The 56333-nt window shown below is 63.1% G+C and carries 62 protein-coding genes (1 of these 62 running past the window's edge); 18 read left to right on the top strand and 44 right to left on the bottom strand.

What is annotated here, in order from left to right; translation table 11 throughout:
- The 14 genes from LQV16_RS05045 to LQV16_RS04980 all read left to right on the top strand — a co-directional run.
- Window positions 1-167 carry the final stretch of an RcpC/CpaB family pilus assembly protein gene (locus LQV16_RS05045; protein ID WP_229992811.1) on the top strand. Its footprint begins 613 nt before the window's first position, so 167 of the gene's 780 nt are visible here — the last part of the coding sequence; its start codon lies beyond the left edge, outside the window; its stop codon occupies window positions 165-167.
- A complete protein-coding gene (locus LQV16_RS05040) occupies window positions 164-1369 on the top strand; it encodes an AAA family ATPase (protein ID WP_229992810.1) in 1206 nt (401 codons plus the stop codon). Before LQV16_RS05045 ends, LQV16_RS05040 begins: the two co-directional genes overlap by 4 nt.
- Window positions 1366-2838 carry a CpaF family protein gene (locus tag LQV16_RS05035; protein WP_229992809.1) on the top strand — a complete coding sequence of 491 codons (1473 nt, stop codon included), beginning with the start codon at window positions 1366-1368 and terminating at the stop codon, window positions 2836-2838. Before LQV16_RS05040 ends, LQV16_RS05035 begins: the two co-directional genes overlap by 4 nt.
- Window positions 2835-3788, top strand: coding sequence for a type II secretion system F family protein (locus LQV16_RS05030; RefSeq protein ID WP_229992808.1), 954 nt, complete (start codon window positions 2835-2837; stop codon window positions 3786-3788). The genes LQV16_RS05035 and LQV16_RS05030 overlap by 4 nt, the downstream gene beginning before the upstream one ends.
- Window positions 3789-3798: 10 nt before the next feature.
- Complete coding sequence (locus tag LQV16_RS05025; protein WP_229992807.1) at window positions 3799-4677, top strand: type II secretion system F family protein; 879 nt, start codon at window positions 3799-3801, stop codon at window positions 4675-4677.
- A 281-nt stretch (window positions 4678-4958) separates the two neighbouring features.
- Window positions 4959-5195 (top strand): Flp family type IVb pilin, encoded by a 237-nt coding sequence (locus LQV16_RS05020; protein WP_229992806.1) that lies wholly within the window; start codon window positions 4959-4961, stop codon window positions 5193-5195.
- Window positions 5196-5268: 73 nt separating this feature from the next.
- Complete coding sequence (locus LQV16_RS05015; RefSeq protein ID WP_229992805.1) at window positions 5269-5655, top strand: TadE family protein; 387 nt, start codon at window positions 5269-5271, stop codon at window positions 5653-5655.
- On the top strand, window positions 5643-6668 hold the full coding sequence (locus LQV16_RS05010; protein ID WP_290369329.1) for a Tad domain-containing protein: 1026 nt from the start codon (window positions 5643-5645) through the stop codon (window positions 6666-6668). Before LQV16_RS05015 ends, LQV16_RS05010 begins: the two co-directional genes overlap by 13 nt.
- A 42-nt stretch (window positions 6669-6710) precedes the next feature.
- Entirely contained in the window at window positions 6711-7478 is a 768-nt protein-coding gene (locus LQV16_RS05005) for an RcpC/CpaB family pilus assembly protein (RefSeq protein WP_229992803.1), read from the top strand.
- On the top strand, window positions 7475-8668 hold the full coding sequence (locus tag LQV16_RS05000) for an AAA family ATPase (protein ID WP_229992802.1): 1194 nt from the start codon (window positions 7475-7477) through the stop codon (window positions 8666-8668). The genes LQV16_RS05005 and LQV16_RS05000 overlap by 4 nt, the downstream gene beginning before the upstream one ends.
- A complete protein-coding gene (locus tag LQV16_RS04995) occupies window positions 8669-10192 on the top strand; it encodes a CpaF family protein (RefSeq protein ID WP_229992826.1) in 1524 nt (507 codons plus the stop codon).
- Between the two features lie 5 nt (window positions 10193-10197).
- Complete coding sequence (locus LQV16_RS04990) at window positions 10198-11130, top strand: type II secretion system F family protein (RefSeq protein WP_229992801.1); 933 nt, start codon at window positions 10198-10200, stop codon at window positions 11128-11130.
- Between the two features lie 6 nt (window positions 11131-11136).
- Window positions 11137-12021, top strand: a complete 885-nt coding sequence (locus LQV16_RS04985; RefSeq protein ID WP_229992800.1) for a type II secretion system F family protein — start codon at window positions 11137-11139, stop codon at window positions 12019-12021.
- A gap of 118 nt (window positions 12022-12139) precedes the next feature.
- On the top strand, window positions 12140-12601 hold the full coding sequence (locus LQV16_RS04980; RefSeq protein WP_229992799.1) for an Hpt domain-containing protein: 462 nt from the start codon (window positions 12140-12142) through the stop codon (window positions 12599-12601).
- Here the strand turns inward: LQV16_RS04980 and LQV16_RS04975 are convergent.
- Window positions 12598-13368 carry a response regulator transcription factor gene (locus tag LQV16_RS04975; protein WP_229992798.1) on the bottom strand — a complete coding sequence of 257 codons (771 nt, stop codon included), beginning with the start codon at window positions 13366-13368 and terminating at the stop codon, window positions 12598-12600. The genes LQV16_RS04980 and LQV16_RS04975 overlap by 4 nt on opposite strands.
- Window positions 13369-13578: 210 nt before the next feature.
- On the opposite strand from LQV16_RS04975, the gene LQV16_RS04970 reads away from it, so the two are divergent.
- Window positions 13579-14901 carry a HAMP domain-containing sensor histidine kinase gene (locus LQV16_RS04970; RefSeq protein ID WP_229992797.1) on the top strand — a complete coding sequence of 441 codons (1323 nt, stop codon included), beginning with the start codon at window positions 13579-13581 and terminating at the stop codon, window positions 14899-14901.
- Window positions 14902-14920: 19 nt separating this feature from the next.
- On the opposite strand, the gene LQV16_RS04965 is transcribed toward LQV16_RS04970, so the two are convergent.
- From LQV16_RS04965 to rpsJ, 31 genes are all read right to left on the bottom strand, one after another.
- Window positions 14921-15811 carry a tRNA pseudouridine synthase A gene (locus LQV16_RS04965; protein WP_229992796.1) on the bottom strand — a complete coding sequence of 297 codons (891 nt, stop codon included), beginning with the start codon at window positions 15809-15811 and terminating at the stop codon, window positions 14921-14923.
- Window positions 15812-15842: 31 nt separating this feature from the next.
- A complete protein-coding gene (gene rplQ / locus LQV16_RS04960; RefSeq protein ID WP_229992795.1) occupies window positions 15843-16409 on the bottom strand; it encodes a 50S ribosomal protein L17 in 567 nt (188 codons plus the stop codon).
- 77 nt (window positions 16410-16486) lie between these two features.
- Entirely contained in the window at window positions 16487-17497 is a 1011-nt protein-coding gene (locus LQV16_RS04955) for a DNA-directed RNA polymerase subunit alpha (RefSeq protein ID WP_018773683.1), read from the bottom strand.
- Window positions 17498-17630: 133 nt separating this feature from the next.
- A complete protein-coding gene (gene rpsK, locus LQV16_RS04950; protein ID WP_018773682.1) occupies window positions 17631-18032 on the bottom strand; it encodes a 30S ribosomal protein S11 in 402 nt (133 codons plus the stop codon).
- 52 nt (window positions 18033-18084) lie between these two features.
- Window positions 18085-18459 carry a 30S ribosomal protein S13 gene (gene rpsM, locus LQV16_RS04945; protein ID WP_229992794.1) on the bottom strand — a complete coding sequence of 125 codons (375 nt, stop codon included), beginning with the start codon at window positions 18457-18459 and terminating at the stop codon, window positions 18085-18087.
- 174 nt (window positions 18460-18633) lie between these two features.
- Window positions 18634-18747: a 50S ribosomal protein L36 gene (gene rpmJ, locus LQV16_RS04940; protein WP_009358722.1), complete on the bottom strand. Its 114-nt coding sequence runs from the start codon at window positions 18745-18747 to the stop codon at window positions 18634-18636.
- Window positions 18748-18816: 69 nt separating this feature from the next.
- Window positions 18817-19038: a translation initiation factor IF-1 gene (gene infA / locus LQV16_RS04935; RefSeq protein ID WP_009358723.1), complete on the bottom strand. Its 222-nt coding sequence runs from the start codon at window positions 19036-19038 to the stop codon at window positions 18817-18819.
- Between the two features lie 188 nt (window positions 19039-19226).
- Entirely contained in the window at window positions 19227-20192 is a 966-nt protein-coding gene (locus tag LQV16_RS04930) for a P1 family peptidase (RefSeq protein ID WP_229992793.1), read from the bottom strand.
- A gap of 186 nt (window positions 20193-20378) precedes the next feature.
- Window positions 20379-21206 (bottom strand): type I methionyl aminopeptidase, encoded by an 828-nt coding sequence (map, locus tag LQV16_RS04925; protein ID WP_229992792.1) that lies wholly within the window; start codon window positions 21204-21206, stop codon window positions 20379-20381.
- A gap of 220 nt (window positions 21207-21426) precedes the next feature.
- The gene (locus tag LQV16_RS04920; protein WP_229992791.1) at window positions 21427-21996 is read right to left on the bottom strand and encodes an adenylate kinase; all 570 of its coding nucleotides are present in this window, start codon (window positions 21994-21996) and stop codon (window positions 21427-21429) included.
- A gap of 5 nt (window positions 21997-22001) precedes the next feature.
- Window positions 22002-23312, bottom strand: a complete 1311-nt coding sequence (gene secY, locus LQV16_RS04915) for a preprotein translocase subunit SecY (protein WP_229992790.1) — start codon at window positions 23310-23312, stop codon at window positions 22002-22004.
- 188 nt (window positions 23313-23500) lie between these two features.
- A complete protein-coding gene (gene rplO, locus LQV16_RS04910) occupies window positions 23501-23992 on the bottom strand; it encodes a 50S ribosomal protein L15 (protein WP_091563112.1) in 492 nt (163 codons plus the stop codon).
- Window positions 23993-24199 carry a 50S ribosomal protein L30 gene (gene rpmD, locus LQV16_RS04905; RefSeq protein WP_018773676.1) on the bottom strand — a complete coding sequence of 69 codons (207 nt, stop codon included), beginning with the start codon at window positions 24197-24199 and terminating at the stop codon, window positions 23993-23995.
- A 3-nt stretch (window positions 24200-24202) separates the two neighbouring features.
- Window positions 24203-24883, bottom strand: a complete 681-nt coding sequence (gene rpsE / locus LQV16_RS04900; protein WP_173403037.1) for a 30S ribosomal protein S5 — start codon at window positions 24881-24883, stop codon at window positions 24203-24205.
- Window positions 24884-24909: 26 nt separating this feature from the next.
- Window positions 24910-25293: a 50S ribosomal protein L18 gene (gene rplR, locus LQV16_RS04895; RefSeq protein WP_018773674.1), complete on the bottom strand. Its 384-nt coding sequence runs from the start codon at window positions 25291-25293 to the stop codon at window positions 24910-24912.
- Window positions 25294-25295: 2 nt separating this feature from the next.
- Window positions 25296-25832 (bottom strand): 50S ribosomal protein L6, encoded by a 537-nt coding sequence (rplF, locus tag LQV16_RS04890; RefSeq protein WP_011692797.1) that lies wholly within the window; start codon window positions 25830-25832, stop codon window positions 25296-25298.
- A gap of 18 nt (window positions 25833-25850) precedes the next feature.
- Entirely contained in the window at window positions 25851-26249 is a 399-nt protein-coding gene (gene rpsH, locus LQV16_RS04885) for a 30S ribosomal protein S8 (RefSeq protein ID WP_018773673.1), read from the bottom strand.
- A gap of 93 nt (window positions 26250-26342) precedes the next feature.
- Window positions 26343-26924 carry a 50S ribosomal protein L5 gene (gene rplE / locus LQV16_RS04880; protein ID WP_229992789.1) on the bottom strand — a complete coding sequence of 194 codons (582 nt, stop codon included), beginning with the start codon at window positions 26922-26924 and terminating at the stop codon, window positions 26343-26345.
- Window positions 26924-27283 carry a 50S ribosomal protein L24 gene (gene rplX / locus LQV16_RS04875; protein WP_024366125.1) on the bottom strand — a complete coding sequence of 120 codons (360 nt, stop codon included), beginning with the start codon at window positions 27281-27283 and terminating at the stop codon, window positions 26924-26926. The genes rplE and rplX overlap by 1 nt, the downstream gene beginning before the upstream one ends.
- A gap of 3 nt (window positions 27284-27286) precedes the next feature.
- The gene (rplN, locus tag LQV16_RS04870) at window positions 27287-27655 is read right to left on the bottom strand and encodes a 50S ribosomal protein L14 (protein ID WP_003803789.1); all 369 of its coding nucleotides are present in this window, start codon (window positions 27653-27655) and stop codon (window positions 27287-27289) included.
- 569 nt (window positions 27656-28224) lie between these two features.
- Entirely contained in the window at window positions 28225-28533 is a 309-nt protein-coding gene (gene rpsQ, locus LQV16_RS04865) for a 30S ribosomal protein S17 (protein WP_051628707.1), read from the bottom strand.
- On the bottom strand, window positions 28530-28859 hold the full coding sequence (gene rpmC, locus LQV16_RS23550; RefSeq protein ID WP_066436863.1) for a 50S ribosomal protein L29: 330 nt from the start codon (window positions 28857-28859) through the stop codon (window positions 28530-28532). The genes rpsQ and rpmC overlap by 4 nt, the downstream gene beginning before the upstream one ends.
- A gap of 2 nt (window positions 28860-28861) precedes the next feature.
- Window positions 28862-29278, bottom strand: a complete 417-nt coding sequence (rplP, locus tag LQV16_RS04855; RefSeq protein WP_018773668.1) for a 50S ribosomal protein L16 — start codon at window positions 29276-29278, stop codon at window positions 28862-28864.
- Window positions 29279-30112 (bottom strand): 30S ribosomal protein S3, encoded by an 834-nt coding sequence (gene rpsC, locus LQV16_RS04850; RefSeq protein WP_229992788.1) that lies wholly within the window; start codon window positions 30110-30112, stop codon window positions 29279-29281. It lies immediately after the preceding gene.
- Window positions 30113-30478 carry a 50S ribosomal protein L22 gene (gene rplV, locus LQV16_RS04845; RefSeq protein WP_003803798.1) on the bottom strand — a complete coding sequence of 122 codons (366 nt, stop codon included), beginning with the start codon at window positions 30476-30478 and terminating at the stop codon, window positions 30113-30115.
- A 38-nt stretch (window positions 30479-30516) separates the two neighbouring features.
- Window positions 30517-30798 carry a 30S ribosomal protein S19 gene (rpsS, locus tag LQV16_RS04840; RefSeq protein ID WP_018773666.1) on the bottom strand — a complete coding sequence of 94 codons (282 nt, stop codon included), beginning with the start codon at window positions 30796-30798 and terminating at the stop codon, window positions 30517-30519.
- Between the two features lie 12 nt (window positions 30799-30810).
- Window positions 30811-31650 carry a 50S ribosomal protein L2 gene (gene rplB, locus LQV16_RS04835; protein ID WP_026266473.1) on the bottom strand — a complete coding sequence of 280 codons (840 nt, stop codon included), beginning with the start codon at window positions 31648-31650 and terminating at the stop codon, window positions 30811-30813.
- A gap of 30 nt (window positions 31651-31680) precedes the next feature.
- Window positions 31681-31986 carry a 50S ribosomal protein L23 gene (gene rplW / locus LQV16_RS04830; protein WP_018773664.1) on the bottom strand — a complete coding sequence of 102 codons (306 nt, stop codon included), beginning with the start codon at window positions 31984-31986 and terminating at the stop codon, window positions 31681-31683.
- Window positions 31983-32603 carry a 50S ribosomal protein L4 gene (rplD, locus tag LQV16_RS04825; RefSeq protein ID WP_090575302.1) on the bottom strand — a complete coding sequence of 207 codons (621 nt, stop codon included), beginning with the start codon at window positions 32601-32603 and terminating at the stop codon, window positions 31983-31985. Before rplD ends, rplW begins: the two co-directional genes overlap by 4 nt.
- 4 nt (window positions 32604-32607) lie before the next feature.
- Window positions 32608-33258 carry a 50S ribosomal protein L3 gene (gene rplC / locus LQV16_RS04820; protein ID WP_003803812.1) on the bottom strand — a complete coding sequence of 217 codons (651 nt, stop codon included), beginning with the start codon at window positions 33256-33258 and terminating at the stop codon, window positions 32608-32610.
- 17 nt (window positions 33259-33275) lie between these two features.
- Window positions 33276-33584 (bottom strand): 30S ribosomal protein S10, encoded by a 309-nt coding sequence (rpsJ, locus tag LQV16_RS04815; RefSeq protein WP_003803825.1) that lies wholly within the window; start codon window positions 33582-33584, stop codon window positions 33276-33278.
- A 384-nt stretch (window positions 33585-33968) separates the two neighbouring features.
- On the opposite strand from rpsJ, the gene LQV16_RS04810 reads away from it, so the two are divergent.
- A complete protein-coding gene (locus tag LQV16_RS04810) occupies window positions 33969-35393 on the top strand; it encodes a GH1 family beta-glucosidase (protein WP_229992787.1) in 1425 nt (474 codons plus the stop codon).
- Window positions 35394-35411: 18 nt separating this feature from the next.
- Here LQV16_RS04810 and LQV16_RS23545 read toward each other — a convergent pair whose 3' ends face one another.
- The 7 genes from LQV16_RS23545 to rpoB all read right to left on the bottom strand — a co-directional run bounded on the left by LQV16_RS23545 (window position 35412) and on the right by rpoB (window position 48069).
- A complete protein-coding gene (locus tag LQV16_RS23545) occupies window positions 35412-35537 on the bottom strand; it encodes a hypothetical protein (protein WP_290369328.1) in 126 nt (41 codons plus the stop codon).
- Window positions 35538-35681: 144 nt separating this feature from the next.
- Window positions 35682-36872 carry an elongation factor Tu gene (tuf, locus tag LQV16_RS04805; protein ID WP_090575294.1) on the bottom strand — a complete coding sequence of 397 codons (1191 nt, stop codon included), beginning with the start codon at window positions 36870-36872 and terminating at the stop codon, window positions 35682-35684.
- Between the two features lie 251 nt (window positions 36873-37123).
- Window positions 37124-39238, bottom strand: coding sequence for an elongation factor G (gene fusA, locus LQV16_RS04800; RefSeq protein ID WP_229992786.1), 2115 nt, complete (start codon window positions 39236-39238; stop codon window positions 37124-37126).
- A gap of 69 nt (window positions 39239-39307) precedes the next feature.
- On the bottom strand, window positions 39308-39778 hold the full coding sequence (gene rpsG / locus LQV16_RS04795; RefSeq protein ID WP_011692813.1) for a 30S ribosomal protein S7: 471 nt from the start codon (window positions 39776-39778) through the stop codon (window positions 39308-39310).
- A 1-nt stretch (window position 39779) separates the two neighbouring features.
- Window positions 39780-40154 carry a 30S ribosomal protein S12 gene (rpsL, locus tag LQV16_RS04790; RefSeq protein ID WP_018773658.1) on the bottom strand — a complete coding sequence of 125 codons (375 nt, stop codon included), beginning with the start codon at window positions 40152-40154 and terminating at the stop codon, window positions 39780-39782.
- A 383-nt stretch (window positions 40155-40537) separates the two neighbouring features.
- Window positions 40538-44437 (bottom strand): DNA-directed RNA polymerase subunit beta', encoded by a 3900-nt coding sequence (locus LQV16_RS04785; protein ID WP_229992785.1) that lies wholly within the window; start codon window positions 44435-44437, stop codon window positions 40538-40540.
- A gap of 116 nt (window positions 44438-44553) precedes the next feature.
- On the bottom strand, window positions 44554-48069 hold the full coding sequence (rpoB, locus tag LQV16_RS04780; RefSeq protein WP_090575285.1) for a DNA-directed RNA polymerase subunit beta: 3516 nt from the start codon (window positions 48067-48069) through the stop codon (window positions 44554-44556).
- A 464-nt stretch (window positions 48070-48533) separates the two neighbouring features.
- On the opposite strand from rpoB, the gene LQV16_RS04775 reads away from it, so the two are divergent.
- Together LQV16_RS04775 and LQV16_RS04770 are read left to right on the top strand one after the other, a co-directional pair.
- Window positions 48534-49733 (top strand): acetyl-CoA C-acetyltransferase, encoded by a 1200-nt coding sequence (locus tag LQV16_RS04775; RefSeq protein WP_229992784.1) that lies wholly within the window; start codon window positions 48534-48536, stop codon window positions 49731-49733.
- A 117-nt stretch (window positions 49734-49850) separates the two neighbouring features.
- Window positions 49851-50339: a YbaK/EbsC family protein gene (locus LQV16_RS04770; RefSeq protein ID WP_229992783.1), complete on the top strand. Its 489-nt coding sequence runs from the start codon at window positions 49851-49853 to the stop codon at window positions 50337-50339.
- Window positions 50340-50450: 111 nt separating this feature from the next.
- On the opposite strand, the gene LQV16_RS04765 is transcribed toward LQV16_RS04770, so the two are convergent.
- The 5 genes from LQV16_RS04765 to LQV16_RS04745 all read right to left on the bottom strand — a co-directional run.
- The gene (locus tag LQV16_RS04765; protein WP_229992782.1) at window positions 50451-52301 is read right to left on the bottom strand and encodes a 5'-nucleotidase C-terminal domain-containing protein; all 1851 of its coding nucleotides are present in this window, start codon (window positions 52299-52301) and stop codon (window positions 50451-50453) included.
- Window positions 52302-52544: 243 nt separating this feature from the next.
- Window positions 52545-52916, bottom strand: a complete 372-nt coding sequence (gene rplL, locus LQV16_RS04760) for a 50S ribosomal protein L7/L12 (RefSeq protein WP_028276543.1) — start codon at window positions 52914-52916, stop codon at window positions 52545-52547.
- Window positions 52917-52993: 77 nt separating this feature from the next.
- Window positions 52994-53587, bottom strand: coding sequence for a 50S ribosomal protein L10 (gene rplJ / locus LQV16_RS04755; RefSeq protein ID WP_028276542.1), 594 nt, complete (start codon window positions 53585-53587; stop codon window positions 52994-52996).
- Window positions 53588-53913: 326 nt separating this feature from the next.
- Window positions 53914-55023, bottom strand: a complete 1110-nt coding sequence (locus tag LQV16_RS04750) for a GNAT family N-acetyltransferase (RefSeq protein ID WP_229992781.1) — start codon at window positions 55021-55023, stop codon at window positions 53914-53916.
- 200 nt (window positions 55024-55223) lie between these two features.
- On the bottom strand, window positions 55224-56333 hold a 1110-nt coding region (locus LQV16_RS04745; protein ID WP_229992780.1), incomplete at its 5' end, for a GNAT family N-acetyltransferase.

The following is a 56333-nucleotide window of genomic DNA, read 5'->3' as shown; positions in this document are numbered from 1 at the left end:
CCGCACAGGCGAACGGTGGATACCTCGTCACTTTGGCCCGGCCCTCGATCGACGTAGAGAAGATCGTCCACGCCATCGAGTTCGGCAAGGTGTACCTCAGCAAGGAATCGGCAAGCTCGACGACGACTAACACCGGCGTCATGGAACGCATCAGGGTATTCCAATGAGCCGCTTCGTACTGATCACGCCCAGCGTCGACTTCGAACGAAAGGTCCGCTCCGCCACCGCCGGCATGAGTGGCAGCCTGCAATGGTTCCAGGCAGATTACCTGCCGGAAGGTCCGGACGAATTCCTGAGTAAATTGCTCGGAGAGCCGCCGGAAGTCCTTATCCTGGGCCCCGGTCTGGACTTGGACGACACCCTGAAGCACGCAGCGCTCCTGGACCTTCAGTATCCGGAGATCAGTGTCCTGTTGGCCGCCGAGCAGACCCCGGAGCTGGTTCTGGCTGCAATGCGTTCGGGAGTGCGGGACATCCTTTCCCCCGCGGCTGATAGCAGCGGCATCCGGGCGATGGTCGAACGTTCCAGTTTGGCCGCAGCCGGCCGCCGGAGGGGCCTGAACCCAAGCACCGCAGGGTCGCCGGTTGGAGGTACCGGGGGACGGGTCATCGCCGTGATGTCGCCGAAGGGTGGCGTGGGCAAGACCACCATCGCGACCAACATCGCGGTCGGACTGGGAAAGGTGGCGCCGATGGGGGTTGTCATCGTCGACCTGGACCTGCAGTTCGGGGATGTCGCCAGTGGCCTGTTGCTGGACCCGGAACACACGATCGCGGACGCTGTTACGGGTGCGGCCAGCCAGGACTCTATGGTGCTCAAGACGTATCTTGCGCTGCACTCGGCAAACATCTACGCACTGTGTGGGCCGAGGGATCCCGTGGAAATGGAGGGGATTACGGCGGCGCACGTCACCAACCTCCTGAAGCAGTTGCGGCATGAGTTCCAGTACGTAGTCATCGACACCGCGCCTGGACTTGGGGAGCATGTCCTTGCTGCGCTGGAGCAGGCGACGGATGCCGTCTGGGTGTGCGGCATGGACGTGCCGAGCATCCGCGGGCTCCGCACCGGTTTTCACATCCTCAACGAGCTCGGCCTCATGCCGGAAAGTCGGCATGTTGTGCTGAACATGGCCGACGGCAGGAGCGGGCTCTCCGTCCCCGACGTGGAAGCAACCATTGGTGTGCCGGTCGACATCGCCATACCGCGCTCCAGGACCCTGCCCTTTTCGACCAACAAGGGTGTTCCCATCCTTCAGGACGGCCGCCGGGATGTCGCAGCGAAGGGCCTTCGTCAACTCGTAGAACGTTTCCAGCCGAATTGGCAGGACCGAACACATCGCAAGCTCCACCGAAGGGCGGTAGTCCAGTGAGTCTCACCAGGAGATTTGAACAATTGCGGCACGGCAGCCAGGACGGCGAGACGGCCACGCCGTCGGAAGCCCAGACGAGCCCGGGCTTCCCCTCGACCCTTGGCCGAATTCAGGAAGCCAAAGCCGCCGATGCTGCCAGCGCGGCACTCGTGGTCGAAGAAGTCGGTCCCAACGCCGGCATGGCCAGCGAGGCCCTCCGTGGGCTCAAAGAGCGGGCAAGCTTGGCCCTTTACGAGCGGCTCGGCTCCAGGATCTCGGACTCCTCGATGGATGAATCCGAGCTGCACCAGCATGTCAAGGATGAACTCAAGGAGGTCGTGGACGCGGAGCAGGTCCCCCTTTCCTCGGCTGAAAGGCAGCGACTAACCCGCGAAATCATCGACGACGTACTGGGCCACGGTCCGATCCAGCGTTTCCTCGACGATCCCGAAGTCACGGAAGTCATGGTCAACCGCCATGACAGCATCTACGTGGAACGGTATGGCCACCTGCAAAAAACAGATGCCAAGTTCAGTTCGGACGAGGCGCTCCGCCGGGTCATTGAACGGATCGTCTCCCGGGTGGGTCGACGGATCGATGAGTCCTCGCCGTTGGTTGATGCGCGGCTTGCCGATGGCTCGCGTGTGAACGCCATCATTCCGCCCTTGGCCGTCAATGGTCCTTCGCTGACCATCCGAAAGTTTGCCCGCGAAGCCCTCACCGTGAACAAGCTCATCGAGTTCGGCAGCCTCTCCCCGGAAATGGCTGAACTCCTGCAGGCCTGTGTCCTGGCGCGAATGAACATCATCGTCTCCGGCGGTACCGGCACCGGCAAGACCACCTTGCTCAATGTCCTGTCTTCCTTCATCCCGGAGACAGACCGCATTGTGACTATCGAGGACGCCGTGGAGCTCCAGTTGCAGCAGGAACATGTAGTGCGGCTCGAAAGTCGGCCGGCCAACATCGAGGGCCGCGGCGAGGTTTCAATTCGCGAACTCGTCCGCAATTCGCTCCGCATGCGGCCGGACCGTATTGTCGTCGGCGAGGTCCGCGGCGGCGAATCGTTGGACATGCTCCAGGCCATGAACACCGGCCATGATGGGTCAATCTCCACCGTTCACGCCAATTCCCCCAGGGATGCGGTGGCCCGGCTGGAGACGCTGGTGCTGATGGCCGGGATGGACTTGCCGCTGCGGGCTATCCGCGAACAAGTCGCTTCCGCGGTGAACCTCATCGTGCACATCACAAGGCTCCGTGACGGTAGCCGCCGTGTCACGCACATCACCGAGGTGCAAGGCATGGAAGGCGACATTGTCACCCTCCAGGACGCCTTTGTCTTCGACTATTCCGCCGGCGTGGACGCCAATGGCAGGTTCCTCGGCAAGCCGATACCCACCGGCGTCCGTCCGCGGTTCACCGACAGGTTCGTGGAACTCGGCATTCAAATCTCGCCTGCCGTTTTCGGGGCGCATGTTGGGAGTGTCCGATGATCCCCGACGATGCTTCTCCTGCGGTCATGGTGCTGGGCCTGGCGCTGGTCTATTTGGCCCTCGTTATCGTTTTCTGGGTCATCCTGAAGTCTCGAAACGTCATTTCGGCGGAACGGCGCCGGCCGGCTGGCGCCGCGCAATCCTCCACCCTGTCAAAGCTGACAGACGCGACGCTGGGCGTGATCGATGCCCGACTCAAGCCCCAGCCTTCGGGCATCCTGTCTCGGCGCCGGCTGGACAGCGCCGGCCTCAAGAAACAGCCCGCGGACTACTTGCTCCTAGCTGGCATCATCACCGTGCTGGCAGGGGTCGTCGGATTTCTGTTGGGAGGTATGTTCCCGGCGATTCTCCTGATCATCGCCGCACCAATTGGATTCGCGTTGAGTTTGAACTTGCTCGTCTCGCGCCGCCGAGCGAAGTTCGATGACCAGGTTCCGGACACGCTCCGGATGCTCTCCGGCGGCATGCGAGCCGGGCATAGCCTGCTTCGCTCGCTTGATGCTGCAGGCCAGGAAAACGACGCCCCGATGGCGGATGAACTAAGCCGCGTTGTCAATGAGACGCGTATCGGCCGCGACCTGGGCGAGTCCCTCCTCGATGTCGCCGACCGGACCAAGAACGAGGACTTCGCTTGGATCGCCCAGGCCATAGAAATCCACCGCGAGGTTGGCGGGGATCTGGCCGAGGTCCTCGACCACGTGGGCGAGACGATCCGCGATCGGAACCAGGTCAGGCGCCAAGTGAAAGCCCTCAGCGCTGAAGGACGAATGTCCGCCATAGTTCTGGTCTCGCTGCCAATTGTGTTGTTCATCGCACTGCAATTCATCAATCCGGTCTATTCCAAGACGTTCTCGTCAACGGTTCCGGGCTACATCATGATTGCGGTCGCCGCCGTCATGCTCAGCCTCGGGGCTTTCTGGCTCAGCCGTCTCATCAAGCCAAAGTTCTGAGGAGGAAAACATGCAACCCATCGCAATGGCCGCCGTTTTGGCCATCATTGCACCCATCTCTGGCATGGTCTGGCTGGCTTTCACCGGTGATCGCAGCGGGCTGCGGAATATCCGAACTAACCTTGGGGCGAAATCTTCGGGGGCCGCCGCCGGGCGATCGGTCGCAGGAGAGCAACTTGCAGCTCTCAGCAAGAAGCTGGCCCCGGTTGGCTACGTTGCCTGGCTGGATAAGCAGTTGGCCGGCGCGGGACGACCCAAAGAATTTCCACTTGGGCGGCTGCTCATGGTCAAGCCACTGTTGGCGCTGGCCGGCGCCGGCTTGGGACTTGCAGGCTTCCTTGGCGAGCCCTCTCCGCAGCGTATTCTCATCGCCTTGGCCTTCGTGGTTTTCCTCTACTTTGCTCCCGACTTACTGATTCGGACGAAGGCGGAGAAGCGACGCGAAGCCATCCGGCTTGAGCTTCCTAACGCACTAGACCAGATGCTGATCTCCGTTCAGGCTGGACTCGGCTTTGAAGCAGCTATGGCACGGAGCGCTCAGAACGGCACCGGCCCACTTGCGGATGAATTCACTCGCACTCTGCAAGACATGCAAGTGGGCCGCAGCCGAAAGGATGCCTACCTGGCGTTCGCAGGACGAGTCGATTCACCTGACCTTCGCAGCTTCATCCGGGCCGTCGTCCAAGCCGATACGTACGGCATCGCGATCGCAAAAGTCCTTAAGGCGCAAGCCCAGGAATTGCGGACCAAGCGTCGACAGAGCGCCGAGGAACACGCCATGAAGATTCCCGTCAAGATCCTTTTCCCCCTGCTCTTCTGCATCTTTCCTACGCTCTTCATCATCCTGCTAGGGCCCGCGGTCATGGGCATCATGGCTGCGTTCTCCTAGGACACCGCAGGCAGGAAGTATCGGTGAGGCTAACAACCACGCCTAAATGGGCCGGACCCCCTTGGACCCCAGAGCCTAGGGGGTCCCTTCGTGTGCCATCCCTGTGAGTCCCGGAGCAGTTTGAGCACAGATTACGCGCAGGAAATCCTCAGGAAATGTGCAGTTAGGGAAGTCTTACCGCAGGATGTGGCAAGCAGCGTAACTTCTGACGAATCGCGTTGCTAGCTTTCTGGCAGAGCTGGCATCTGACCAGCTTCCCTTCGCTCGCTCAGGAGTCCACAATGCTTGCTCTTTATACCAACCTGTCTGTCCGTCTCCGCAGCGATGAGAAAGGCGCAACCGCCGTTGAATACGGCATCATGGTCGCCCTCATTGCTGTTGTCATCATCGTTGCCGTGAGCCTGCTCGGTACGACGTTGACTGACATGTTCCAGGGGGTCAATTGCCAGATCAGCTCCCCCAAGACGCCCACGTGGGACCCAACTCTCAACCTCGGCAAGGGTGGTTGCAAGGCCTAGGTAGGCATCATCAGTTCGGCGGCGGTAGCAGTACCGTCGCCGAACTTTCTGATCAGTTTCGAAGAGAGGCCCCATGTCTAAGGCATCCGAGCGCGGTGCCGTGGCAGTTGAGTTCGCGCTCATAGCACCTGTGCTGATCATGCTCCTACTCGGAATCATGGAGTTTGGGCGCGCCTACAACGCCCAAATCTCACTGACCAACGCCGCCCGCGAGGGCGTGCGAGTGATGGCTATCACGAACACAGCGGCGCCGGCCCGCGACGCCGCAATACGCGCGGCCAGCACGCTCAGCCCGACGTTGTCCGATACCGATATCAAATTCCTTGCCTCCGATGGAACCGACACGTGTAGTGAGTCAAAACTAATGACTGTGACAATCAGCTACACCCTCAAAACGATGACAGGCATAGCCGGACCGTTCGTAATGACAGGAAAAGGAACGATGCTGTGCGGGGGCTAGCAGTACGAGCGGACAAGGAACGCGGCGGAATCGCGGTCATCGTTGCCCTTCTTATGGTGGTTCTGCTCGGCTTCGCGGCCATCGCCATCGATGTCGGGAAGCTCTACTCCGAGCAGGCACAACTGCAGAATGGCGCCGACTCGGCCGCGCTCATGGTGGCCCAGAAGTGCGCCAAGAATGCGGGTGACGCAACAAATTGTTCCAGTTCCTCCCCCCTCGCAGCAGACTTGGCTAACGCCAACGCCCTGGACGCAAAGAGCGGCGTAGAGTCCATCACCTTGGACACAATCGGACGCACGGTCAAGGTAATCACCCGCGCCAATGAAACTGGCAGCGCTCCCAATATAATCTCCCTTTTCTTCGCCAGGGCGCTGGGGATCACCAGCGCCGAAGTTGCCGCCAGTTCTTCCGTGCGGTGGGGAAGCCCGACTGAGGGCACAACACCGTTTCCACTGACATTCTCCATCTGCCAGGTGTCCGGGATGGTGGGCGGCGCAATGCAGCTGCTCCAGAACCACTCCGCGAATGCCAATACCGATTGCCCCCTGGGGCCCGCCGGCAAGACGGTGGAGGGAGGCTTTGGCTGGATCGTCCAGAGCTCTGGGCAGTGCGGCGGGATAGTGAACCTGGCCGTCAATCAAAGCGGCAGCGCCACTGGGAATGACGGACCGTCAAATTGCGATGCGGTACTGAACAAATGGGCTAGCGATCTCGCTGCAGGCAACACAGTCACTGTGCTGCTGCCGGTCTATCAGGATGTCAGCGGAACCGGGTCCGGGGCGTCCTACAAACTCCTGGCTTTCGCCGCCTTCAGCGTTCAAGGCTGGGCTTTCAGCGGCGCCGATAAGCTGCCGATGGTCTACCGCAATACATCCTCCGACAAAAACCTGGACTGCAAAGGTAACTGCCGGGGGATCATCGGCAAATTCGTCAACTACGTCTCTTTGTCCGACGGCTACAAGCTTGGTCCCGTCAGCCCATACGGCGCCACCGTCGTTGAGTTGACCAGCTAGATCTATGAAGTTCAGCGATTCAATACCCCTCAGGAGCAGTTCGTGAAGTCTCGGTTGTTGGCAGGAGCGGCGGCAGTTGTCCTCGCCATCATCGGCGCATTACTGGTCGTTTCCTACGCCCAGGGCGCGGACCAGCGGGCCGTCAAGAACCTTGAGCCTGTGAGCGTCTTGGTAGTCAAGGCAGCGATCCCCGCGGGAACGCCGGTGGAAGCCATGAGCGCTTCCATCGCTACTGAACAGCTGCCTGCAGCGGCCGTAACTGCTTCATCGCTCAAGTCGCTGGATGAGTCCCAAGGCAAGGTTGCCGCAGTCGACCTCATTCCCGGCGAGCAGCTCGTGAAAGAACGGCTGGTGGAACCCGAAAACCTCAAAATCCAAGGGGCGGTAGACATCCCGGCCGGTCTTCAAGAGGTCTCCTTTCAGCTGGAGCCGGATCGCGTTATCGGTGGCCGTCTGGTTCCTGGCGATCACGTGGGGGTCTTCGTTTCGATGGATGCCGGCGGTCTGGCAGACAAGGCCGACAAGGAGACCACCAAGTTGACTGTCCGAAAGGCGCTTGTGACCGCAGTGCAGCGCGCTCCAGAGGCGACCCCCGCCGCCCAGCCCACACCCACCGCGAGCGCCACAGCCGATCCTCGAGACACGACCCTTCCGGTCGGCTCACTCATGCTCACCGTGGCGGTCAGCGACGTGGACGCCGCCAAGATTGTGTTCGCCGCCGAATACGCCAAGATGTGGCTGAGCAAGGAACCGCTCGACGCCACGGACGGCGGCCCCCGGATCATTCAGCGGAGTGAGGTCTACAAGTGAGCCGCTTCGTCCTGATCACACCGAACGCGGACTTTGACAACCGCTTGCGGCAGGCGGTTGCCGGCGGGCTCCAGGGCGGCGTGCAGACATTCCTGACCCATGTTTTGCCCGCCGGTCCCTACGACCTGTTCGCCCAGCTGAACCAGGAGCAGCCGGAGGTTCTTGTGCTGGGGCCCGACGTGCCGATCGACGAGGCCCTGCGCCTCGCCACCGTGCTTGACGTCCAGGTCCCTGACCTGACGGTTCTCCTGGTCAGCGAGCCGGATCCCGCTTTCATCCTGCAGGCCATGCGGGCCGGCGTCCGGGACATCCTCAGCCCTTCAGCCGATCCGGCGCAGATGCGGGTGCTTTTGGAGCGGGCGTGCCAGTCCTTCGCCAGCCGTCACCGGACGGATCAGCCTCAGCAGGCGGAAGGAGGCAAGGGCACAGTCATCGGCGTGTTCTCTCCCAAAGGTGGCGTCGGCAAGACCACCATCGCCACCAACATCGCCGTGGGCCTGGGGAAAATTGCACCCATGAGCGTGGTGATCGTGGATCTGGACCTGCAGTTCGGCGACGTCGCCTCCGGGCTGTACCTGAATCCCGAGCATACGGTCACGGATGCCGTCTCCCCTGCCGCTAGCCAGGACACGCTAGTGCTGAAGGCTTTTCTCACCGTTCACCCGTCCAGCATCTACGCCCTCTGCGCCCCCGTCAGCCCGGTTGAGGCCGATTACATCACCCCCGAGCAGATCACCCGTCTGCTGGAGCAGTTGGCGGACGAGTTCCAATACGTGGTGGTGGACACCGCACCCGGATTGCCTGAAATCGGGTTGGCCGCCATGGAGGCCTGCACCGACGTGGTCTGGGTGAGCGCCATGGACATCCCCAGCGTCCGCGGCCTCCGTTCCGGTCTCGATATCCTCCGTCAGCTGGACATCATGCCGGAAAGCCGGCACGTGGTGCTCAACATGGCCGATCCCAAGTGCGGTCTCTCGGTCCAGGATGTCGAATCCACCCTTGGCGCCCCCGTGGATGTCAGTGTCCCGCGTTCCCGTGCTGTCGCGTTCTCCACCAACCGTGGCGTTCCCGTCCTACAGGAAGCCCGAAAGGACCCTGCCGTCAAAGGCCTCAACCAGCTCGTGGAACGGTTCAGCCCGGCCGGGCGGACGAAATCCCAGCGTAAGAGTCACCGGCGGGTTGTGGTCTAGCTGAAACTGTCAGAACGCATCCAGGCCGCGCAGGAGAAGACCCAGCCTGCCGCCACGCCGGCCATGGCTGTGGCTTCCGTTGCCGCCAACACCGCTCCCCCGGTTCCGCGCCCGCCGGTCCCTACTTCCGTGGCTGCAACACGCCGGGAACGGCCGGCGTCGCCCGCCAAGCCGGTACAGTCGCCGGGCGCGTCCGTCCAGCACGAAGGTTTCCAGGCCAAAGGCCACCAGCCCGTGGACGCTTTTGCCGCGATCAAGCAGCGCGCCGCGACCGCCCTGTTCGAAAAGATGGGGGCCCGGTTCAACGACTCTGCCATCACGGAGGCCGAGCTGCGCAGTACGGCCCGGGAGGAGCTCACCCGCATCATCGATTCGGAGCAGGTCCCGCTGACGGCGGATGAGCGCTCCCGGTTGGTCCGGGACGTGGCCGACGACGTGCTCGGCTACGGACCGCTGCAGCGGCTCCTCGACGATCCGGACGTCACGGAAATCATGGTGAACCGGATGGACCAGATCTATGTGGAACGCAAGGGCCAGCTGACGCTCACCGAATCGATGTTCAGCTCCGAGGACCACCTGCGCAAAGTCATCGAACGCATCGTGTCCAAGGTGGGCCGTCGTATCGATGAATCCTCGCCTCTGGTCGACGCGCGACTGGAAGACGGCTCCCGCGTCAACGCCGTGATCCCCCCGCTCGCCGTCGGTGGCTCATCGCTGACCATCCGTAAGTTCAGCAAGGTGCCGCTGACCGTCCGGAACCTGATCGAATTCGGCACCCTCACCCCGGAGATGGCCGAGCTGCTCAACGCCTGCGTCAAGGCCAAGCTGAACATCATCGTTTCCGGCGGTACGGGCACAGGCAAGACCACGCTTCTCAATGTGCTTTCGTCTTTCCTTCCGGCCAACGAGCGCATCGTGACCATCGAGGATGCCGTTGAACTCCAGATCCAGCAGGCCCATGTGGTGCGGCTGGAAAGCCGGCCGCCAAACACCGAAGGCAAGGGTGAAGTCACCATCCGCGAACTGCTGCGCAACTCCCTGCGCATGCGTCCGGACCGCATCGTGGTGGGTGAGGTCCGCGGCGGCGAATCGTTGGACATGCTCCAGGCCATGAACACCGGCCACGACGGTTCGCTCTCCACGGTCCACTCCAACTCGCCGCGCGACGCCGTCGCCCGTCTGGAAACGCTGGTGCTCATGGCCGGCATGGATCTGCCGCTGCGGGCCATCCGCGAACAGATCGCGTCCGCCGTCAACCTGATCATCCAGATTTCCCGGCTCCGGGACGGCACCCGCCGCATCACGCACGTCACGGAAGTCCAGGGCATGGAAGGTGACATCGTCACCCTCCAGGATGCCTTTGTCTTCGACTATTCCGCAGGTGTTGACCAGCACGGACGTTTCCTTGGGACTCCGGTTCCCACCGGAATCCGTCCACGGTTTATCGACCGCTTCGAAGATCTGGGCATCCACGTTTCGGCCGGCGTCTTCGGGGCGCCCGTGGCCTCCAGCGGAAGGCACTGACGCTCATGGTCCTGATAATAAGCGTCATACTCGTGGTCGCGGCAGCCGCCCTGGCCGGAGCGACAGTACTCATCCCCCGCACCCCCACCGTACCGCTGGATCGCCGTCGGCCCTACCGGACCGAATCGGACTCGCAACTGACCCGTTTCGCGGGTTCCGCCGTCGAGCTGATCGAGCGCTTCCTGGCAAAGCGGAACGTCCGGTTCTTCAACCGGGAAGCCCTCGAGAACGCAGGCCTGCGCCTGAGCCAGGCGGATTTCCTGTTCCTGGTGATCATCGGTTCCTTCGTGGGCGGACTCGTGGGCCTCGTGGTGGCAGGCCCCCTTCTGGCGATACTCCTGATGCTCGCTGCGCCTTTCCTGGGGCACCTCGTCCTGGGTTTCCTGGCGGGTAAGAGGCGCGCCAAATTCGATGCCCAGCTGGGCGATACTTTGCAGCTGCTCTCCGGCAGCCTCCGCGCCGGGCACAGTATTCTTCGCGCCATCGACGCCGCCGCCAATGAATCCCAGGCCCCCACCTCCGAGGAGATGCGCCGGGTCATCTCGGAGACGAGCCTGGGGCGTGACCTGCTGGCCTCGCTCAACGACACGGCGGAGCGGATGAAGAACGAGGACTTCGTCTGGATCTCCCAGGCCATCCAGATCAACCGCGAAGTGGGCGGCAACCTGGCCGAGGTGATGGACCAGGTGAACGAAACCATCCGCGAACGCAGCGAGATCAAGGGCCACATCAAGTCCCTGGCCGCGGAGGGCAAGTTCTCTGCCTACATCCTGATGGCCCTCCCGCTCGGCATTGTGGCCATGCTGATGTTGGTCAGCCCCGGGTACATGGACAAGATGTTCACCACACTTCTTGGCGGAATCATGGTTGTGGCGTCCGTCATCCTGATGACCATTGGCGGTCTCTGGATGCGCAAGATTATCGACCTGAAGTTCTGACCGGCCATGGATCCCTTGATTGTCCTCGCCCTCCTCCTGATCTGTCTGCCGCTCGGCTACCTGGTGTGGACCCTGCTGTCCGCCGACAGGAAGGGCGAGAGGGTGGCCCGGGACATCCTGTCCAGGGGAACCCACCGTGCGGAGGAGGAGAAGAAGTCCAGTACAGGCTTCATCGAGAAGATCGGCTACCGCCTCACGCCAGCCGCCTACGTGCTCAAACTCGATCATCTGCTGTCCCTGGCCGGGCGCCCGGCAAACATGCCCCTGGGCCGGCTGCTGGCAGCCAAACCTGCCCTGGGTGTTGTGGGCGGATTGCTCGGATTGTTCCTCAGTTCCATTGGGTCGACGCCGATCATCAAGCTGGTCGGGGTGTTCGTAGTGTTCCTGGGCTACTTCATCCCCGATCTGATGCTCTACAGCAAGGGGCAGGAACGGCAGAAGGCCATGCAGCTGGAGCTCGCCAACACCCTGGACCAGATGCTGATCTCTGTGGAAGCCGGCCTCGGCTTCGAGGGTGCCATGGCCCGCGCCGGCGAGAACGGCAAAGGGCCGCTGGCGGAGGAACTCGTGCGCACCCTGCAGGACATGCAGGTGGGACGCAGCCGCCGCGAGTCCTACCTCGCCCTCGCAGAACGCACCAACATCCCCGAACTCCGGAGCTTCGTCCAGGCAGTGGTGCAGGCGGATACGTACGGCATCGCCATTAGCCGCGTCCTGCGCGTCCAGGCCAAGGTGATGCGCGTCAAGCGCCGGCAGCGGGCAGAAGAGAAGGCCATGAAGCTGCCCGTGATGATCCTGTTTCCGCTCCTATTCTTCATCTTTCCGGTCCTCTTCATTGCCATCCTGGGTCCCGCCGTCATCAACACGATCGAGACGTTCAGCGGCCAGTAACGCCGGCCCATGGCGCCTTCACGGCAAACCCTCAGGAAGCCATCGGGATAGCCGAAAGGTTTCCGCAGGATCACACGGTGCGCCGGGCATCGGCCAGACCAGGCAGTAGCGTGGGCACATGTCCTTCCAAGGTGCGCCAGACGACGGCGATGCAAACACTGGCTCCTCCGCCGACAGCTCCCCGTCCGGTCCAGGCGTGGCCGCAACGGCGGCCGAAGACGTCGCGAGCCCGATCGTGGACCCCTCCGCCCTCAAGGAACTCGGATCACAGCTGGACAGCCCTGCAGTGGCCAAAGTATTCGCCAGGGACTATGCAAGGATGTGGGACCATCGCTATCAATCCCTCGCGACGTCCCTTGATAGCGGTGACGAGACGGCCGCACTGGACGCAGTCCTGAGCCTGAAAACGTCCTCAGCGATGGTCGGCGGCGTCCGTCTGGCCGAGCTCGCCAGAGAGCTTGAGGACGCCATCCGCGTCCGCGACGCTCGCCTGGCGCGGTTGCTCCTGCGTGAAGTTGCAGAGAGTGGAAACGACACAGTGGACGAACTGCAGCTCAGGCACAACCTCGGGGACAGCTAGTCCGAGGCCGGCGTGAGCCGGTACCCAACGCCACGGACGGTCTGGAGCCAACGAGGGTGCAGCGGATCCTCCCGCAGCTTGCGACGCATGTTGCCGATGTGCACTTCGACGGCACGCTCGTCGGATTCACTGATGTAGGCGTCCGCGCTGTAGTGCTCACCCCGCACTACCCGCACCAGATCGGTCTTCGACCGGACGGCACCTGCCCCTTTCAACAGGGCATGCAGGAGATCGAACTCACTGCGCGTGAGACTGGCAGCAATGCCGTCAACGGTGACCGAACGGGTGTGTGGGTTCAATACCAGGCCGTTGTGCCGGAATTCCGAATCGTGGGACAGGACAACGGCCTTCGACGGAGCCGTTCCCGGGTCCACGGACTCGGCAGCGGGGCCGTCCTGCCGAGGCCGGCGCATCATCGCAGAGACCCGGGCTCGGAGCTCGCGCGGCCGGAACGGTTTGGTCATGAAATCGTCGGCGCCGGTATGCAGTGCGGTCAATGTGTCCAACTCGTCCGTCCTCGCCGTCAGCATGACCACGTAGGCATCGCTGAACTGCCGAATTCGACGCAGGACTTCAAAGCCGTCAATATCGTTGAGGCCAACGTCCAAGGTGACAACATTGGCCTTCTCATTCCGTACGACCTCGACCCCCTCGCGACCGCTCGCTGCGCCGTGGACGTCAAATCCCGCCTGGCTTAACACAGCTTCGACGAGATGACGCACGTCGTCGTCGTCTTCCACAACGACGGCGACTCCCAAGTCAGTCATGGCCCCCCCTCACATCTGATGCGGCACCTACCCCCATAGCTGCCGCGTCGGTACTGCTGTGCAATGATGATTCGCCAGCATTGCTAGATTACCTACGCTATAGCGCCAATGACCGTTTAGGCACAGCCACCGCAATATAATTTCGTAACTTGTCAAGTTAGCGTGACGAATGCCGTTAAATTGGAGCAGTGAGGAAGGGGCGCGGGTGCATTGAGTAAACAGCAACTGGTCCGGAACCAGGAAGGTACCTTTGCGGGGTTCCCGCGGCGTGTGCGGGTGGCCCTATGCCAGCTCCCGCTCACGCTGGCGATGACTGCTGTGGTGCTTGCTGCGCCCTGGGGCTGGCCCGGCCTCTTCGAGAGCGGCCTGTGGCGGGCTGCCTCGGCGCTCCAACTGGCACTCTTTATCGCCTGCCTTCTGTTGCCCTGGCAGCGATTCGGGCTGCTCGCTCCGCTAGCAATCCCCGTGCTCGACTTGGCCGCGATCTGCCTCATCCGCAGTGACAGCGTCGAAGGCCTGCCGGACCTCGGCATCCTGGCCATTCTTCCGGTCCTCTGGATCACAGTCTCACGTTTGTCCGGTCCGGCCATCCTCTCGATCAGCTTCTTCGGGCCGTTGCTGACCGGCCTGCCGTGGCTGCTCCACGCCGGCTCCCCCCCGGACCGAATCGCGGCCGCCGTCCTCCTGCCGTTCATCACATTGGCCGTCTCCGTTGTCCTGCGATTCGCGCGGCAGGAGTTGACTGGGCGCTTGGCAAGCCAACTCCACGCCGGCCGTGAACGCGAACGGCTGCTCAATGACGAGGTGTCCGGTCTGATCGATGCCCTGTCGGCCAAGGACGACGTGGTCACCACCGTCTCCCATGAGTTCCGGACCCCCCTCACATCGATCATCGGCAATCTGGATCTAGCCCTCAGCGACTCGGAACAGTTGTCCGCACAGGCCCTCCGCCGCCTCGAGGTTGCGCAACGAAACGCCGAACGACTCCTCGCCCTTGTCTCGGATCTGCTGATGTCCGCCAACTCGGCTGTCCACATCCATCCGCTGAGGACCGATCTGGCGAGCCTTGTGGAGGCGAGCCTCGGTTCGGCCCACGCCCACGCCGAGGCTTCCCAGGTCACGCTCTCGATGGAAGTGCCGGCGCCGCTATGGGCGCACGTGGACCCGCTCCGGATCAACCAGGCACTGGACAACCTCATTTCCAACGCCATCAAATACTCACCCAACGGCGGCAGCGTGCGCGTCTCCGCCAGCACGGAGGGAGACCGGGTGCTGCTGCACGTGGAAGATGACGGATTGGGGATGACAGCCACCGACGCCGAACAAGTCTTCACGCGGTTCTTCCGAAGCCCGGCGGTGCGGGACGGTTCCATCCCGGGGGCCGGGCTCGGGTTGTCGATCACGAAGGCGATCGTGGAGCGCCATGGCGGCTCCATCTCTTGCAACACGCACCTGGGATCCGGAAGCACCTTCACGCTGGAGCTCCCCGCGGAAGGCGCCGCGCCGGCTTACTCGCAGCAGGCATTCCCGTAGCCGCACTCCCGCTCTGGATCTACGCGCGCATGGCCCGGGTCAGTTCGGCCCTGGCCAGCATGCCGCTCTCAGTTGGGTAGGCCACTTCCTCAAGCACCAGCGGATGCGGGGCTGCCAGCACGGAGCGGGCGTCGCGCTGCCGGGCGAGGAGCCGCTCATAGAGCCAGCCCGGGGCCTCCACGCCCTCCCCCACGTACAACGCCGAGCCCACCAGGGAGCGGACCATGTTGTGGCAGAACGCGTCGGCCTGGACGGTGGCGACAATTACCCCATCGCTGCCGCGGGCGAATTCGAAGCGCTGCAGTTCGCGGATGGTCGTGGCGCCCTCGCGTGGCTTGCAGTACGAGCGGAAATCCTGCAGCCCGAGCAACGGTGCCGCGCCCTCGTTGAGGAGCCCGACATCGAGCCGTTCCTTATGCCACAAGGTCGAGGCGCGTCCCAGCGGATCCCAGAACGCCGGGCCGTCCGCGATCCGGTAGGAATATCGGCGCCAGAGGGCGGAGAAGCGGGCGTCGAAGCCAACGGGGGCCACGCTCACGCTGTGCACCTCGATCGCCCCGCTTAGCTCGCCCAGGCCCCGGCTCAAGGCGCCACGGATGCGGCGCAGCAGGGCAACGGCGGGATCTAGTTCAGCGCCCCGGTTCAAGCCCAGCCACTCCGCCTCACGGAGGTCCAGGTGGACCACCTGGCCGCGGGCGTGCACGCCGGCGTCGGTGCGGCCGGCGACCGTGACTCGGATGGGGCGGCGGATCAGCAGTTCCAGGGCCTCCTCCAGGACGCCCTGGACGGTGCGCAGTCCCGGCTGGACAGCCCACCCGCTAAACGGTCCGCCGTCGTAGGCCACATCCATCCGGATACGCAAAAACCCGCCGCCCCCCAAGACGGGGGCAGCGGGTTTGAGCTCGTTCATAGACTTAAGTCTATAAGAAGGTTTTAGCGAATTACTTCGCGTCCTTCTCGGACTCAGCGGCTGCTTCCTCAGCGGCCGGAGCCTCTTCGGTAGCTGCAGCTTCAGTCTCAGTGACCTCAGCCTCGGGAGCCTCTTCGGTCTCGGCAACCGGAGCTGCTTCGGCCTTCTCGGCGTCCTTCTTGTCAGCATCGCGCTTGGCGGCGGAGGTAGCCTCGGCTACGACTGCCTGCTTCGCGGAAACCGGCTCGAGAACCAGTTCGATGACAGCCATGGGAGCGTTGTCGCCCTTGCGGTTGCCGATCTTGGTGATGCGGGTGTAGCCGCCATCGCGGTTCTCCACTGCCTGTGCAATGTCGGTGAACAGCTCGTGGACGACGCCCTTGTTGCTGATCAGGCCGAGTACACGACGGCGGGAAGCGAGGTCGCCACGCTTGGCGAAAGTCACCAGGCGCTCGGCGTACGGCTTCAGGCGCTTGGCCTTGGTCACCGTGGTGGTGATCCGCTTGTGCTCGAAAAGTGCGGCGGACAGGTTCGCGAGCATAAGACGCTCGTGAGCCGCTCCGCCTCCGAGGCGCGGACCCTTAGCGGGGGTAGGCATTATAGTTTCTCCTCATATGGAAGCCGTTGGGCTGCGCACACCAGGGTGCATCCAGCCAGCCGGCCAAGATCTGTTGGTTAGAGCTCGTCGTCGCTGAACGCGGCGTCGTCCTCTTCGATGGCTGCGGCACGTGCTGCGAGATCGAAACCGGGAGGGGAGTCCTTGAGGGACAGGCCCAGTTCGACCAGCTTGGCCTTGACCTCATCGATGGACTTCGCACCGAAGTTGCGGATGTCCATGAGGTCAGCCTCGGAGCGGGCAACGAGTTCACCCACGGTGTGGATGCCCTCACGCTTGAGGCAGTTGTAGGAACGGACCGTCAGGTCCAGATCCTCGATCGGCAGGGCCATGTCGGCTGCCAGGGCAGCGTCCGTCGGCGACGGGCCGATCTCGATACCTTCAGCTGCCGTGTTCAGCTCGCGGGCCAGACCGAACAGTTCCACCAGGGTGGTACCTGCCGAAGCAACGGCGTCGCGCGGGGCGATTGCCTGCTTGGTCTCGACGTCGACAATGAGCTTGTCGAAGTCAGTGCGCTGCTCAACACGGGTAGCTTCCACGCGGAAAGTAACCTTCAGGACCGGCGAGTAGATCGAGTCGACCGGGATGCGGCCGATCTCGGAGTCGCCGGACTTGTTCTGAGCTGCCGAAACGTAGCCGCGACCGCGCTCGATGGTCAGTTCGAGTTCGAACTTACCCTTCGAGTTCAGCGTGGCAATGTGCAGATCCGGGTTGTGGAATTCGACGCCGGCCGGCGGAGCAATGTCCGCGGCGGTGACGACTCCCGGGCCCTGCTTGCGCAGGTAAGCAACAACCGGCTCGTCGTGCTCGGAGGAAACCGACAGGTTCTTGATGTTCAGGATGATCTCGGTGACATCTTCCTTGACACCCGGAACCGTGGTGAACTCGTGCAGCACGCCATCGATCCGGATGCTCGTTACAGAGGCACCGGGGATGGAGGAGAGCAGGGTACGGCGGAGGGAGTTTCCGAGGGTGTAACCAAAGCCCGGCTCCAGCGGTTCGATGATGAACCGGGAGCGGTTTTCGGAGACGACCTCTTCGGAGAGGGTGGGGCGCTGTGCAATGAGCACTTAGGTTTCCTTTCGGCGAGCATCCGCTATATGACGCAACACAGGTGGTGGAAAGATCGGTCTGAAGACTTAACGCGGCCGGGCTTGCCCGGACCGGTGAGGGTCCGGGCAAGCTCCTGGGCGCTGGAAAGCCTTAGACGCGGCGGCGCTTCGGCGGACGGCAGCCGTTGTGGGCGCTGGGGGTGACGTCCTGGATGGAGCCAACCTCGAGGCCAGCGGCCTGCAGCGAGCGGATGGCGGTTTCGCGTCCGGAACCCGGTCCCTTGACGAACACGTCAACCTTGCGCATGCCGTGCTCCTGTGCACGCTTTGCGGCGGCTTCGGCGGCCATCTGGGCAGCGAACGGGGTGGACTTACGCGAGCCCTTGAAGCCAACCTCACCGGACGAAGCCCAGGAGATGACAGCACCGTTCGGGTCCGTGATGGACACGATGGTGTTGTTAAAGGTGCTCTTGATGTGCGCCTGGCCCAGCGCGATATTCTTCTTGTCCTTCTTACGCGGCTTGCGAACCGCGCCACGAGTCTTCGGGGGCATTTTTTCTCCTACAGAAAGTTATTGGGGGAAAGCCTCGTTAATCCCTCAGGGATTAACGGGCCTTCTTCTTGCCTGCGACGGTGCGCTTCGGACCCTTGCGGGTACGTGCGTTCGTCTTCGTACGCTGTCCGCGCACTGGCAGGCCCTTGCGGTGGCGAATACCTTCGTAGCTGCCGATTTCAACCTTGCGGCGGATATCAGCGGCCACTTCGCGGCGAAGGTCACCCTCAACCTTGTAGTTGCCTTCAATGTAGTCACGCAGCTCAACCAGCTGTGCGTCGGTCAGGTCCTTGACCCGAACGTCAGCACTGATGCCGGTGGCAGTCAGGGTTTCGTGTGCACGGGTCTTGCCCACGCCGTAGATGTAAGTAAGCGCAATTTCCAACCGCTTTTCGCGGGGAATGTCTACGCCAGCGAGACGAGCCATATTGGCAGTACTCCTTGTATAAACCGGAGGTCGTAGGCAGTACACCCGCAGTTTCACTGCGGCCCCAGCCTCCGACCGGGGGTTAGCTGTCCGGGCTCAATACGTCCCAGTTCAGCTTGTGCTGCCTTTATTTACTTGCGTGGGTTAGCAACCCAGGGTTTCCCGTGAGGGAAATTAGCCCTGGCGTTGCTTGTGGCGCGGGTTCTCGCAGATCACCATGACCCGGCCATTACGGCGGATCACTTTGCACTTTTCGCAGATCTGCTTGACGCTCGGCTTGACCTTCATGGCGTTCCTTTGCGTGTTGCAGTTGGTCAGCTGGACCGGCCCTCGGCTGTTGCTCTGGCCGCCCAGTGTTTATTTGTAGCGGTAGACGATACGACCACGTGTCAGGTCGTAAGGGCTCAGCTCCACCACTACGCGGTCCTCGGGGAGGATCCTGATGTAGTGCTGGCGCATCTTTCCAGAGATGTGTGCCAGAACGATGTGCTTGTTGGTGAGCTCAACGCGAAACATCGCGTTAGGCAGCGCCTCGGTCACAACGCCCTCGATCTCAATGACCCCGTCCTTCTTGGCCATACCCTCCGCTAACTGTTGTTGCCGCAGCCTCCCGGTTTGCACCGGTCATGACCGCGGACGTTTTTGATTGGTTGGTTGGTGCCACCCGACCACAAAAGGGCACAACGGGGCAGACAACCAACAGACAACACTACGCCATTGCGGTCCGATTGTTAAATCCGGAGTTAAATCCGCCTATCGTAGCGCACTCAGCGCCCGTACGCACCTAACGTCCCGGCCGCCGTCGTCACTGCCTCCGCCCGCGAGATCCCGTCAAGGATGGCAAGCCGGACGACGTCGGCGGCCGCGCTCTGCAGTGTAATGAGGCTGATCTGCCGGGCCGTCTGGGTGCTGCGGTCCAGCGCGACGGCGCCCGTCGCCAGGGCGAACACGGTGTCGCCGTCGGCGAGGGTGTGGCTAGGCGCCAGCGCCCGGGCCAGTCCGGCATGGGCCGCCGAGGCCGTCCGCTTACAGTCCGCCTTGTCCAGGACGGCATCGGTGGCGACGACAACGAGGGTGGTGTTGAGCGGGGGCGGTGCTTGCGACGGCGCCGGCTCGGAGACTTGCGCGGCTTTCGCCGCATCAGGCGAAGTGCCAAATGGGAGTCCCAGCGCATTGACTACCGCAATGGCGCCAACGGTCACCCCGTTCTCCAGGGTGATGGAGGCTGTGCCTACTCCCCCTTTGTAGGTTCCCCGGCCGATTGCTGCTCCCGTGCCGGCGCCGACATTGCCGCGTTCGACGTCGTGCCCTTCCGGCTGCGCGGCGGCGGCGGCGGTCGCCGCGTAGCCCATCGCCTCGTCGGGGCGGGCGGAGAAATCGCCGCCGCGGCCCAGATCGAAAATTGCGGCCGCCGGCACGATCGGAACGAGCCCGCCGGGGACGGGAAAGCCTCGGCCGTTCTCCTCGCACCAGCGCTGGGCACCGTGCGCCGCGGCGAGGCCAAAGGCGCTGCCCCCGGTCAGGACCACGGCGTCCACTCTCGAGGACAGCGTGGTGGGATCCAGCGCGTCCGTCTCATGCGTCGCGGGCCCGCCGCCCCGGACGTCGACCGAGCCCACCGTGCCCGGTGGCGGGAGGACCACCGTCACGCCGCTCAGCCAGCCGTCGCCGGATTTCTGGACATGTCCTATCCGGATCCCGGCGACGTCGGTGATCGCTCCTGTTGCTCCCATGGCTCTATTGTGCGCCCGGGTGCGGGCCACTGCCCGCATCCTTGTCAGCAAGGAAGTCCAGCTCGCAGCCGCCACGTTCCTGAGCTTTGCTGGCGACACGCAAAATCCCTGGCGCTACCGGTATTCCGGTGTCGCCAGGGATTTTTCGTGTCTCCAGAAAACTTGCGAGTCGCTGTGTGCAACGGCCTAGGGGATCGGGACGGGCACGACGCCGAGGGGCGCCAGTTTCGCCGCTCCCCCGTCCGGCGCCGAGAGGACCCAGATCCCCTTCTCGTGCACGGCGACGGAGTGCTCCCACTGGCAGGAGCGCTTGCCGTCAGTGGTGACAACGGTCCAGTCGTCGTCAAGGACGGCGGTGTCGATGCTCCCGCGGACCAGCATGGGCTCGATTGCGAGGCACAGCCCCGGGCGGATTTTCGGTCCGCGGTGGCTGGTGCGGTAGTTCAGCACGTCCGGGGCCATGTGCATCTCGGAGCCAATGCCGTGGCCCACGTAGTCCTCCAGGATGCCCAGCGGCTTGCCGGGAACGGAGGAGACGTAGTCGTCCACCGCGTTGCCGACGTCGCCCACGAATTTTCCGGTGGCCAGGGCTGCGATGCCTCGCCACATGGCTTCCTCGGTGACCTCGGACAGGCGCACGTCCTCGGGATCGGCGGTGCCGACAATCACGGTCCGCGCAGAATCGGAGTGCCAGCCGTCCACGATCGCGCCGCCGTCGATCGAGATGATGTCGCCGTCCTGCAGCACCCGGCCGCCGGGGATGCCGTGCACCACTTCTTCATTCACCGAGGTGCAGATCGTGGCCGGGAATCCGTGGTAGCCGAGGAAGTTGGACTTGGCGCCGGCGTCCTGGAGCACGGCGGCGAAGACCTCGTCCAGCCGGGCCGTGGTGACGCCCGGGGCCGCGGCGGCCACCGCTGCGTCCAGTGCCCGGCTCAGGACAAGCCCGGCCTCGTGCATCGTGCGCATCTGGGCGTTGGTCTTGTATTCAATGCGTGCCTGGCCGAATGCCATCTGTACCTCAATGTTTTCTCTCGCGGTCCGGTGGCGCTTCAACCCGGGCCTCCACCATGGGTCATCAACCCAAGTCTTCAAGCTCTATTCTCCCGCACCGGCACAGTGGCCAGGAACGGGCTGTTGGGCGGGCCCGCCCAACAGCGAAGGGCGCGTCCCGTACACGATGGTACGGAACACGCCCTTCTGTACTGCTTCAGTTGCAGTGCACAAGCGTGGTTCAGGCGGCCTGGGCCGACTTGATCGCTTCCATGACACGCTCGGTGACTTCGTCGATGCCGCCGATGCCGTCCACCTGGGTCAGGATGCCGCGCTCGGCATACTTGGCCACGACGGGTTCGGTCTGCTCGTGGTACAGGTCCAGCCGGTGACGGATAACGCCTTCGTTGTCGTCGCTGCGCCCGGTTTCCTTGGCACGGCCCAGGAGGCGGGTGACCAGTTCCTCGTCGTCCGCGGTGAGCTGAAGCACGACGTCGAGCTTCTGGTCGGCGCCGGCGAGGATCTCATCGAGGTAATCCACCTGTGCGGTGGTGCGGGGGTAGCCGTCCAGCAGGAAGCCTGCCTCGACGTCGTCTTCGCTGAGCCGGTCGCGCACCATCTTGTTGGTGACGCTGTCCGGGACGAAGTCGCCCGCGTCCATGTACTTCTTGGCTTCGACGCCGAGCGGAGTCTCACCCTTGACGTTGGCGCGGAAGATATCTCCGGTGGAGATCGCAACGACGCCGAGGCGTTCCGAAATGCGTTCCGCCTGCGTTCCCTTGCCGGAGCCGGGAGGTCCGATAATCAACATTCTCGTCATCGCAAAAGCCCTTCGTAGTGACGTTGCTGTAGTTGCGCATCAATCTGCTTCACGGTCTCCAGACCGACGCCCACCATGATCAGGATCGAGGTGCCGCCGAACGGGAAGTTCTGGTTCGCGTTGATCAGGACAAGTGCAACCAGCGGGATCAATGCCACGAAGCCGAGGTAGAAGGCTCCGGGCAGGGTGATCCGGGATAGGACGTACTGAAGATAATCCGCGGTCGGCTTGCCGGCGCGGATGCCCGGAATGAAGCCGCCGTACTTCTTCATGTTGTCCGAGACCTCTTCGGGGTTGAATGTAATCGCAACATAGAAGTAGGTGAAAAACACAATCATGGCGAAATACAGTGCCATATAGATCGGGTGGTCGCCCTTGGTCAGGTTGTTGTTGATCCACTCAACCCAGGGCTGCATCGGCTCGCCGGCCTTCGGCTGGTTGAACTGAGAGATCAGCCCCGGCAGGTACAGCATGGATGAGGCAAAGATGACGGGCACTACGCCGGCCATGTTCACCTTGATCGGGATGTACGTGCTGGTCCCGCCGACGGTGCGGCGGCCGATCATGCGCTTGGCGTACTGCACCGGGATACGGCGCTGGGACTGCTCCACGAAGACCACGAGGGCAACGGTGAGCAGGCCGATAACCAGGACCAGGAAGAAGGTGCCGGGGCCCTGGGCCTTCCAGATCGCACCGAGCGAGCCCGGGAAGCCTGCCGCGATGGACGTGAAGATGAGCAGGGACATGCCGTTGCCGACGCCCTTCTCCGTCACGAGCTCGCCCATCCACATGATCAGGCCGGTACCGGCCGTGAGCGTGATGATGATCAGGACCGTGGTGACGATGGAGGTGTCCGGGATGATCGGCAGCTGGCAGTTAGGCAGCAGCTGGCCGGACCGTGCCAGCGACACCAGTGTCGTGGCGTTGAGAAGGCCGAGCGCGATCGTGAGGTACCGGGTGTACTGGGTCAGCTTCGACTGCCCGGATGCGCCCTCCTCATACAGCTGCTGGAAGCGGGGAATGACCACCCGGAGCAGCTGGACGATGATGCTGGCGGTGATGTAGGGCATGATGCCCAGGGCAAAGATGGATACCTGCAGCAATGCACCGCCGCTGAACAGGTTGACGAGCTGGTAGATCCCGCCCGAGGTCTGACCGTTCTGCAAGCATTGCTGGACATTCTGGTAGCTCACACCAGGCGAGGGGATGAAGGCACCCAAGCGGAAGATTGTGATGATTCCCAGCGTGAACAACAACTTGCGTCGCAGATCAGGCGTGCGAAAGGCCCGGCCAAATGCGCTAAGCAAGCGTCCTCCTGAGTAATAAGTAAAGTCGTGTGAGACAGGTCAAATAAACCCAACAACCGAGTCTAACGGGTGGATGCGCCCGGCGAACAATCGGCAGGGCCAGGAAAATGAAAAAAACTCCCGGCACCGGGGGCCTGGGCCCCTGGTGCCGGGAGTTTTCAACAACGGGCAACTGCCCCGCCGCCTCGTTAGAGGGCGGTGGTGCTTCCGCCTGCTGCGGCAATCTTTTCAGCGGCACTGGCCGAGAATGCGTGGACGGTGACGTCAACCTTGACGGTGATGTCGCCGGTGCCCAGCACCTTGACGGGCTGGTTCTTGCGAACGGCACCCTTTTCGACCAGGTTCTCCACGGTGACTGCGCCACCTTCCGGGAACAGCTCGTTGAGCTTGTCCAGGTTTACAACCTGGTACTCAACCCGGAACGGGTTCTTGAAGCCGCGCAGCTTCGGCAGGCGCATGTGCAGCGGCAGCTGGCCGCCGGCAAAGCCAGCCTTGATCTGGTAGCGGGCCTTCGTACCCTTGGTACCGCGGCCAGCGGTCTTACCCTTGGAACCTTCACCACGACCAACACGGGTCTTGGCGGTCTTGGCACCCGGGGCGGGACGCAGGTGGTGAACCTTCAGTGCGTTCTGCTTTTCAGCGGCGCCCTGTGCCTTTTCGGCGGTGTTCTTCTCTGCCATTTACTTCGCCTCCTCTACCTTTACCAGGTGCGGAACCGTGTTGAGCATCCCGACGGTCACGGCGTCGGCGGTGCGGACAACGGTGTGTCCAATCCGCTTCAGGCCGAGGGACCGCAGGGTGTCGCGCTGGTTCTGCTTGCCGCCAATGGCGGACTTGATCTGAGTGATCTCCAACTTTGCATCGGAGACAAGCACGTTCTTAGCCATGACTCAGACACCTGCCTTCTGGTTCAGGAGAGCCTTCACCATTGCCGGCGGAGCGATCTCATCGAGCGGGAGGCCGCGGCGTGCTGCCACTGCTGCCGGCTCTTCGAGGCGCTTCAGGGCATCAACGGTCGCGTGAACGATGTTGATGGCGTTGGAGGAACCGAGCGACTTGGAGAGGATGTCGTGGATGCCCACGCACTCAAGTACTGCACGGACCGGGCCGCCGGCGATAACACCGGTACCGGCGGAAGCCGGACGCAGCATGACGACGCCTGCGGCGGCCTCACCCTGAACGCGGTGCGGGATGGTGCTGCCGATGCGGGGAACGCGGAAGAAGGACTTCTTGGCCTCTTCAACGCCCTTCGCGATGGCGGCGGGAACTTCCTTGGCCTTGCCGTAGCCGACGCCGACCATGCCGTTGCCGTCACCGACGACGACGAGGGCGGTGAAGCTGAAGCGACGACCACCCTTGACGACCTTGGAAACACGGTTGATGGTTACAACGCGCTCTACGAACTGGCTCTTCTCGGCTTCGCGGCCGCCGTCACGGCCACCACGGCCGCCACGGTCGCCACGGCCCTGGCCGCGGTCGCCACGCTCGCCACGACGGGCGCCACCACGGCGGTCGTCAGTGGTAGCAGGCGCAGCGGTCTCAGTTGCCGGAGCAGCTACAGCTTCAGTCACCTGAATGTCCTTTTCGTTATTTTCGGTCACAGTGCCAGCCCACCTTCACGTGCGCCGTCAGCGACGGCGGCGATCCGGCCGTGGTACTTGTTACCACCGCGGTCGAAGACAACTGCTTCGATACCGGCAGCCTTGGCACGCTCGGCGACCAGTTCGCCAACGCGCTTGGCCTTGGCGGTCTTGTCACCGTCGAATGCACGAAGGTCGGCTTCCAGTGTGGAGGCGCTTGCCACGGTCAGGCCCTTGGTGTCATCGACAACCTGGACGAATACGTGACGTGCGGAGCGGTTGACGACCAGACGCGGGCGTACAGCCGTACCGGAGATGCGCTTGCGGATACGAAGCTGGCGGCGGCTGCGCTGGGCAGACTTGCTCTTGTTCGTACGCTTCTTGTTAATTGCGATCGCCATGGTTACTTACCAGCCTTTCCGACCTTGCGGCGGATGACTTCGCCTGCGTAACGGATGCCCTTGCCCTTGTAGGGGTCCGGCTTCCGCAGCTTGCGAATGTTGGCAGCAACCTCGCCGACCTGCTGCTTGGAGATACCTGAAACAGAGAGCTTGGTCGGGGTCTCAACTGCAAAGGTGATGCCGTTCGGTGCCGAGACGTTGACCGGGTGGCTGTAGCCCAGAGCGAACTCCAGGTCAGATCCCTTGGCCTGGACGCGGTAACCAGTACCGACAATCTCAAGCTTCTTCTCGTAGCCTGCGGTGACACCCTGGATCATGTTGGCGATCAGGGTGCGGGTCAGGCCGTGCAGCGAACGTGAGGCGCGCTCGTCGTTCGGGCGGGCGACAGTCAGGGTGCCATCTTCCAGGGAAACCTCGATCGGGCTGGCCACAGTGTGGCTCAGCTCGCCTTTGGAACCCTTGACGCTGACGACAGAGCCGTCAACCTTGACCTCAACGCCGGCAGGAACGGTGATGGGGAGACGTCCAATACGTGACATTATTCTCTTCCTTTCCCGTTACCAGACGTAAGCGAGGACTTCGCCGCCCACGCCCTTCTTGCCGGCCTGCTTGTCAGTCAAGAGGCCGGAAGAGGTGGACAGGATTGCGACACCCAGGCCACCGAGCACGTGCGGCAGGTTGGTGGACTTTGCGTAAACGCGCAGTCCCGGCTTGGAAATACGACGAACGCCAGCGATTGAACGCTCGCGGTTCGGACCGAACTTGAGCTCGAGGGTCAGCTTCTTGCCAACCTCAGCGTCTTCTTCTTTCCAGGAGGCGATGTAACCTTCAGCCTTCAGGATGTCGGCAACGCGTGCCTTGAGCTTGCTGTACGGCATGGTCACGGAGTCGTGGTATGCCGAGTTAGCGTTGCGCAGACGCGTAAGCATGTCTGCGACGGGATCTGTCATTGTCATGTGGGCTCTTGCCCTTCCTCATAACGGTTTCCGCCGTGCCGGTTGTCCCGAACAGAATTCGGAACCAGCGGGCGGACCTTTTACGTAGCTAGATTAGTCTTCGGTCTTGAACGGGAAGCCAAGCGCCTTGAGCAGCGCACGGCCTTCGTCGTCGGTCTTGGCAGTGGTCACGACGGTGATGTCCATACCGCGAACGCGGTCGATGGAATCCTGGTCGATCTCGTGGAACATAACCTGCTCGGTCAGACCGAAGGTGTAGTTGCCGTTGCCGTCGAACTGCTTGCCGCTGAGGCCACGGAAGTCACGGATACGCGGCAGAGCCAGCGTGACCAGACGGTCCAGGAATTCCCACATGCGGTCCCCACGCAGAGTTGCGTGTGCACCGATCGGCATGCCTTCGCGCAGCTTGAACTGTGCGATCGACTTGCGGGCCTTGGTTACCTGCGGCTTCTGGCCGGTGATCAGGGTCAGATCGCGGACAGCGCCGTCGATCAGCTTGGAGTCCTTGGCGGCATCTCCAACACCCATGTTCACAACGACCTTGACCAGGCGGGGAACCTGGTTGACGTTCTGGTAGTTGAATTCCTCAGTCAGCGAGTTCTTGATGGAATCGGCGTACTTGGTCTTCAGACGAGGAACGATCTTGCTTGCCGGAGTCTCGAGAGTCTCAGTCATTAGATGTCCTTCCCTGAGCTCTTGGCCACGCGGACGCGCACTTCACGCTTCACGCCATCGCGCTCAACGGTCTCGGTGCGGAAACCGACGCGGGTGGGCTTCTTGGTGGACGGGTCAACCAGAGCCACGTTGGAGATGTGGATCGAAGCCTCGACGACCTCGATGCCACCGGTCTTGGTGCCGCGCTGCGACTGACCGACCTTGGTGTGCTTGGTTACGCGGTTAATGCCTTCAACCAACACGCGGTTGGTCTCCGGGAATACGCGCAGAACCTTGCCCTGCTTGCCTTTGTCGCCGCCGCGCTCAGCCTTGGCGCCAGTGATGACCTGAACGAGGTCACCCTTTTTGATCTTAGCCATGGACTAGAGCACCTCCGGAGCCAGAGAAACGATCTTCATGAACTTCTTGTCACGAAGTTCACGACCAACCGGTCCGAAGATACGGGTACCGCGGGGGTCACCGTCGTTCTTCAGGATGACGGCTGCGTTCTCGTCAAACTTGATGTAGGAACCATCCGCACGGCGGCGTTCCTTCTTGGTACGGACGATGACAGCCTTGACGACGTCGCCCTTCTTTACGTTGCCGCCCGGAATTGCGTCCTTGACGGTAGCGACGATTACGTCGCCAATGCCTGCGTAGCGACGGCCAGATCCACCGAGAACGCGAATGGTAAGGATTTCCTTAGCACCCGTGTTGTCGGCGACCTTGAGTCGCGACTCCTGCTGAATCACTATTTACTCCTTGCGTCGCGCTGGTTCTCAGACCGAAAATCTTCCTACGGAATGAGCCTTGCGGAACGGTTGATCGGGGTGTCTCTTGACCTGCCTGGATTTTGCCAGACCAGGCCTAAACGCCCGTGCCAAAAACATTTGCTTCCCAGGCGGTTCCCGACGGGTCGGGGCGCAAGGGGGCACTATGCCGTGGCACGATTGTTTACGAGGTTGATGACGGCGCGCTAAAGGCGCCATACAAACTCAAAATCTTAGCACGTTTTGGGCGTATACCCATATCACAGCCCTGGCGCCAGCACACGTTAGCCCGCGCCCGCGGTGGCATCACACGGCGGCGCCACGCACCACTTGACCGCATCTCCCGGCGGCGGCGTCACTCAGGACAGGCTGTGGGCCCGCCTGCCGCCGGGCACCTGCGGAACCCGGCCGGCCGGCGTCGAAGGACTCCCCAAAGACTGCTCTGCGTGACGGGCGACGCCGCTGGTACGGCTGCCGGCAACGCGGAAGCCCCCGCTCCCCCAAAGGGGAACGAGGGCTTCTGCTGTATCACCAGGCAACAAGTGCAGGTGTTACTTGGCCTTCTCGAGGATCTCGACCAGACGCCACCGCTTGGTAGCGGAGAGCGGGCGGGTCTCGGCGAGGAGCACGAGGTCGCCGATGCCGGCGCTGTTCTCTTCGTCGTGAGCCTTGATCTTGGCGTTGCGGCGGATGACCTTGCCGTAGAGGGCGTGCTTCACGCGGTCTTCGACCTGGACAACGATGGTCTTTTCCATCTTGTCCGAGACGACGTAGCCGCGCTTCGTCTTACGGTAACCGCGCTCGTCAGCCTTGGCTGCGTCGGAAACAGTTTCCGTCACGTTCTCGTCCTTTTCACTCACTTGGCATCCTCCTCGGTTTCAACCGTTTCAGCCTTCTCGGCCTTCTTGGTTGCAGCCTTCTTGGACTTCTTCTCTTCCTTGGCTTCCACAACCGGTGCGGCAACCTCGGCACGAATGCCCAGCTCGCGCTCACGGAGAACGGTGTAGATGCGGGCGATGTCCTTCTTTACCGCGCGCAGACGACCGTGGTTCTCCAGCTGACCGGTGGCGGACTGGAAACGCAGGTTGAACAGCTCTTCCTTGGCCTTGCGGAGTTCTTCAACGAGTCGCTCGTTGTCGAAACCGTCCAGCTGTGCGGATGCAAGTTCCTTGGATCCTACTGCCATTTCTACTCACCACCTTCGCGACGCACAATGCGTGCCTTCAACGGCAGCTTGTGGATTGCCAGGCGCAGGGCCTCGCGAGCTACCTCTTCACTGACACCGGAGAGTTCGAAGAGAACCCGGCCCGGCTTGACGTTTGAGACCCACCATTCCGGAGAACCCTTACCGGAACCCATGCGGGTTTCGGCCGGCTTCTTCGTCAGCGGACGGTCCGGGTAAATGTTGATCCAGACCTTTCCGCCACGCTTGATGTGGCGGGTCATCGCGATACGGGCAGATTCGATCTGACGGTTCGTGACGTAGGCCGGGCTCAGAGCCTGGATGCCCCACTCACCGAAGGAGACCTGGGTGCCGCCCGTAGCAGCGCCGGAACGACCCGGGTGGTGCTGCTTACGGTGCTTGACTCGACGTGGGATAAGCATTTAAGCCTGTCCTCCTTCTACTGCCGGTGCAGCTGCTTCGACAGCCGGAGCTTCGGCAGCAGCAGGTGCTGCCTCAGCTGCGGGGCGGTCGGTACGACGGCGGCGGTCACCACGGTCGGCGCCACCCGGGCGGCCCGGGCGGTCGCCGGCACGGCCGCGGGACGGAGCAGCAGCTGCCTGCTGAGCCAGTTCCTTGGCAGTGACGTCGCCCTTGTAGATCCAGACCTTCACGCCGATGCGGCCGAAGGTGGTCTTGGCCTCGTAGAAGCCGTAGTCGATGTTCGCACGCAGGGTGTGCAGGGGCACACGGCCTTCGCGGTAGAACTCCGAGCGGGACATTTCTGCGCCGCCCAGTCGACCCGAGCAAGCGATCCGGATGCCCTTGGCACCGGCACGCTGTGCGGACTGCATGGCCTTCTTCATCGCACGGCGGAACGCCACGCGGGAAGTCAGCTGCTCTGCAACGCCCTGGGCAACAAGCTGGGCTTCCATCTCGGGGTTCTTGACCTCGAGGATGTTCAGCTGGACCTGCTTGCCCGTGAGCTTCTCAAGCTCGCCGCGGATGCGGTCTGCTTCAGCGCCGCGGCGGCCGATGACGATGCCCGGACGTGCCGTGTGGATATCCACGCGGACACGGTCGCGGGTGCGCTCGATTTCGACCTTGGCGATACCGGCGCGCTCCATGCCCGTGGACATGAGCTGGCGGATACGGATGTCTTCGCGAACGAAGTCCTTGTACCGCTGGCCGGCCTTGGTGCTGTCAGCAAACCAGTGCGATACGTGATCGGTGGTGATGCCGAGTCGGAACCCGTGCGGGTTAACTTTCTGTCCCACTTAGCGAGCCTCCTCTTTCTCCGGGGTAGCGACTACCACGGTGATGTGGCTCGTGCGCTTCTTGATCTGAAATGCACGACCCTGGGCTCGCGGCTGGAACCGCTTCATGGTCGGGCCTTCATCAACAAACGCTTCGCTGATGATGAGGTCACCTTCGTCAAACGCAACGCCGTCGCGGTCCGCGAGGACCCGGGCGTTGGAGATTGCCGACTGAACTACCTTGAATACCGGCTCCGAAGCTGCCTGGGGGGCAAACTTCAGAATTGCCAGAGCCTCATTCGCTTGCTTACCACGAACAAGGTTGACGACGCGCCGGGCCTTCATAGGCGTTACGCGGATGTGACGCGCAATTGCCTTGGCTTCCATTGCTTTCCTTCTCTCGTCTTTGACGTAAGTGCAGGCGCCTAGCGGCGCTTGCCCTTACGGTCGTCCTTGACATGGCCGCGGAATGTCCGCGTGGGAGCGAATTCGCCGAGCTTGTGCCCGACCATCGACTCAGTGACAAACACGGGGATGTGCTTGCGTCCGTCGTGTACGGCGATCGTGTGGCCGAGCATGTCGGGGACGATCATCGAACGGCGGGACCAGGTCTTGATGACGTTCTTGGTGCCCTTTTCGTTTTCCCTGGCTACCTTTACAAAGAGGTGCTGGTCAACGAAAGGACCTTTTTTCAGGCTGCGTGGCATGTGTCCAGGCTCCTATCGCTTGTTCTTGCCAGTACGACGGCGACGAACAATAAGCTTGTCGCTCTCTTTGTTGGGACGGCGGGTGCGGCCTTCGCGCTTACCGTTCGGGTTGACGGGGTGACGTCCACCGGACGTCTTACCCTCGCCACCACCGTGGGGGTGGTCAACCGGGTTCATGGCGACACCACGGACAGTCGGGCGAACGCCCTTCCAGCGCATACGGCCGGCCTTGCCCCAGTTGATGTTCGACTGCTCGGCGTTGCCGACCTCGCCGACGGTTGCGCGGCAGCGCACGTCAACGTTGCGGATTTCGCCGGAAGGCAGACGCAGCTGGGCGAAACGGCCTTCCTTTGCAACGAGCTGGATCGATGCGCCGGCGGAGCGGCCCATCTTGGCGCCGCCACCCGGACGCAGTTCGACTGCGTGGATTACGGTACCGACCGGGATGTTGCGCAGCGGAAGGTTGTTGCCGGGCTTGATGTCAGCGTCGGCGCCGGCCTCTACGAAGTCGCCCTGGGACAGCTTGTTCGGGGCGATGATGTAACGCTTGGTGCCATCAACGTAGTGCAGGAGCGCGATCCGAGCCGTACGGTTCGGGTCATACTCGATTTCGGCAACGCGGGCGTTGACGCCGTCCTTGTCGTGGCGACGGAAGTCGATCAGACGGTACTGGCGCTTGTGTCCACCACCCTTGTGACGGGTCGTGATCTTACCGGAGTTGTTACGGCCACCCTTTTTCGGGAGGGGACGTACCAACGACTTTTCCGGCGTCGACCGCGTGATTTCAGTGAAGTCCGCTACGCTCGAGCCGCGACGGCCCGGGGTAGTCGGCTTGTATTTACGGATTCCCATAATTTATTTCCTCGTTAAAGTGGTCTCCGCTTATGAAAGCGGACCGCCGAAGATGTCGATAGTGCCTTCTTTGAGGCTCACAATGGCACGCTTGGTGTTCTTGCGGGTACCCCAGCCGAATTTGGTGCGCTTGCGCTTACCGGCACGGTTGATGGTGTTGATCGATTCGACCTTGACGGAGAAAATCTTCTCCACGGCCAGCTTGATCTCGGTCTTGTTCGAGCGGGGGTCCACCAGGAAGGTGTACTTGCCCTCATCGATCAGGCCGTAGCTCTTTTCCGAGACGACGGGTGCAAGCACGACGTCGCGCGGGTCTTTGATGGTGGCTGCACTCACTTGGCATCCTCCTCGTTCTTTGCAACCTTGTCAGCAACGAATGCTTCGTAGGCAGCCTTGGTGAAGACTACGTCGTCGGAAACGAGAACGTCGTAGGTGTTCAGCTGGTCTGCGTACAGAACGTGAACTTCCTCGAGGTTGCGCACGGACAGTGCAGCAACATCGTTGGCGCGCTCAATGACAACGAGCAGGTTCTTGCGCTCGGAGACTCCGCGCAGGGTCGCCAGTGCTTCCTTGGAGGACGGCTTGGAGCCGGCAACCAGGTCAGCAATGACGTGGACGCGGCCGTTGCGGGCGCGGTCCGAGAGTGCGCCGCGCAGTGCAGCAGCAATCATCTTCTTGGGGGTGCGCTGGCTGTAGTCACGCGGCGTGGGGCCGTGGACAACGCCACCACCGGTCATGTGAGGAGCACGGATGGAACCCTGACGGGCGCGGCCGGTGCCCTTCTGCTTGAACGGCTTGCGACCTGCACCGGAAACCTCGGCGCGGGTCTTGGTCTTGTGGGTACCCTGGCGAGCAGCAGCGAGCTGGGCAACGACAACCTGGTGCAGCAGCGGCACGTTGGTCTGTACGTCGAAGATCTCTGCAGGCAGGTCAACCTTGACAGTGCTAGTCATTGAACTAGGCTCCCTTCACGGCGGTGCGTACGAGTACGACCTGGCCGCGGGCGCCGGGGACGGCGCCCTTGATCAGGAGCAGCGACTTCTCGACGTCAACCGCGTGGACCGTGAGGTTCAGCGTGGTGTGACGAACGGCGCCCATGCGGCCGGCCATTTTCATGCCCTTGAAGACGCGGCTCGGGGTGGATGCGCCACCGATTGAACCGGGCTTACGGTGGTTCTTGTGGGCACCGTGGGAAGCTCCAACGCCGTGGAAGCCGTGACGCTTCATAACACCGGCGAAGCCTTTACCCTTGGTGGTGCCAACGACGTCGATCTTCTGGCCGGCTTCGAAGAGCTCTACGGAGAGCTCCTGGCCCAGCTCGTAAGAGTCAGCATCTGCAGTGCGCAGTTCTACGACGTGGCGGCGAGGCGTGACGCCTGCCTTTTCAAAGTGACCAGCCAGCGGCTTGGTGACCTTGCGGGGATCGATCTGGCCGTAGCCGATCTGAACGGCGACATAGCCATCAGTTTCTGCGTTGCGCAGCTGCGTGATGACGTTCGAGTCAGCCTGGACCACAGTGACGGGGATGAGCTTGTTGTTCTCGTCCCAGACCTGGGTCATGCCGAGCTTCGTGCCCAGCAGGCCCTTTACGTTACGGGTTGCGGTCATAGTCTCTCAGCACCTCCCTACAGCTTGATTTCGATGTTCACGTCGGCCGGCAGGTCGAGACGCATGAGCGAATCAACAGCCTTGGGCGTGGGATCGATGATGTCGATAAGACGCTTGTGCGTGCGCATTTCGAAGTGCTCGCGGCTGTCCTTGTACTTGTGCGGAGAGCGGATAACGCAGTAAACGTTCTTCTCCGTCGGCAGCGGCACGGGGCCAACTACAGTTGCGCCTGCGCGCGTGACCGTCTCAACGATCTTCCGTGCTGAAACGTCAATGACCTCGTGGTCGTATGACTTCAGCCGGATGCGGATTTTTTGTCCCGCCATGTCGCCTGACTCTCTTTCAGTAAATGCTGCTCTGTTTACTTGCCTGTTGTATGTGGCTGCCGAAGCATTTGAAGTCGTGACTACCACCCGCCGCACAAGCTGAATCCGGAAGGATCCGGGTTCCTCAACCTGCCGACGTAACCGACCCCCGCGGTCGGGCGTGTCGTACGTTTTCACACGTACGCGTCCGCAATTCCATGGGGAGTGGGTTATGTTTGGTCTCTCACTTGGACCCTGGCACCCGGCATTATCCGGATCGGGACGCGAAAGAGCGCTTGAACAACTCATCTAGTATGCCGGAATTTGCGGGCAGAAGCGAATCAGCCCACCGAAGGGGCCGGTGGGCCCATTGTCCTGAATCGCCGTCGAATGGATGATTAGGGCATGACTGTGCAGGACTCTGTAACAGTTCAGGCCCTCGCCGCACGCCTGAGCCCCGGATTCACCCTCGGCGTGGCCTCCGCGGCGTTCCAGATCGAGGGGAACCTCGCGGCCGGCGGCCGTGGGCCCTCCGGCTGGGACGCGTTCGCCGAAAAGCCGGGCAACATCCTGCACGGACACTCCCCCGCAGTGGCCTGCGACCACTACAACCGCGCGGAGGAAGACATCGCGCTCATGCGCGAGCTCGGGATCGATTCCTACCGGTTCTCGATCTCGTGGCCGCGGGTCCAGCCTGAGGGCACCGGCCGCTTCAACGCGGCGGGGCTGGACTTCTACGACCGCCTGATCGACCGGCTGCTCGCCGCCGGCATCTCGCCCATGGCCACTCTCTACCACTGGGATACGCCGCTCCCCCTGGAGCAGCGCGGCGGCTGGATGAACCGTTCGACGGCGGAACGGTTTGCCGAGTACAGCGCGGCCGCCGGCAAGAGGTTCGGCGATCGCGTGGCGCAGTGGGTGACGCTGAACGAGCCCGCCTCGGTCACCCTCAACGGCTACGCCCTGGGCGTCCACGCGCCCGGCCATGGCCTGCTCTTCGAGGCCCTGCCGTCGGTGCGCCACCAGCTCCTGGGTCACGGCCTGGCGGTGCAGGCGCTGCGGGCGGCGGGCGTGTCCGGCGCCGTTGGCGTCTCGAACCTGCATTCCCCCGTCCGCCCGGCGTCCGGCTCGCTAACCGACAGGCTGCTGGCCGGGGTTTTCGACCTCGTGCTGAACCGGCTCTACGCGGACCCGATCCTCCTGGGCCGCTTTCCCCGGCCGCCTCTGATCGCCCGGCCATGGTTTCGTTCGCTGGGCAGGATTACCGACGCGGACCTGGCCACGATCCACCAACCGCTGGATTTCTACGGCCTGAACTATTACTACCCCGTGAAGGTGGCCACGGGGGGCGGCATCGACAGCCCTGCCGCAACCGCGGCGGCGATGCTGAAAGTCCCGTTCCACATGGCCGCGTTCCCGGAGTACGAACTCACGGGATTCGGCTGGCCGGTTGCCCCGGACCATCTGGGGATCCTGCTCCGGGAACTGAAGGACAGGTACGGCGAGTCACTGCCCCCGCTCTACATCACCGAGAGCGGGGCGAGCTTCCCCGAACCGGACCACGTCAGCGGTCCTATTCCCGACGCCGGGCGGATCAGCTACCTCGCCGCCCACCTCAGCCAGGCGGTGGAGGCCACCGCCCCCGGGGGCGTGGCCCACGACGTCGATCTGCTCGGCTACTACGTCTGGACGCTCATGGACAACTTTGAATGGGCGGCCGGTTATTCCCAGCGCTTCGGCCTGGTACATGTGGATTTCACGACCCTCCAGCGCACGCCGAAAGACTCGTACTACTGGTACCAGGCCCTCGCGCGTGCCCGGCGGCCCTGAGTCCCGCCCGGCCCGGGCCTACTGGTTCCGGTTTGCCCGATTGATGCGCTTGGCGCGCTCGATCTCCTGGCGGAAGTGCCTCTTCGCCCAAAAGAATGCGACGACAACCGCCACGACGATCAGTAGAAAAATGAACCAGCCCATAGTGAGCTCCTTTCCCTTCCTGCAAAGGTATCAGGAACTTAAAAAGAACAGCCCCGCTGCAAGTGCAGCGGGGCTGTTCCCGGTCCTCTGAACAGCTGCCAGACGGCCGGCCGATCAGTGGTCAAGCATCAGATCAGCAAGTAATTACTTGACGATCTTGGTGACGCGTCCTGAACCAACGGTGCGGCCGCCTTCGCGGATAGCGAAGCCGAGGCCCTCTTCCATTGCGATCGGCTGGATGAGCGCAACGGTCATCTCAGTGTTGTCGCCGGGCATAACCATTTCCGTGCCTTCCGGCAGGGTGATAACGCCGGTTACGTCCGTGGTGCGGAAGTAGAACTGCGGGCGGTAGTTGGAGTAGAACGGGTTGTGACGTCCGCCTTCGTCCTTGGAGAGGATGTAGACGTTAGCCTCGAAGTCGGTGTGCGGGGTGATGGAACCCGGCTTGACGACAACCTGGCCACGCTCGACATCGTCGCGCTTCAGACCGCGGAGCAGGAGGCCACAGTTCTCGCCGGCCCATGCTTCGTCGAGCTGCTTGTGGAACATCTCGATACCGGTAACCGTGGTCTTCTGGACCGGACGGATGCCGACGATCTCGACCTCGGAGTTGATGGCGAGGGTTCCACGCTCGGCGCGGCCCGTAACAACGGTGCCACGGCCGGTGATCGTGAAGACGTCTTCGATCGGCATCAGGAAGGGCTTGTCACGGTCACGTACGGGGTCCGGAACCGAGTTGTCGACAGCTTCCATGAGGTCCTCGATGGACTTGACCCACTCCGGGTCGCCTTCCAGAGCCTTCAGGCCCGAAACGCGGATGACCGGTGCTTCGTCGCCATCGAAGCCCTGCGAGCTGAGCAGCTCGCGAACTTCCATTTCGACGAGGTCGAGGAGTTCCTCGTCATCGACCATGTCAGCCTTGTTCAGCGCGACCAGCAGGTAGGGAACGCCAACCTGGCGGGCGAGCAGAACGTGCTCGCGGGTCTGAGCCATCGGGCCGTCAGTGGCGGCAACCACGAGGATTGCACCGTCCATCTGAGCAGCGCCGGTGATCATGTTCTTGATGTAGTCAGCGTGACCCGGAGCGTCTACGTGTGCGTAGTGGCGCTTCTCGGTCTGGTACTCAACGTGGGAGATGTTGATGGTAATGCCGCGCTGACGCTCTTCGGGAGCAGAGTCAATCGACGCGAAGTCACGCTTCTCGTTGAGAGTCGGGTACTTGTCGTACAGCACCTTGGAAATGGCGGCCGTCAGCGTCGTCTTACCGTGGTCAACGTGACCAATGGTACCGATGTTAACGTGCGGCTTAGTCCGCTCGAACTTTGCCTTTGCCACAGGTTCCTCCTAGAACGTTTTCAAATGACTTACCCTTCGGCCGCGCTTGTCGCGGCAGAAACTCCAGTAAGTCTACTTGGGGGGCTTTGGATTGGTGAAATTGCAGATTCAGGTACTAATGCTAGTGCCTAGAGCCTGTTCGTGCAGGCGGCCGGACTTCGGTCTGGACCGGAGCCCGGCCACTTGCACCAGATGAATCTCCGTTGGCGGAGACGCATCCGAGTTCTTGCTGCTGCGATGCGTCCTAGGGACTACTCGCCGCGGTTCTTCTGGATGATCTCGTCGGCAACTGCCTTCGGGACCTCGGCGTAGCTGTTGAACGTCATGGAGTACACAGCGCGGCCCTGGGTCTTCGAGCGCAGGTCGCCGATGTAGCCGAACATGCCGGACAGCGGGACGTGTGCGCGAATAACCTTGACGCCCTGGGCATCTTCCATGGACTGCATCTGGCCACGGCGGGAGTTGAGGTCACCGATAACTTCACCCATGTATTCCTCAGGGGTGCGGACCTCGACATCCATCAGCGGTTCGAGCAGGACAGGGTTCGCCTTGCGTGCGGCTTCCTTGAAAGCCATACGGCCGGCGATCTTGAACGCCATTTCCGAGGAGTCAACATCGTGGTAGGCGCCGTCAATCAGCGTTGCCTTGATGCCGACAACCGGGTAGCCGGCCAGGACGCCGTCGTTCAGCGCATCCTGGATGCCGGCGTCAACCGACGGGATGTACTCGCGCGGAACGCGGCCACCGGTGACCTTGTTCTCGAACTCGTACAGCTCGCCTTCCGCAGTGTCCAGCGGCTCGATCGCGATCTGGATCTTTGCGAACTGGCCGGAACCACCGGTCTGCTTCTTGTGCGTGTAGTCGTGACGCTCTACAGCACGCTTGATGGTTTCGCGGTAAGCAACCTGCGGTTTGCCAACGTTCGCCTCAACCTTGAATTCGCGGCGCATGCGGTCCACCAGGATGTCCAGGTGGAGCTCGCCCATGCCGGCGATGATGGTCTGGCCGGTGTCTTCGTTGAGGGAGACCTGGAAGGTCGGGTCCTCAGCGGAGAGCTTCTGGATGGCCGTGGAGAGCTTCTCCTGGTCACCCTTCGTGTTCGGCTCGATCGCAACCGAGATCACGGGCTCCGGGAAGCTCATGGACTCGAGGACAATCTGGTTGGCCGGATCGCACAGGGTGTCACCGGTAGTGGTGTCCTTCAGGCCGATCGCTGCGTAGATGTGGCCGGCGGTAGCGCCCTCGACGGGCATTTCCTTGTTGGCGTGCATCTGGAACAGCTTGCCGATGCGCTCCTTCTTGCCCTTGGTGGAGTTGACCACCTGCGAGCCTGCTTCCACGTGACCGGAGTACACGCGGATGAAGGTGAGCTGGCCGAAGAAGGGGTGCGCGGCGATCTTGAAGGCCAGTGCGGAGAAGGGCTCTTCAGAGGAGGGCTTACGGGTAAGTTCCTTCTCTTCGTCGCGGGGATCGTGACCGATCATCGGCGGGACGTCGAGCGGGTTCGGCAGGTAGTCCACGACTGCGTCGAGCATCGGCTGGACGCCGCGGTTCTTGAATGCGGAACCACAGAAGACCGGGTACAGCTCAGAGTTGATCGTCATCTTGCGGATGCCGGCCTTGAGCTCACCGATGCTGATCTCTTCGCCTTCGAGGTACTTCTCCATGAGTTCTTCGGAGGCCTCGGCAACAGTCTCAACGAGAGTTGCGCGGTACTCTTCGGCCTTCGCCTGGAGGTCAGCCGGGATCTCGCGGATCTCGTACTTCGCACCCATGGTGACGTCACCCTTGGCGTCGCCGGGCCAGACCAGCGCGCGCATGTAGAGAAGGTCGACTACGCCGATGAAGTCGTTCTCGGCGCCGATCGGCAGCTGCATGACCAGCGGCTTGGCACCGAGGCGGCCGATGATGGTGTCGACGGTGAAGTAGAAGTCAGCGCCGAGCTTGTCCATCTTGTTGACGAAGCAGATGCGCGGAACGTTGTACTTGTCGGCCTGGCGCCAAACAGTCTCGGACTGCGGCTCCACGCCTTCCTTGCCGTCGAACACTGCGACTGCGCCGTCGAGGACGCGCAGGGAGCGCTCAACCTCGACCGTGAAGTCAACGTGGCCGGGGGTGTCGATGATGTTGATCTGGTTGTTTTCCCAGAAGCAGGTCACGGCGGCAGACGTGATGGTGATGCCGCGTTCCTTTTCCTGTTCCATCCAGTCAGTCGTCGAAGCGCCGTCGTGCGTTTCGCCGATCTTGTGGTTCACACCCGTGTAGAAGAGGATGCGCTCGGTAGTAGTGGTCTTGCCGGCATCGATGTGGGCCATGATGCCGATATTGCGGACCTTGCTAAGGTCGGTAAGCACGTCCTGTGCCACGGTGTCTCCCTTTCGGATGGACTGCACGTTCGCCGCCGGCTCAGTCGAGCCGGCGGCGTCCGGGAAGTATTACCAGCGGTAGTGTGCGAAGGCCTTGTTGGACTCGGCCATCTTGTGGGTGTCTTCGCGACGCTTCACAGCGGCACCGAGACCGTTCGAGGCATCCAGGATTTCGTTCTGGAGGCGCTCGGTCATGGTCTTTTCGCGGCGGGCCTTGGAGTAGCCAACCAGCCAGCGGAGGGCGAGGGCCGTGGAACGGCCCGGCTTGACCTCAACGGGAACCTGGTAGGTGGCGCCACCAACGCGGCGGGAGCGGACCTCAAGCGAAGGCTTGACGTTCTCCATGGCCTTCTTGAGGGCTGCAACGGGGTCGCCGCCGGACTTGGCGCGAGCACCCTCGAGTGCACCGTAAACGATGCGCTCTGCGGTGGACTTCTTGCCGTCAACCAGCACCTTGTTGATGAGCTGGGTGACCAGCGGGGAGCCGTAAACGGGATCTAGAACTAGCGGCCGCTTGGGGGCCGGACCCTTGCGAGGCATATTACTTCTTCTCCATCTTTGCGCCGTAGCGGCTGCGAGCCTGCTTACGGTTCTTGACACCCTGGGTATCGAGGGCGCCACGGACGATCTTGTAGCGGACACCCGGAAGGTCCTTCACGCGGCCGCCGCGGACGAGCACAATGGAGTGCTCCTGCAGGTTGTGGCCTACACCGGGGATGTATGCGGTGACTTCAATGCCGCCGTTGAGGCGCACGCGAGCAACCTTACGCAGAGCCGAGTTCGGCTTCTTCGGGGTCGTCGTGTAAACGCGGGTGCAAACACCGCGGCGCATCGGGCTGCCGTTAAGCGCGGGAGCCTTGGTCTTTTTGACCTTAGGCGTGCGGCCCTTGCGGACCAGCTGGTTAATCGTAGGCACTCTCGTGTTCTCCGTTTTATCCGGAGCGGCCGTTGGCGGCCGCTCTCTTGTCGCTGCGCCTCGCCGCCCGAGCTTTGAAGTTCTCTCCAGAGCAGCTGAGGCGAAGCCTTAATAGTCGGACCGCACGCCGGGGTCCAAGGACTTTCGACCTGAATTGCCCCTAGGCATGCGAAAATGTGGCATACGTTGCACAAGAACCCTGCAAACCGGAAACGTCGTCCTGGTTGAACCTTTCAGCTGCAACCGGCGCACTCATCCACTGCCACAATAACAATTAGTCTCAAGTCTAACACGGACGGCTCCCAGCCCTTAATCGGCGGGGTTTACCACTGGAAAGGCCCCGCCCCCACCGAGGTGGGAACGGGGCCTGTCAGTCACTCAGTTCAGCGGAAGTCGCTGCCGAGATCGTAGTCATCCAGCGGGATGGCGTGGAACTCGGGAGCTCCGTCGCCGCCCAGCGTGTCGTAGGAGAAGTCACTGAATGCGCTGGGGCCGGTGAACAGGTTGGCCTTTGCTTCTTCAGTGGGTTCCACGGTGACCTCGGTGTAGCGCGGGAGACCCGTGCCGGCCGGGATGAGCTTACCGATGATGACGTTTTCCTTGAGGCCGAGCAGCGGATCGCTCTTGCCTTCCATGGCCGCCTGCGTCAGGACGCGGGTGGTTTCCTGGAAGGAAGCTGCGGACAGCCAGGACTCGGTCGCCAGGGACGCCTTGGTGATGCCCATGAGCTCGGGACGGCCGGAGGCCGGCGTCTTGCCCTCGGACACAACGCGGCGGTTGGCCTCTTCGAAGCGGCTGCGTTCGGCGAGCTCGCCGGGCAGCAGATCCGATTCGCCGGACTCGATGACCGTGACGCGGCGCAGCATCTGGCGGACGATAACCTCGACGTGCTTGTCGTGGATACCGATGCCCTGGCTGCGGTACACGCCCTGGACTTCGTCCACCAGGAACTTCTGCGCGGCACGGGGGCCCATGATGCGCAGCACCTGCTTGGGGTCGACCGGGCCGTTGATGAGCTTCTGGCCGACGCTGACGTGATCGCCGTCTTCGATGAGGAGACGTGAACGGCGCAGCACCGGGTAAGCGATCTCTTCGGATCCGTCATCCGGGGTGATGACCAGGCGCATCTGGCGCTCGGACTCTTCGATGGTGATGCGGCCGGCTGCTTCAGCAATCGGTGCGACACCCTTCGGAGTACGGGCTTCGAAGAGCTCCTGGATACGGGGCAGACCCTGGGTGATGTCGTCGCCGCCGCTGGCGGAAACAGCACCACCGGTGTGGAACGTACGCATGGTCAGCTGGGTGCCCGGCTCACCGATGGACTGCGCGGCAATGATGCCCACGGCCTCACCGATGTCGACGGTCTTGCCAGTGGCCAGCGAACGGCCGTAGCACAGGGCGCAGGTGCCGACGCTGGACTCACAGGTGAGTACGGAGCGGACCTTGACCTCGGTGATGCCGGCTGCGAACAGTTCGGCAATGACGACGTCGCCGCAGTCGGTGCCGGCCGCTGCCAGGACCTTGCCCTTGGAGTCGACGACGTCCACGGCCAGGGTGCGGGCGTAGGCGCTGTTCTCGACGTTCTCGTCCAGGACGAGGACGCCGTTGGCGTCGGCCACCGCGATGGCGGTCATCAGGCCGCGTTCGGTGCCGCAGTCCTCTTCGCGGACAATGACGTCCTGCGAAACGTCCACCAGACGACGGGTCAGGTAACCCGAGTTGGCGGTACGCAGGGCGGTGTCAGCCAGACCCTTACGGGCACCGTGCGTGGCGATGAAGTATTCCAGCACCGAGAGGCCCTCACGGTAGGAGGACTTGATCGGACGCGGGATGATTTCACCCTTAGGGTTGGCCACCAGGCCACGGATACCCGCGATCTGACGGACCTGCATCCAGTTACCACGTGCGCCCGAGGACACCATGCGGTTGATGGTGTTCATCGGGGAGAGGCTGTCACGCATCGCCTGGGCGATCTCGTTGGTTGCCTTGTTCCAGATCTCGATCAGTTCCTGGCGACGCTCGTCGTCGTCGATCAGGCCCTTGTCGTACTGGCCCTGGATCTTGGCGGCCATGGTCTCGTAACCGGCGAGGATCCGCGGCTTGTCCGTGGGCACCTCGATGTCGGAGATGGCAACGGTGACGCCGGACCGGGTGGCCCAGTAGAAACCGGCATCCTTCAGGTTGTCCAGCGTTGCCGCCGTGATCACCTTCGGGTAGCGCTCGGCGAGGTCGTTGACGATCCGGGACAGCTCGCCCTTGTCGGCAACATCCTCAACCCACGGGTAGTCCGCGGGCAGCGTCTGGTTGAAGATGACCTGGCCGAGGGAGGTCTCGACCAGTGCGGTCTGACCGGGCTCCCAGCCCTCCGGGGCTTCCCAGCCTGCGTAGGGCACGAAGCCCTCGAGGCGGATCTTGACCTTGGAGTTCAGGTGCAGCTCGTGGAGGTCGTAGGCCATGATGGCTTCCGCGACCGAGGAGAAGATCCGGCCTTCGCCAGCTGAACCGACACGCTTGGTGGTCAGGTGGTAAAGACCGATGATCATATCCTGCGACGGCAGGGTCACCGGGCGGCCGTCGGACGGCTTCAGGATGTTGTTCGAGGACAGCATCAGGATGCGGGCCTCGGCCTGGGCTTCGGGGCTCAGCGGCAGGTGAACTGCCATCTGGTCGCCGTCGAAGTCGGCGTTGAACGCGCCACAAACCAGCGGGTGCAGCTGGATTGCCTTGCCTTCAACGAGCTGCGGCTCGAACGCCTGGATGCCGAGACGGTGCAGGGTAGGTGCACGGTTCAGCAGCACCGGGTGCTCGGTGATGATCTCTTCGAGGACGTCCCAGACCTGCGGACGGTAACGCTCCACCATGCGCTTGGCCGACTTGATGTTCTGGGCGTGGTTGAGGTCAACCAGGCGCTTCATCACGAACGGCTTGAAGAGCTCCAGGGCCATCTGCTTCGGCAGACCACACTGGTGCAGCTTCAGCTGCGGGCCGACGACGATGACCGAACGGCCGGAGTAGTCGACGCGCTTGCCAAGGAGGTTCTGGCGGAAACGGCCCTGCTTGCCCTTGAGCATGTCGCTCAGGGACTTCAGCGGACGGTTGCCCGGTCCGGTGACCGGACGGCCGCGGCGGCCGTTGTCGAAGAGGCTGTCAACAGCTTCCTGAAGCATGCGCTTCTCGTTGTTGACGATGATCTCCGGAGCACCGAGATCAAGCAGGCGCTTGAGGCGGTTGTTGCGGTTGATCACGCGGCGGTAGAGGTCGTTGAGGTCGGAGGTCGCGAAGCGGCCACCGTCCAGCTGGACCATCGGGCGCAGTTCCGGCGGGATCACCGGGACGGCGTCCAGCACCATGCCGAGCGGGCTGTTGTTGGTCGTCAGGAACGCGTTGACCACCTTGAGCCGCTTCAGGGCGCGGGTCTTGCGCTGGCCCTTGCCGTTGGCGATGATGTCGCGCAGCATGTCCGACTCGGCCTGCATGTCGAAGTTCTCAAGACGCTTCTTGATGGCCTCGGCACCCATGGAGCCTTCGAAGTACATGCCGTAACGGTCGCGCAGTTCGCGGTACAGGCCTTCGTCACCTTCGAGGTCAGCGACCTTGAGGTTCTTGAAGCGGTCCCAAACCTGCTCGAGGCGCTCGATTTCGGCGTCGGCGCGTTTGCGGACGTTCGCCATCTGGCGGTCAGCGGAGTCGCGGGCCTTCTTCTTGTCGGCAGCCTTGGCGCCTTCGCCTTCGAGACGGGCGAGCTCGTTCTCAAGGTCGCGGGCGATCGTGGCGATGTCGGAGTCGCGGTTGTCGATCAGCTGCTTCTTCTCGATGTCGTGCTCAACCTGGAGGTTGGGCAGTTCTTCGTGGCGGCTGTCGGCGTCGACGCTCGTGATCATGTAGGCGGCGAAGTAGATGACCTTTTCGAGGTCCTTCGGTGCCAGGTCAAGGAGGTAGCCCAGGCGGGAGGGAACACCCTTGAAGTACCAGATGTGCGTAACGGGGGCGGCGAGCTCGATGTGGCCCATGCGCTCACGGCGGACCTTGGCGCGGGTGACCTCAACGCCACACCGCTCGCAGATGATGCCCTTGAAGCGCACGCGCTTGTACTTACCGCAGTAGCATTCCCAGTCGCGGGACGGGCCGAAGATCTTCTCGCAGAAGAGGCCGTCCTTCTCGGGCTTGAGCGTGCGGTAGTTGATGGTTTCCGGCTTCTTAACCTCGCCGTACGACCAGCCACGGATGTCTTCCGCGGTGGCGAGGCCGATCTGCATGAGGCCGAAGGAGGATTCGCTGGACATATGGTCCCTGTTCTCTCTTGTTCTCTAAATTCTGAAGTCTTGGGTTACGGGAAGAGGGAGGAGCCGGAGAAAAGCAGGTTGGGCCGGTGGGCCGCCTGCTTCTCTCCGGGCCCCTGCTAAACCTCTTCTACGGAACTGGGCTCTGCACGAGACAGATCGATGCCCAGTTCTTCCGCAGCCGTGAAGACTGCGTCATCAGAGTCACGCATTTCAATTGTGGTTCCGTCCGTGGAAAGCACTTCCACGTTCAGGCACAGCGACTGCATTTCCTTGATCAAGACCTTGAAGGACTCAGGAACGCCCGGCTCGGGGATGTTCTCGCCCTTGACGATGGCTTCGTAGACCTTCACACGACCGTGGATATCATCCGACTTGATCGTCAGCAGTTCCTGGAGCGTGTAAGCGGCGCCGTAAGCCTCGAGCGCCCACACTTCCATTTCACCGAAGCGCTGGCCACCGAACTGTGCCTTACCACCCAGCGGCTGCTGCGTGATCATGGAGTACGGGCCGGTGGAGCGGGCGTGGATCTTGTCGTCCACCAGGTGGTGGAGCTTCAGGATGTACATGTAGCCGACCGAGATCGGATCCGGGAACGGCTCGCCGGAGCGGCCGTCGAACAGACGGGTCTTGCCGGAGGAGTTGATCAGGCGGTCGCCGTCGCGGGTGACGTTGGTGGAATCGAGCAGGCCCGTGATTTCCTCTTCACGCGCACCGTCGAAGACCGGCGTCGCCACAGTGGTCTGGCCACTCTCGCGCGGCAGGTTCGGCAGCTGCTTGACCCACTCGGGCTCGCCCTCGATCTTCCAGCCGGTCTTGGCAACCCAGCCGAGGTGCGTTTCCAGCACCTGGCCGACGTTCATACGGCCCGGAACACCCAGCGGGTTCAGGACGATATCAACGGGGGTACCGTCGGCAAGGAAGGGCATGTCCTCAATCGGAAGGATCTTGGAGATAACACCCTTGTTGCCGTGACGGCCGGCGAGCTTGTCGCCGTCGGTGATCTTGCGCTTGGCAGCCACGTAAACGCGCACCAGCTGGTTGACGCCCGGGGGCAGCTCGTCGTCGTTGTCGCGGTCGAAGACGCGGACACCGATCACGGTGCCGGACTCGCCGTGCGGCACCTTCAGGGAGGTGTCGCGCACTTCGCGGGACTTCTCACCGAAAATGGCGCGCAGCAGGCGCTCTTCCGGGGTCAGTTCGGTCTCGCCCTTGGGGGTGACCTTGCCGACCAGGATGTCACCGGCTTCAACCTCGGCACCAATGTGGATGATGCCGCGCTCGTCCAGGCCTGCCAGGACTTCCTCAGACACGTTGGGGATGTCACGGGTGATTTCCTCGGCACCAAGCTTGGTGTCGCGGGCATCGATCTCGTGCTCCTCGATGTGGATGGAGGACAGGACGTCCTCGGCCACGATGCGCTGGGACAGGATGATGGCATCCTCGAAGTTGTGGCCTTCCCATGACATGAATGCCACGAGGAGGTTCTTACCGAGGGCGAGCTCGCCCTGGTCCGTTGCCGGGCCGTCAGCGATGATGCCGCCGACCTCCAGGCGCTGGCCTTCGTTCACCAGGACACGGTTGTTGTAGCAGTTGCCCTGGTTGGAGCGGGCGAACTTGTTGATGCGGTAGTTGGTTTCCGTACCGTCGTCGTTAAGCATGATGACGAGCTCAGCGGAGACCTCGGTGACCACACCGGCCTTCTTGGCGATGGTGACGTCACCGGCGTCGACAGCAGCGGCGCGCTCCATGCCGGTACCGACGAACGGTGCCTCGGAACGGACCAGCGGCACGGCCTGGCGCTGCATGTTGGCACCCATGAGTGCACGGTTGGCATCGTCATGCTCGAGGAACGGGATCAGGGCGGTAGCCACGGACACCATCTGGCGCGGGGAAACGTCCATGAACTCGACGTCGGCGGCGGGAACCAGCACGGGCTCGCCTCCACCACCGCGGGCACGGACCAGGACGGTCTCTTCCGCGAAACGCTTGTTCTCGTCGAGCGGGGCGTTGGCCTGAGCGATCAGGACCTCGGCCTCGTCGTCGGCCGTGAGGTACTTGACCTCATCGGAGACGACACCCTCGGCGACCAGGCGGTACGGGGTCTCGATGAAACCGAACGGGTTGATGCGTCCGTAGGAAGCCAGCGAACCGATCAGACCAATGTTCGGGCCTTCAGGAGTTTCGATGGGGCACATACGTCCGTAGTGGGACGGGTGCACGTCACGAACTTCCATGCCGGCACGGTCACGGGACAGACCACCCGGACCAAGCGCGGACAGGCGGCGCTTGTGGGTCAGACCCGAGAGCGGGTTGTTCTGGTCCATGAACTGGGACAGCTGGGAAGTTCCGAAGAACTCCTTGATGGCTGCCACGACGGGACGGATGTTGATCAGGGTCTGCGGCGTGATGGCCTCGACGTCCTGGGTCGTCATGCGTTCGCGGACAACGCGCTCCATGCGGGACAGGCCGGTGCGGACCTGGTTCTCGATGAGCTCGCCGACGGCGCGGATGCGACGGTTGCCGAAGTGGTCGATGTCATCGATCTCGACGCGCAGCTCGTGGTCCTGGCCGTCGCGCTTGCCCGTGAGGGTCTTCTCGCCGGCGTGCAGTGCAACCAGGAACTTGATCATGGCCACGATGTCTTCAACGTGCAGGACCGAAGCTTCCTTGTCGCCAAGGGAGCGATCGATGCCAAGCTTGCGGTTGATCTTGTAACGGCCAACCTTGGCCAGATCGTAGCGCTTGGAGTTGAAGTACAGGTTGTCCAGCAGGGACTGGGCAGCCTCAACCGTGGGCGGCTCGCCCGGTCGCAGCTTCCGGTAGATGTCTAGCAACGCGTCTTCGCGGGTCTCGGTGGCGTCCTTCTCCAGCGTGGCGCGCATGGAGTCGTACTGGCCGAATTCCTCGAGGATCTGGCCTTCGGTCCAGCCGAGGGCCTTCAGCAGCACGGTGACGGACTGCTTGCGCTTACGGTCAAGACGGACGCCGACCTGGTCGCGCTTGTCGATTTCGAGTTCGAACCAGGCGCCGCGGGACGGGATGATCTTCGCGGTGAAGATGTCCTTGTCGCTGGTCTTGTCGGCGGTGCGCTCAAAGTAGGCGCCCGGCGAGCGGACCAGCTGGGAGACGACGACACGCTCGGTGCCGTTGACGACGAAGGTGCCCTTCTCGGTCATCAGCGGGAAGTCACCCATGAACACGGTCTGCTGCTTGATTTCGCCCGTGTTGTTGTTCATGAACTCGGCCTTGACGTACAGCGGAGCGGAGTACGTTGCGTCCCGGTCCTTGCACTCGGCCATGGTGTATTTGGGGTCAGCGAACTCCGGCTCGGAGAAGCTCAGGGACATGGTGCCCTGGAAGTCTTCGATCGGGGAGATCTCTTCGAAGATGTCGGACAGACCCGAGGAGGTGGCGACGCTGAGGTCGCCTTCTTCGACGGCCTTCGCAACGCGCGCCTGCCAGCGTTCGTTTCCGACCAGCCAGTCAAAGCTGTCGGTTTGCAGGGCGAGCAGATTCGGAACATCAAGAGGTTCGTGAATCTTTGCGAATGAGAGCCGGCGGGTTGCACCGTCGGTGCTGTCGGCATTGATAGCGGTAGCGTTGTTTACATTAGAGGTGCTCGAGGCGACCAAGAGGGATCCTTCCACAGACCTTCAGGCGTTGTCAGATCTCCCCCGTTATGCACTCTGCAGAATGACTCCGCAGCGCTACCAGTCCGGTTCCGCTATATGACCCGGGACCCGCGCTGTCCATGCTGGTGCACGTTGTAGACGGCACATTGATGGAACAGCTGTCAGGCTAAGCCCACCGCTATATGAAGGCTGAAGGTAAACAGGGAAGACGCAAATATCTACGATACGGCAAAGCAACCTACTTGTCTACCCCACTTCCGGCGGGATTGCAAGCACGAAGTTCTGCCGGGGTTTTTCTGGAGTTCTGCCGGAGTTCTGCTGGACTACTGGCGAAGTCCCGCCGGACGGCGCCCGAGACAGTGGGCGGAACCTGACCGAGACCGTGACCGGGGCCGTCGAATGGATAGGTGACGGGGCTCACGATAACGTAGACATAAGTCGAAAGTAGATCGGAAGAAAACACCATGAGCAATCCCGCGGACAACAACGATGTTGTCATCCTCGCAGCCGCCCGTACCCCCCAGGGGCGCCTGAACGGACAGCTGGCCAGCTTCACCGCCGTCGAACTCGGCACCCACGCCATCCGGGCGGCCCTTGCCGCCAGCGGCGTCAAAGCCGACCAGGTGGACAGCGTAATCATGGGCCAGGTCCTGCAGGCCGGAGCGGGCCAGAACCCGGCGCGCCAGAGCGCCATCGGCGCCGGCATCGGCTGGAACGTTCCCACGGTGACCATCAACAAGGTCTGCCTCTCCGGCCTCACCGCGGTGATCGACGCCGCCCGGATGATCCGCAGCGGCGACGCCACGGTGGTGGTCGCCGGCGGCCAGGAGTCCATGACCCGCGCACCGCACGTGCTGCCCGGTTCCCGGCAGGGCTGGGCGTACGGCACGGTCCAGGCCCTCGACGTGGCCGCGCACGACGGCCTGACCGACGCCTTCGACGGGCAGTCCATGGGACTGTCGACCGAGACCAAAAACCTGACCCTCGGCATCGACCGGGCCTCCCAGGACGAGGTGGCGGCCCAGTCGCACCAGCGTGCCGCCCGGGCTGCCAAGGACGGCGTCTTCGACGGCGAGATCGCCGCAATGAGCGTCAAGCAGCGCAAGGGCGATCCGATCGCCGTCACCTCCGACGAGGGCATCCGGCCGGACACGACAGTCGAATCGCTGGCCGGTTTGCGAGCCGCGTTCGTCACGGACGGAACCATCACCGCGGGCAACTCCTCTCCCCTGTCCGACGGCGCCGCCGCCCTGGTGCTGGCCAGCCGGCAGTTCGCCGAGGACAACGGCCTCGAGTACCTGGCGGTTGTCGGCAAGCCGGGCCAGGTCGCCGGGCCGGACAACTCACTGCACTCCCAGCCGTCGAACGCCATCAAGAACGCCCTGGACAAGGCCGGCTGGTCCGCCGCGGACCTGGACTTCATCGAAATCAACGAGGCTTTCGGCTCCGTCGCGGTGCAGTCCCTGAAGGACCTCAACTATCCGCTGGAGCAGTGCAACATCCATGGCGGGGCCATCGCCCTGGGCCACCCGATCGGGGCCTCGGGCGCCCGCCTGGCCCTGCACGCGGCCCACGAACTCAAACGCCGGGGCACCGGCAAGGCGGCCGTGTCCCTGTGCGGCGGCGGCGGCCAGGGCGAGGCACTGCTGCTGTACCGCGACTGAACCGGCACCCGGCGAACCGGGAAACCGCGGAACCCGCGCGACACAGGAAATCGGGGGGACCGCGCGACACAGGGAACGAGGAGCTGCCACGAGGAGCCAGGGAAAGGTTTGACGGGGATGACGGAGCAGGGAGCAACCAGCGGCGGCCGCGAGAGGTTCCTGGCCGACGCCGCGGCCCGCGGCCTGGACGTCGAGATCGTGGAACGCCTCGCCGCCCGCAGCCTGGAGGAGGCGGCCGGAATCCTGGGGATCCGGCCCGCGGACATCGTGAAGTCGCTCGTGGTCAAGCACAAGGACGGCAGTTTCCTGTTCGCCCTGGTCCCGGGCGACCGTCAGATCTCCTGGCCCAAGCTGCGGGCGCTGCTGGGCGTCAACAAGCTCTCGCTGCCCGCGGCGGATACCGCCTTCGAGGCCACCGGGTACGAGCGCGGGACCATCACGCCGCTCGGCAGCACCCGCCCCTGGCCTGTCTACGCCGACCAGACCATCACAGGCCGGCGGATCTCCATGGGCGCCGGGGAACATGGCTACAGCGCGTTCGTGGACGCGGACGCCCTGACGGCGGCCCTGGGCGCCGTCGTCGCCGACATCACCGAACCAAACTAGCCCGCCCGGGTTAAAAGCAACGCGGACTCACTCCCCGGCCCATCCCGACGGCCGGGATGGGCCCTGAGTGACCCCGTCTTTGTTGTTGCCCGCGTTGTTGTTGGAGTTGGGTTAGGCGGTGACCGTCAGTGGCGTCCCGTTGACGGTGAGCCGCCAGTTGGCCTGGCTGAACACGGCGACGTCCAGGGTTCCGCGGTCCACGACATAGTCGATGATGCGCTGCCGGATCTCCTGCTGGCTGTTCGAGAGCACCGGCGCGCTCTTCACGGCCGGGAAGTTGCCTCCGCCGCTCTGCCGGTAGTTGTTGATGGCCAAAGCGAATTCCTGCTCGGGCGCCAGCGGCTGGCCGCCGTAGCTGAGCTTGGCGATCCGGTCCCCCGCCGGCCGGGCGAGGTCGATCTCATAGTTCAGCGGCGCGTCGAGTCCGTAGACGACGTCGTAGTTGTAGTCGGGCGTGCCGTTCGGGGCCGTGGCCGTCACAGCGTTGGTGACGTCCTGGGCCCTGGCCGTCGTGGCGGTCACCGGCTTGAAGTACTGGGCGGACCACTCCAGGTATGCCTTGACCTGCGCGCCGGTGACCTTGATGGCGAGCAGGGTGTTGTCGAAGATGTACAGTCCTGCGACATCGCGGATGGTCAGCGGTCCGGCCTTGACGTCCACAGCACGGGAGAACGCCGCCGCAATGGACAATACGGGCAGCCCTGCCGCGGGAGTGTTGGCCAGCTCGGCCTTGACGGTGCTGGCCTGGATGTAGTTGATGGCGTCGATCGCGGCGGAGTCCTCCCAGCAGGCGGTGGCCGTGCTGAGCGGCGCCGTGGAAGTTCCGATGACCTCGTTGACGTAGTTCACCGTGGCCTCGTGCCCGGCCTGAACGGCCCGGACGACGGCGGGATCGGGGTCGACGGTCTTGGCGTCCAAAAGGAGCGAATGCGCCGCGGTGACGGTCCACTGCCCCTTTTCCTTGACGAGATCGAGGTCCATGACGGAGACGCGCATGCCCCACTTGAGCGGCTCGGTCAGGAGCACCTGCTTGCCCGTGGCCTTGTTCGTGACGAAGCGCTCGGGGATCTCCAGGTGGGCGTGCCCGACCAGGATGGCGTCGATGCCCGGGACTTCCTCTGCCAGCTGGGTGGACGCGTTCTCGGGGAAGGGCAGGGCGTCACCGTAGGAGGACCCGGGAGTCGCCCCCGAATGGCTCGTGACGATTACGACGTCTGCCCCGGCCGCTTTCACCTGAGGGATGACGGTTTTGGCCTCTTCTACGATGCCGTTGAAATCGAGCTTGCCCTGGACGTTGTCCCGGTCCCAGAGTGCGCAGCCCGGCGTCACCAGGCCGACCAGGCCGACCGTCAGCCAGCCGTTGTCCGTCTTGATCCGCTTCAGGACGTAGGGGGTGAAGGCGCGCCCGCCCGACACGGCGTCGTGCACGTTGGCGCCCAACAGCGGGAAGTCCAGTTGCCGCTCCCAGGTGCGCAGGAGCCCAATGCCGTAGTTGAACTCGTGGTTGCCCAGCCCCACGGCGTCGTAGCCGATCGCGTTCATGGCCAGCGCCATGGGGTGTTTCACGGTTGCCGAGATGGGGTTGATCTTGGCGAAGTAGTAGGCCAGGGGCGTGCCCTGGATGGTGTCCCCGGCGTCGATGGTCAGGGTGCTGGCCGCGCCGCGCTCGGCCCGCATGGCGTTGATCAGGGTCGCGGCCTGGGCAATCCCGATCTTGTTCCCGGCGGCGTCGGCATAGGGGACGTTCTTGAAGTAGTCCCAGTTGAAGACGTTGTTGTGCAGATCCGTGGTGCCGAGCACCGTCAGGGTGAACTGTTTCTTGGCGGTTGCCCTGCCACTGGCTTCGCCGGGGATGGCCTGCGCCGCCGGGGCTCCGGCCAGCGCGGCGGCGGCCGCGCCGCCGCCCACGAGGGCTGCCGCGAGCATGGCGCGGCGGGAGGGGGAAGTGTTTGGGTCCATCATTGTGGGTGAACTCCTGAACGTTGGGGGCCGGTGGGCACAAATCCAAAGTCTAGGGTCGCGCCATCAAGTGCGACAGGGGTATCAGAAAAACTTTGCCGAATCCTTGGGTACCGTTCACCGGCGCCGCCTTCCGGTCCGGGGGTTTCGGGTTTCCGGTCCCGGGAACGCAGGAAACCCCGCCCACCTGAGTGGACGGGGTTTCCTTCGAGCAGTGCGGATCGCGATGGATCCGGACGGCGAGAGTTACTTGAGGGTAACGCGGGCGCCAGCTTCTTCGAGCTGAGCCTTTGCCTTCTCGGCGGCTTCCTTGGTGGCGCCTTCGAGAACAGCCTTGGGTGCGCTGTCAACCAGGTCCTTGGCTTCCTTGAGGCCCAGGGAGGTGATGGCGCGAACTTCCTTGATCACTGCGATCTTCTTGTCGCCAGCAGCTTCGAGGATGACGTCGAAGTCAGTCTTCTCTTCAGCTTCTTCTGCAGCAGCGGCGGGGCCGGCAACGGCAACAGCAGCAGCAGTAACTTCGAAGGTCTCTTCGAAGAGCTTGACGAACTCGGAGAGCTCGATGATGGTCAGTTCCTTGAAAGCTTCAATGAGCTCTTCGTTGGTGAGCTTCGCCATGGTGTGGCGTCCTTCCTATAGTGGTGCGCGGCGGCCCTGAGGCTCGCTGTCGCACCGGAGTCTTATGGAGAAGAGGACTAGTTCTCTTCGGGGGCTGCGGCTTCGGCCGGTGCTTCGGCCTCGGCTGCTGCATCTGCTGCGGGAGCTTCTTCAGCGGCGGGTGCTTCGGCTGCTGCCGGGGCACCGTTCTCTTCTTCAAGCTTCAGGCGCAGTGCGTCGATGATGCGTACAGCAGCGGCAGCAGGAGCCTTGAGGATACCTGCAACCTTAGCGAGCTGCAGCTCACGGGACTCGAGTGCTGCCAGGGCAGCAACTTCGCTGGCGTTCAGTGCCTTGCCTTCGAAGTAACCGGTCTTGATGACCAGCTGCTTGTTAGCCTTGGCAAAATCCGTCAGGCTCTTGGCAGCGGCAACTGCGTCACCCTTGATGAACGCGATTGCAGTGGGGCCGGCGAGCTGACCGTCGAATGCTTCGACACCAGCTTCCTTGGCTGCAATAGCGGTCAGGGTGTTCTTGACGACCGAGAACTTGGTTTCCTGGCCGAGAGAAACACGCAGCTGCTTGAGCTGTGCAACGGTGAGCCCACGGTATTCGGTCAGGACAGCGGCGTTCGATTCCTTGAAATCGTTAGTGATCTCAGCTACTGCTGAAACCTTGCTAGGCGTTGCCATAACCCTCCTTCCGGGGATAGTGCCGGTGTGTCCGGGTCCCCGCTCAAAAAGAGCTAAAACTAAAAAACGCCCCGCGCAGATGCACGGGGCTTGTCTCGACGCGGTCCATGACCGCGGAGCTTTGCTTCGTTCACCTGCGCCGGCCGCCCTATGTTCAGGGTCCTTCGTCCGGAAATCCACTGCGCTCTCCCGGCGCGACTGCAGAAGTGAGTCTTGCTTGGGAGAGTGGATTTCCAACAACCGACGGTCTTTGGTCCTTCAAGCTTACGGGACGCGGCGCGCCTGTTCCAAATCGGGCCCAGCGGGCAGGGTTAGGCGAACAGCCCTCAGCTGACCGCCGGGCCGAAGTTGGGGAGTTCTTTCTGCCAGAGACCCGTCACGCCCGCTGTGGTGAATCCGAGCTGCTGGTTGACCTTCAGGAGGTAGCGGTTCTCAGGGGCGTTCCAGGTGTACAGGACGCGGGCGTCCGGGAACTGTTCGCTCAGCCGTTCCATGTTGGCGACCTTGATCAGCAGCCCGAGTTTGTTGCCGCGGTGTTCCTGCAGCACCACGGTGTCGTCCTGGAAGACGACGTCCGGGCGCAGGGCAAGGACACTGATGGTGGTCAGGCCCGCGAGCGTTCCGCTGGCGATGTGCTCGACGGCGGTGACCACCGTGCGCCGGCCCTGGGCAATGGTGACCTCCTCCGCCTCCCGGAGGATGCCGCCGTCGAACACCATTTCCTGGGCATCCGGCCCCGGCACTTCGTCCTCGCCTGCCTGGTTCTCCAGGGCGGCGACGGCCTCCAGCCACCGGTCAGGGCACCGGTCCGTCCAGTGGTGCAGACGGTAGCGGCCGGCATTGGCTTCCTCGGCCTCGGCCTCAAGTTCGGCGACGAGTTTGGTGTCCAGCGGCAGTGCGCAGGAACTGAACTGTTCGATGTGCTGGAGCGTGTAGCCGGCGTGGCGGGCAAATTCCACGTCACGGCTTCCCATCGGAACAAACCCGACGCCGCTGCCGGGCACGAGCTGTTCGGCATCCGGGTCCGTCAGGGTTGATCCCGGATGGTTGGTGTCGATCAGGATGGTGTGGCGGCCCTCGTCCCGGGCGAAGTGCTCCGCGGCCTCCAGCAGATGCCTGCCCACGCCCTGGCGCCGGAATTCCGGAAGGATGTCGAGCGTGAATTCGGCGAGGTCGAGGTTGTCCACGAGCGGCAAGGCAATGTCTGCCGTCCCGACAATCACGCCGTCGATCTTGGCCACCAGGATCACCTGGCGTTCGTAGGGGTCCGCCATCTCAAGTAGCTTCTCCTGCGGCGCGTAGGCAAGGTCGTCCGTGCCCCAGGTCTGCATCCGGACCCGTCGCCCCACTTCGATGGCGGCGAGGAAATCGGCGGCGTCGGGCGCGTCAAGGGAATCGGGGATCCACACCTGCTCAATCCGTACATCGTTTGCCATAGAGGGCATCATTCCAGCCGTTGTGCCACCCACCGTCGGTACGGCCCGGCTCAAACCGGGCTTTCAACCGCCAGCATATGCTGGTTTGGGCCGCTGTTCCATTGGTGACGCCGGGCAGTTTCCGCCCCGTCCGGCGCCCTGGCGCCGCCGGCGCCTGTTCACACGGTCGCCAGTTCACAGGGCCGTCAGTCACGTTGCCGTCAGTTCACGGTGCCGTCGCTCACGGTGCCGTCACCGGCCGCGGTCCGCTGCCACTCGCCGTCGTAGCCCGCCGGCTTGAAGCCCAGCGCGATGTTGATGCTGAGCATGTGATCGTTTTCGGCGGCGTTATAGGTCAGGACGCGCCGCACAGCCGGGTAAGCCTCCCGCAGCAGGCGCAGGTTGAGGATCTTGATAAGCATGCCGAGCCGGTGGCCGCGGTGGCCCGCCGCGACGAGGGTGTCGTCCTGGCTGGCCAACCATGGTTTGTCGGCTGTTGTCTGGAGGACGGTATAGGCGGCAAGTTCACCGGTGGCCAGGTGCCGTGCCGCGACCACCAGGGCGGACAGGCCGGCCCGACGCCAGGTGTCCTCGACGTGGCGGACCCGGGCGACGTCCCAGATCTCCGGCTCATAGCTCAGGGCACCAACGGGGGCATCGGTGCTCATGCGCGACATCAGCACCGCGAGCTGGGCGGCAAGGTCTTCCGGGCATGAATCGGTCCAGTGCAGCAGTTCGTACTCCCCCGCCCTGGCCAGGGCGTCCCGTTCCAGGCTGTCGAGGTCCGCAACCGGCGGGATGTCGAGCGAACTAAACCGTTCGACCTGCTCCAGCCGGTAGCCGGCCAGACCGGCGAAGCGGACGCCGCGCGCGCCGGCTGGCAGCGCTCCGGTTCCCGTGGCGGGCTTGATGAGAAACGGGGCGTCGACGTCGAAGCCGGCCGGGTGCTCAGTGAAGGTCTGCAGTATGGTCCGCCCGTCGGCGGCGGCCAGCGCCTCGGCGTGCTCCAGCAGGGCCCGGCCGATCCCTGCGCCGGTGAAGGAATCCAAGACGCTTACGTGCAGGAGCGCACTGCCCAGATTCTCCTGCAATTCGCAGCGGACCCAGGATCTGGCCGCCATGCGCCCCTCGACACGGACGAAGAAGAGCCGCGTGCGGGTGTAGGCAGTGTCCCGCCAGTACTGAAGGCGTGCCGCCGCGGACGAAGCCCGGTCAAGGTTGCCCCAGGTCTGCAACTCGAGTTCGTCGCAGAGTTCCATGAATTCCAGGAACTCCGCTGCGTCAGCATCAAGGCTGGCGGGCAGGGAGAGTTGCTCGATGAGGTACGACGG

It is taken from the genome of Arthrobacter sp. Bi26 (assembly GCF_918697925.1).
Lineage (GTDB): Bacteria > Actinomycetota > Actinomycetes > Actinomycetales > Micrococcaceae > Arthrobacter.
This window is presented reverse-complemented; position numbering and strand designations above follow the sequence as displayed.

Excerpts from the sequence above, each read along its gene's own strand:
- LQV16_RS04810 (WP_229992787.1), top strand. The coding sequence starts at position 33,969 with ATGACTGTGCAGGACTCTGTAACAGTTCAGGCCCTCGCCGCACGCCTG.
- LQV16_RS05030 (WP_229992808.1), top strand. The coding sequence starts at position 2,835 with ATGATCCCCGACGATGCTTCTCCTGCGGTCATGGTGCTGGGCCTGGCG.
- rplO (WP_091563112.1), bottom strand. The coding sequence starts at position 23,992 with ATGGCAGAGAAGAACACCGCCGAAAAGGCACAGGGCGCCGCTGAAAAG.
- rplJ (WP_028276542.1), bottom strand. The coding sequence starts at position 53,587 with ATGGCAACGCCTAGCAAGGTTTCAGCAGTAGCTGAGATCACTAACGAT.
- rpsJ (WP_003803825.1), bottom strand. The coding sequence starts at position 33,584 with ATGGCGGGACAAAAAATCCGCATCCGGCTGAAGTCATACGACCACGAG.
- rplD (WP_090575302.1), bottom strand. The coding sequence starts at position 32,603 with ATGACTAGCACTGTCAAGGTTGACCTGCCTGCAGAGATCTTCGACGTA.
- LQV16_RS04770 (WP_229992783.1), top strand. The coding sequence starts at position 49,851 with ATGACGGAGCAGGGAGCAACCAGCGGCGGCCGCGAGAGGTTCCTGGCC.
- rplE (WP_229992789.1), bottom strand. The coding sequence starts at position 26,924 with ATGACTGAGACTCTCGAGACTCCGGCAAGCAAGATCGTTCCTCGTCTG.
- rpmJ (WP_009358722.1), bottom strand. The coding sequence starts at position 18,747 with ATGAAGGTCAAGCCGAGCGTCAAGCAGATCTGCGAAAAGTGCAAAGTG.
- rplV (WP_003803798.1), bottom strand. The coding sequence starts at position 30,478 with ATGGAAGCCAAGGCAATTGCGCGTCACATCCGCGTAACGCCTATGAAG.
- LQV16_RS04975 (WP_229992798.1), bottom strand. The coding sequence starts at position 13,368 with ATGACTGACTTGGGAGTCGCCGTCGTTGTGGAAGACGACGACGACGTG.
- LQV16_RS05025 (WP_229992807.1), top strand. The coding sequence starts at position 3,799 with ATGCAACCCATCGCAATGGCCGCCGTTTTGGCCATCATTGCACCCATC.
- rpsS (WP_018773666.1), bottom strand. The coding sequence starts at position 30,798 with ATGCCACGCAGCCTGAAAAAAGGTCCTTTCGTTGACCAGCACCTCTTT.
- LQV16_RS04990 (WP_229992801.1), top strand. The coding sequence starts at position 10,198 with ATGGTCCTGATAATAAGCGTCATACTCGTGGTCGCGGCAGCCGCCCTG.
- LQV16_RS04980 (WP_229992799.1), top strand. The coding sequence starts at position 12,140 with ATGTCCTTCCAAGGTGCGCCAGACGACGGCGATGCAAACACTGGCTCC.
- rplL (WP_028276543.1), bottom strand. The coding sequence starts at position 52,916 with ATGGCGAAGCTCACCAACGAAGAGCTCATTGAAGCTTTCAAGGAACTG.
- LQV16_RS04765 (WP_229992782.1), bottom strand. The coding sequence starts at position 52,301 with ATGATGGACCCAAACACTTCCCCCTCCCGCCGCGCCATGCTCGCGGCA.
- rplF (WP_011692797.1), bottom strand. The coding sequence starts at position 25,832 with ATGTCACGTATTGGACGTCTCCCCATCACCGTTCCTGCCGGCGTTGAG.
- rpsM (WP_229992794.1), bottom strand. The coding sequence starts at position 18,459 with ATGGCTCGTCTCGCTGGCGTAGACATTCCCCGCGAAAAGCGGTTGGAA.
- rplC (WP_003803812.1), bottom strand. The coding sequence starts at position 33,258 with ATGACCGCAACCCGTAACGTAAAGGGCCTGCTGGGCACGAAGCTCGGC.
- LQV16_RS23545 (WP_290369328.1), bottom strand. The coding sequence starts at position 35,537 with ATGGGCTGGTTCATTTTTCTACTGATCGTCGTGGCGGTTGTCGTCGCA.
- LQV16_RS04750 (WP_229992781.1), bottom strand. The coding sequence starts at position 55,023 with ATGGCAAACGATGTACGGATTGAGCAGGTGTGGATCCCCGATTCCCTT.
- LQV16_RS04775 (WP_229992784.1), top strand. The coding sequence starts at position 48,534 with ATGAGCAATCCCGCGGACAACAACGATGTTGTCATCCTCGCAGCCGCC.
- LQV16_RS05040 (WP_229992810.1), top strand. The coding sequence starts at position 164 with ATGAGCCGCTTCGTACTGATCACGCCCAGCGTCGACTTCGAACGAAAG.
- rpsG (WP_011692813.1), bottom strand. The coding sequence starts at position 39,778 with ATGCCTCGCAAGGGTCCGGCCCCCAAGCGGCCGCTAGTTCTAGATCCC.
- infA (WP_009358723.1), bottom strand. The coding sequence starts at position 19,038 with ATGGCCAAGAAGGACGGGGTCATTGAGATCGAGGGCGTTGTGACCGAG.
- rpsH (WP_018773673.1), bottom strand. The coding sequence starts at position 26,249 with ATGACAATGACAGATCCCGTCGCAGACATGCTTACGCGTCTGCGCAAC.
- rpmD (WP_018773676.1), bottom strand. The coding sequence starts at position 24,199 with ATGGCTAAGAACGTGCTTGTCTCCGATGCAAAGTTGGAGATCACTCAG.
- rplB (WP_026266473.1), bottom strand. The coding sequence starts at position 31,650 with ATGGGAATCCGTAAATACAAGCCGACTACCCCGGGCCGTCGCGGCTCG.
- rplQ (WP_229992795.1), bottom strand. The coding sequence starts at position 16,409 with ATGCCTACCCCCGCTAAGGGTCCGCGCCTCGGAGGCGGAGCGGCTCAC.
- LQV16_RS04930 (WP_229992793.1), bottom strand. The coding sequence starts at position 20,192 with ATGGGAGCAACAGGAGCGATCACCGACGTCGCCGGGATCCGGATAGGA.
- map (WP_229992792.1), bottom strand. The coding sequence starts at position 21,206 with ATGGCATTCGGCCAGGCACGCATTGAATACAAGACCAACGCCCAGATG.
- LQV16_RS05020 (WP_229992806.1), top strand. The coding sequence starts at position 4,959 with ATGCTTGCTCTTTATACCAACCTGTCTGTCCGTCTCCGCAGCGATGAG.
- LQV16_RS04965 (WP_229992796.1), bottom strand. The coding sequence starts at position 15,811 with ATGAACGAGCTCAAACCCGCTGCCCCCGTCTTGGGGGGCGGCGGGTTT.
- rpsK (WP_018773682.1), bottom strand. The coding sequence starts at position 18,032 with ATGCCCCCGAAGACTCGTGGCGCGGTTCGCAAGCCGCGTAAGAAGGAC.
- rplR (WP_018773674.1), bottom strand. The coding sequence starts at position 25,293 with ATGGCGATCGCAATTAACAAGAAGCGTACGAACAAGAGCAAGTCTGCC.
- LQV16_RS05015 (WP_229992805.1), top strand. The coding sequence starts at position 5,269 with ATGTCTAAGGCATCCGAGCGCGGTGCCGTGGCAGTTGAGTTCGCGCTC.
- LQV16_RS04985 (WP_229992800.1), top strand. The coding sequence starts at position 11,137 with ATGGATCCCTTGATTGTCCTCGCCCTCCTCCTGATCTGTCTGCCGCTC.
- rpmC (WP_066436863.1), bottom strand. The coding sequence starts at position 28,859 with ATGGCAGTAGGATCCAAGGAACTTGCATCCGCACAGCTGGACGGTTTC.
- rplP (WP_018773668.1), bottom strand. The coding sequence starts at position 29,278 with ATGCTTATCCCACGTCGAGTCAAGCACCGTAAGCAGCACCACCCGGGT.
- LQV16_RS04920 (WP_229992791.1), bottom strand. The coding sequence starts at position 21,996 with ATGTTGATTATCGGACCTCCCGGCTCCGGCAAGGGAACGCAGGCGGAA.
- LQV16_RS04785 (WP_229992785.1), bottom strand. The coding sequence starts at position 44,437 with ATGTCCAGCGAATCCTCCTTCGGCCTCATGCAGATCGGCCTCGCCACC.
- rplX (WP_024366125.1), bottom strand. The coding sequence starts at position 27,283 with ATGGCTAAGATCAAAAAGGGTGACCTCGTTCAGGTCATCACTGGCGCC.